At 71.2% G+C, this 57,671-nt stretch carries 47 protein-coding genes and 1 tRNA gene (1 of these 48 running past the window's edge); 22 read left to right on the forward strand and 26 right to left on the reverse strand.

Features of this window, described 5'->3' with window-relative positions; all coding sequences use genetic code 11:
• Nucleotides 1-601 precede the first annotated feature (601 nt).
• The 3 genes from EDF55_RS06255 to EDF55_RS06265 all read right to left on the reverse strand — a co-directional run bounded on the left by EDF55_RS06255 (nt 602) and on the right by EDF55_RS06265 (nt 5,094).
• Nucleotides 602-678: transfer RNA gene (locus EDF55_RS06255), tRNA-Met, on the reverse strand.
• Between the two features lie 61 nt (nt 679-739).
• Complete coding sequence (locus tag EDF55_RS06260; RefSeq protein WP_395869951.1) at nt 740-3,805, reverse strand: UPF0182 family protein; 3,066 nt, start codon at nt 3,803-3,805, stop codon at nt 740-742.
• A gap of 179 nt (nt 3,806-3,984) precedes the next feature.
• Nucleotides 3,985-5,094, reverse strand: coding sequence for a PDZ domain-containing protein (locus tag EDF55_RS06265; RefSeq protein WP_243698298.1), 1,110 nt, complete (start codon nt 5,092-5,094; stop codon nt 3,985-3,987).
• A 151-nt stretch (nt 5,095-5,245) separates the two neighbouring features.
• On the opposite strand from EDF55_RS06265, the gene EDF55_RS06270 reads away from it, so the two are divergent.
• Both EDF55_RS06270 and EDF55_RS06280 read left to right on the forward strand, forming a co-directional pair.
• Nucleotides 5,246-6,652: a zinc-dependent metalloprotease gene (locus EDF55_RS06270; protein WP_123654087.1), complete on the forward strand. Its 1,407-nt coding sequence runs from the start codon at nt 5,246-5,248 to the stop codon at nt 6,650-6,652.
• Between the two features lie 291 nt (nt 6,653-6,943).
• Nucleotides 6,944-7,801, forward strand: coding sequence for a TOMM precursor leader peptide-binding protein (locus tag EDF55_RS06280; protein ID WP_123654088.1), 858 nt, complete (start codon nt 6,944-6,946; stop codon nt 7,799-7,801).
• Here EDF55_RS06280 and EDF55_RS06285 read toward each other — a convergent pair.
• Together EDF55_RS06285 and nudC are read right to left on the reverse strand one after the other, a co-directional pair.
• Nucleotides 7,686-9,431 carry an ATP-dependent helicase gene (locus tag EDF55_RS06285; protein WP_123654089.1) on the reverse strand — a complete coding sequence of 582 codons (1,746 nt, stop codon included), beginning with the start codon at nt 9,429-9,431 and terminating at the stop codon, nt 7,686-7,688. The two genes, EDF55_RS06280 and EDF55_RS06285, sit on opposite strands and share 116 nt — an antisense overlap.
• Nucleotides 9,428-10,363: an NAD(+) diphosphatase gene (gene nudC / locus EDF55_RS06290; protein WP_123654090.1), complete on the reverse strand. Its 936-nt coding sequence runs from the start codon at nt 10,361-10,363 to the stop codon at nt 9,428-9,430. The genes EDF55_RS06285 and nudC overlap by 4 nt, the downstream gene beginning before the upstream one ends.
• A gap of 87 nt (nt 10,364-10,450) precedes the next feature.
• Between nudC and EDF55_RS06295 the strand changes: the two genes are divergently transcribed.
• Nucleotides 10,451-11,449 (forward strand): phosphotransferase, encoded by a 999-nt coding sequence (locus tag EDF55_RS06295; RefSeq protein WP_123654091.1) that lies wholly within the window; start codon nt 10,451-10,453, stop codon nt 11,447-11,449.
• 97 nt (nt 11,450-11,546) lie between these two features.
• On the opposite strand, the gene EDF55_RS06300 is transcribed toward EDF55_RS06295, so the two are convergent.
• On the reverse strand, nt 11,547-14,798 hold the full coding sequence (locus tag EDF55_RS06300; protein ID WP_260235847.1) for an ATP-dependent DNA helicase: 3,252 nt from the start codon (nt 14,796-14,798) through the stop codon (nt 11,547-11,549).
• Nucleotides 14,795-17,950 (reverse strand): UrvD/REP family ATP-dependent DNA helicase, encoded by a 3,156-nt coding sequence (locus EDF55_RS06305; protein WP_185017183.1) that lies wholly within the window; start codon nt 17,948-17,950, stop codon nt 14,795-14,797. The genes EDF55_RS06300 and EDF55_RS06305 overlap by 4 nt, the downstream gene beginning before the upstream one ends.
• A 181-nt stretch (nt 17,951-18,131) precedes the next feature.
• Here EDF55_RS06305 and EDF55_RS06310 point away from each other — a divergent pair, with 181 nt between their 5' ends.
• Complete coding sequence (locus tag EDF55_RS06310) at nt 18,132-18,353, forward strand: DUF3107 domain-containing protein (RefSeq protein ID WP_123654093.1); 222 nt, start codon at nt 18,132-18,134, stop codon at nt 18,351-18,353.
• Nucleotides 18,354-18,360: 7 nt separating this feature from the next.
• Complete coding sequence (locus EDF55_RS06315) at nt 18,361-18,678, forward strand: hypothetical protein (RefSeq protein ID WP_123654094.1); 318 nt, start codon at nt 18,361-18,363, stop codon at nt 18,676-18,678.
• Between the two features lie 36 nt (nt 18,679-18,714).
• On the opposite strand, the gene EDF55_RS06320 is transcribed toward EDF55_RS06315, so the two are convergent.
• Nucleotides 18,715-19,431 carry a ferritin-like domain-containing protein gene (locus EDF55_RS06320; RefSeq protein ID WP_260233430.1) on the reverse strand — a complete coding sequence of 239 codons (717 nt, stop codon included), beginning with the start codon at nt 19,429-19,431 and terminating at the stop codon, nt 18,715-18,717.
• 83 nt (nt 19,432-19,514) lie between these two features.
• On the opposite strand from EDF55_RS06320, the gene EDF55_RS06325 reads away from it, so the two are divergent.
• Nucleotides 19,515-21,008 carry a DEAD/DEAH box helicase gene (locus EDF55_RS06325; RefSeq protein WP_123654095.1) on the forward strand — a complete coding sequence of 498 codons (1,494 nt, stop codon included), beginning with the start codon at nt 19,515-19,517 and terminating at the stop codon, nt 21,006-21,008.
• A gap of 93 nt (nt 21,009-21,101) precedes the next feature.
• Here the strand turns inward: EDF55_RS06325 and EDF55_RS06330 are convergent, their stop codons facing one another.
• Nucleotides 21,102-21,974, reverse strand: a complete 873-nt coding sequence (locus tag EDF55_RS06330) for a PHP domain-containing protein (RefSeq protein ID WP_123654096.1) — start codon at nt 21,972-21,974, stop codon at nt 21,102-21,104.
• 68 nt (nt 21,975-22,042) lie between these two features.
• Here EDF55_RS06330 and EDF55_RS06335 point away from each other — a divergent pair, with 68 nt between their 5' ends.
• Entirely contained in the window at nt 22,043-23,527 is a 1,485-nt protein-coding gene (locus EDF55_RS06335; protein WP_123654097.1) for an aminopeptidase P family protein, read from the forward strand.
• A gap of 9 nt (nt 23,528-23,536) precedes the next feature.
• The gene (locus tag EDF55_RS06340; RefSeq protein ID WP_311316800.1) at nt 23,537-24,028 is read left to right on the forward strand and encodes a GNAT family N-acetyltransferase; all 492 of its coding nucleotides are present in this window, start codon (nt 23,537-23,539) and stop codon (nt 24,026-24,028) included.
• Between the two features lie 578 nt (nt 24,029-24,606).
• Here the strand turns inward: EDF55_RS06340 and EDF55_RS06345 are convergent.
• Nucleotides 24,607-25,548 (reverse strand): general stress protein, encoded by a 942-nt coding sequence (locus EDF55_RS06345; protein WP_123654098.1) that lies wholly within the window; start codon nt 25,546-25,548, stop codon nt 24,607-24,609.
• A 172-nt stretch (nt 25,549-25,720) separates the two neighbouring features.
• Between EDF55_RS06345 and EDF55_RS06350 the strand changes: the two genes are divergently transcribed.
• The 4 genes from EDF55_RS06350 (at nt 25,721) to EDF55_RS19160 (ending at nt 30,198) form a co-directional block, all read left to right on the forward strand.
• Nucleotides 25,721-27,037, forward strand: a complete 1,317-nt coding sequence (locus tag EDF55_RS06350; protein ID WP_123654099.1) for a magnesium transporter MgtE N-terminal domain-containing protein — start codon at nt 25,721-25,723, stop codon at nt 27,035-27,037.
• Nucleotides 27,021-27,563, forward strand: coding sequence for a DUF1003 domain-containing protein (locus EDF55_RS06355; RefSeq protein ID WP_123654100.1), 543 nt, complete (start codon nt 27,021-27,023; stop codon nt 27,561-27,563). The genes EDF55_RS06350 and EDF55_RS06355 overlap by 17 nt, the downstream gene beginning before the upstream one ends.
• Before the next feature lie 13 nt (nt 27,564-27,576).
• Entirely contained in the window at nt 27,577-28,722 is a 1,146-nt protein-coding gene (locus EDF55_RS06360; RefSeq protein WP_123654697.1) for an Mrp/NBP35 family ATP-binding protein, read from the forward strand.
• A 171-nt stretch (nt 28,723-28,893) separates the two neighbouring features.
• Nucleotides 28,894-30,198, forward strand: a complete 1,305-nt coding sequence (locus tag EDF55_RS19160; protein ID WP_221180729.1) for a carbohydrate-binding protein — start codon at nt 28,894-28,896, stop codon at nt 30,196-30,198.
• Between the two features lie 95 nt (nt 30,199-30,293).
• Here EDF55_RS19160 and EDF55_RS06370 read toward each other — a convergent pair whose 3' ends face one another.
• Nucleotides 30,294-30,662 carry a twin-arginine translocase TatA/TatE family subunit gene (locus tag EDF55_RS06370; RefSeq protein ID WP_123654102.1) on the reverse strand — a complete coding sequence of 123 codons (369 nt, stop codon included), beginning with the start codon at nt 30,660-30,662 and terminating at the stop codon, nt 30,294-30,296.
• Nucleotides 30,663-30,723: 61 nt separating this feature from the next.
• Between EDF55_RS06370 and EDF55_RS06375 the strand changes: the two genes are divergently transcribed.
• On the forward strand, nt 30,724-31,356 hold the full coding sequence (locus EDF55_RS06375; protein WP_123654103.1) for an O-methyltransferase: 633 nt from the start codon (nt 30,724-30,726) through the stop codon (nt 31,354-31,356).
• On the opposite strand, the gene EDF55_RS06380 is transcribed toward EDF55_RS06375, so the two are convergent.
• Nucleotides 31,353-32,081 carry an AAA family ATPase gene (locus EDF55_RS06380; RefSeq protein WP_260235849.1) on the reverse strand — a complete coding sequence of 243 codons (729 nt, stop codon included), beginning with the start codon at nt 32,079-32,081 and terminating at the stop codon, nt 31,353-31,355. The two genes, EDF55_RS06375 and EDF55_RS06380, sit on opposite strands and share 4 nt — an antisense overlap.
• A gap of 104 nt (nt 32,082-32,185) precedes the next feature.
• A complete protein-coding gene (locus tag EDF55_RS06385) occupies nt 32,186-32,356 on the reverse strand; it encodes a DUF3117 domain-containing protein (protein WP_017887054.1) in 171 nt (56 codons plus the stop codon).
• A 127-nt stretch (nt 32,357-32,483) separates the two neighbouring features.
• Between EDF55_RS06385 and EDF55_RS06390 the strand changes: the two genes are divergently transcribed.
• Nucleotides 32,484-33,677 carry an AI-2E family transporter gene (locus EDF55_RS06390; protein ID WP_185017185.1) on the forward strand — a complete coding sequence of 398 codons (1,194 nt, stop codon included), beginning with the start codon at nt 32,484-32,486 and terminating at the stop codon, nt 33,675-33,677.
• On the opposite strand, the gene EDF55_RS06395 is transcribed toward EDF55_RS06390, so the two are convergent.
• Both EDF55_RS06395 and dapE read right to left on the reverse strand, forming a co-directional pair.
• Nucleotides 33,656-34,924 (reverse strand): hypothetical protein, encoded by a 1,269-nt coding sequence (locus tag EDF55_RS06395; protein ID WP_123654105.1) that lies wholly within the window; start codon nt 34,922-34,924, stop codon nt 33,656-33,658. The two genes, EDF55_RS06390 and EDF55_RS06395, sit on opposite strands and share 22 nt — an antisense overlap.
• The gene (gene dapE, locus EDF55_RS06400) at nt 34,909-35,991 is read right to left on the reverse strand and encodes a succinyl-diaminopimelate desuccinylase (RefSeq protein ID WP_123654106.1); all 1,083 of its coding nucleotides are present in this window, start codon (nt 35,989-35,991) and stop codon (nt 34,909-34,911) included. Before dapE ends, EDF55_RS06395 begins: the two co-directional genes overlap by 16 nt.
• A 104-nt stretch (nt 35,992-36,095) precedes the next feature.
• Between dapE and dapD the strand changes: the two genes are divergently transcribed.
• Nucleotides 36,096-37,064 (forward strand): 2,3,4,5-tetrahydropyridine-2,6-dicarboxylate N-succinyltransferase, encoded by a 969-nt coding sequence (gene dapD / locus EDF55_RS06405; protein WP_123654107.1) that lies wholly within the window; start codon nt 36,096-36,098, stop codon nt 37,062-37,064.
• A 157-nt stretch (nt 37,065-37,221) separates the two neighbouring features.
• Here the strand turns inward: dapD and EDF55_RS06410 are convergent, their stop codons facing one another.
• From EDF55_RS06410 to EDF55_RS06435, 6 genes are all read right to left on the reverse strand, one after another.
• A complete protein-coding gene (locus EDF55_RS06410) occupies nt 37,222-38,520 on the reverse strand; it encodes a citrate synthase (RefSeq protein WP_123654108.1) in 1,299 nt (432 codons plus the stop codon).
• Nucleotides 38,521-38,689: 169 nt separating this feature from the next.
• Nucleotides 38,690-39,808 (reverse strand): succinyldiaminopimelate transaminase, encoded by a 1,119-nt coding sequence (gene dapC, locus EDF55_RS06415; RefSeq protein WP_123654109.1) that lies wholly within the window; start codon nt 39,806-39,808, stop codon nt 38,690-38,692.
• Between the two features lie 13 nt (nt 39,809-39,821).
• The gene (gene fdxA, locus EDF55_RS06420; RefSeq protein ID WP_123654110.1) at nt 39,822-40,139 is read right to left on the reverse strand and encodes a ferredoxin; all 318 of its coding nucleotides are present in this window, start codon (nt 40,137-40,139) and stop codon (nt 39,822-39,824) included.
• 37 nt (nt 40,140-40,176) lie between these two features.
• The gene (locus EDF55_RS06425; protein WP_123654111.1) at nt 40,177-41,409 is read right to left on the reverse strand and encodes a PIG-L deacetylase family protein; all 1,233 of its coding nucleotides are present in this window, start codon (nt 41,407-41,409) and stop codon (nt 40,177-40,179) included.
• 33 nt (nt 41,410-41,442) lie between these two features.
• Entirely contained in the window at nt 41,443-41,988 is a 546-nt protein-coding gene (locus tag EDF55_RS06430; protein ID WP_123654112.1) for a hypothetical protein, read from the reverse strand.
• Nucleotides 41,989-42,116: 128 nt separating this feature from the next.
• Nucleotides 42,117-43,310, reverse strand: coding sequence for an amidohydrolase (locus EDF55_RS06435; RefSeq protein WP_123654113.1), 1,194 nt, complete (start codon nt 43,308-43,310; stop codon nt 42,117-42,119).
• Nucleotides 43,311-43,419: 109 nt separating this feature from the next.
• Here EDF55_RS06435 and EDF55_RS06440 point away from each other — a divergent pair, with 109 nt between their 5' ends.
• Nucleotides 43,420-44,283: a hypothetical protein gene (locus EDF55_RS06440; RefSeq protein ID WP_123654114.1), complete on the forward strand. Its 864-nt coding sequence runs from the start codon at nt 43,420-43,422 to the stop codon at nt 44,281-44,283.
• Between the two features lie 79 nt (nt 44,284-44,362).
• Here the strand turns inward: EDF55_RS06440 and typA are convergent, their stop codons facing one another.
• Nucleotides 44,363-46,285 (reverse strand): translational GTPase TypA, encoded by a 1,923-nt coding sequence (gene typA / locus EDF55_RS06445; protein WP_123654115.1) that lies wholly within the window; start codon nt 46,283-46,285, stop codon nt 44,363-44,365.
• A 122-nt stretch (nt 46,286-46,407) separates the two neighbouring features.
• Here typA and EDF55_RS06450 point away from each other — a divergent pair, with 122 nt between their 5' ends.
• The 3 genes from EDF55_RS06450 to EDF55_RS06460 all read left to right on the forward strand — a co-directional run bounded on the left by EDF55_RS06450 (nt 46,408) and on the right by EDF55_RS06460 (nt 48,505).
• Nucleotides 46,408-47,157, forward strand: a complete 750-nt coding sequence (locus EDF55_RS06450) for a CPBP family intramembrane glutamic endopeptidase (RefSeq protein WP_123654116.1) — start codon at nt 46,408-46,410, stop codon at nt 47,155-47,157.
• 64 nt (nt 47,158-47,221) lie between these two features.
• Nucleotides 47,222-47,701: a peroxiredoxin gene (locus EDF55_RS06455; protein ID WP_123654117.1), complete on the forward strand. Its 480-nt coding sequence runs from the start codon at nt 47,222-47,224 to the stop codon at nt 47,699-47,701.
• A 234-nt stretch (nt 47,702-47,935) separates the two neighbouring features.
• Nucleotides 47,936-48,505 (forward strand): PH domain-containing protein, encoded by a 570-nt coding sequence (locus EDF55_RS06460; protein ID WP_123654118.1) that lies wholly within the window; start codon nt 47,936-47,938, stop codon nt 48,503-48,505.
• Between the two features lie 266 nt (nt 48,506-48,771).
• Here EDF55_RS06460 and EDF55_RS06465 read toward each other — a convergent pair whose 3' ends face one another.
• Complete coding sequence (locus EDF55_RS06465; RefSeq protein ID WP_185017187.1) at nt 48,772-50,484, reverse strand: ABC transporter family substrate-binding protein; 1,713 nt, start codon at nt 50,482-50,484, stop codon at nt 48,772-48,774.
• Between the two features lie 259 nt (nt 50,485-50,743).
• On the opposite strand from EDF55_RS06465, the gene EDF55_RS06470 reads away from it, so the two are divergent.
• From EDF55_RS06470 to EDF55_RS06480, 3 genes are read left to right on the forward strand one after another with little or no spacing between them, the layout of a single operon-like run.
• Entirely contained in the window at nt 50,744-51,727 is a 984-nt protein-coding gene (locus EDF55_RS06470) for an ABC transporter permease (RefSeq protein WP_123654120.1), read from the forward strand.
• Nucleotides 51,728-51,730: 3 nt separating this feature from the next.
• A complete protein-coding gene (locus EDF55_RS06475; RefSeq protein ID WP_123654121.1) occupies nt 51,731-52,669 on the forward strand; it encodes an ABC transporter permease in 939 nt (312 codons plus the stop codon).
• Complete coding sequence (locus EDF55_RS06480) at nt 52,662-54,833, forward strand: ABC transporter ATP-binding protein (protein WP_123654122.1); 2,172 nt, start codon at nt 52,662-52,664, stop codon at nt 54,831-54,833. Before EDF55_RS06475 ends, EDF55_RS06480 begins: the two co-directional genes overlap by 8 nt.
• A 93-nt stretch (nt 54,834-54,926) precedes the next feature.
• On the opposite strand, the gene EDF55_RS06485 is transcribed toward EDF55_RS06480, so the two are convergent.
• The 3 genes from EDF55_RS06485 to EDF55_RS06495 all read right to left on the reverse strand — a co-directional run.
• Nucleotides 54,927-55,421, reverse strand: coding sequence for a PH domain-containing protein (locus EDF55_RS06485; RefSeq protein WP_123654123.1), 495 nt, complete (start codon nt 55,419-55,421; stop codon nt 54,927-54,929).
• Nucleotides 55,422-55,483: 62 nt separating this feature from the next.
• The gene (locus EDF55_RS06490) at nt 55,484-57,226 is read right to left on the reverse strand and encodes an ABC transporter ATP-binding protein (protein WP_123654124.1); all 1,743 of its coding nucleotides are present in this window, start codon (nt 57,224-57,226) and stop codon (nt 55,484-55,486) included.
• On the reverse strand, nt 57,223-57,671 hold the end of the coding sequence (locus EDF55_RS06495; RefSeq protein ID WP_123654125.1) for an ABC transporter permease. 502 nt of this gene lie beyond the right edge of the window; 449 of the gene's 951 nt are visible here — the last part of the coding sequence; the start codon falls outside the window, past its right edge — the gene reads right to left on this strand; its stop codon occupies nt 57,223-57,225. The genes EDF55_RS06490 and EDF55_RS06495 overlap by 4 nt, the downstream gene beginning before the upstream one ends.

Below are 57,671 nucleotides of genomic sequence, written 5' to 3' on the forward strand. Positions count from 1 at the left end.
GGGGGCCGAGCGGGCGAAAGACCAGGCTCCCGCCAGGCGGACACCGCGGCATTCCGCCCGCTCAACCACCCGGGGGCCGAGCGGGCGAAAGACCAGGCTCCCGCCAGGCGGACACCGCGGCATTCCGCCCGCTCAACCACCCGGGGGCCGAGCGGGCGAAAGACCAGGGTCCCGGCGCATGGGCGATCTGGCACTTCGCCGGCTCGGCGCAGGCAGGGCCGAGCGGGCGAAATGCCCGGGCCCCCGCGGTGGGTACCGCGGCATTTCGCCCGCTCAACGCAGCCGGGCTCGAGCGGGGCTGGGACGGGCGCGGCACGGGCGGACGGAGCGGCGCGACGACTCCGGTACCGGCGGCGCGGCGGCGGCGTCTGCGGACTCGGCGACGGCGGGCGGCGGCGCCAGGCACCAGGCACCAGGCGACGGGCGACGGGCGACGGGCACTAGGCGACACCAGGCGCCAGGCGCCGGGCACCGGGCACCGGGCACCGGGCACCGGGCACCGGGCACCGGGCACCGGGCACCGGGCACCAGGCGTCGGGCACCAGGCGTCGGGCACACGAAGAAGCCCCGGTCCGTGAGGACCGGGGCTTCTGTGTCGCGTTGGTTGCGGGGGCAGGATTTGAACCTACGACCTCTGGGTTATGAGCCCAGCGAGCTACCGAACTGCTCCACCCCGCGGCACGTTGATAAGCCTACACGGGTACGGGCGGGGCGCCAAATCGAGCGCCCCGCCCGTGTGTCAGTTGCCCGAGCTGCTGTCGCCCTCGGCGTCGATCGCGGCCTGGATGGCCTCCTGCAGACGCTTGTCCGCCTCCGCCGCAGCGACGAGGTCGTTGTCCGCGTAGGCCTGCGTCCGGTCCTGCAGCGCAGCGTTCGCGTCCGACAGGGCCTGCTGCAGCGCCGGGCTCGGCGTGGTGCCCGTGCCCGTCGAACCGGAGGAACCGGAGGACCCGGTCGACCCGGAGTCGGTCGACCCGGAGTCGGAGCCACTGCCCGAGGACCCGGAGTCGGAACCGGAGCCCGAGGACCCGGACCCGTTCGCCGCGCCCTGGTCACCCGCGGCAGCGCCGGAGTCACCACCGAAGAGCTGGTTCAGCGCCTCGTCGAGGGTGTCCTCGAACGCGATCTTGTCGCCGAAGGCCACGAGCACCTTCTGCAGCAGCGGGTACGAGCCGCTCGACGTCGACTGGACGTAGACGGGCTGGACGTAGAGGAACCCGCCACCGACCGGCAGCGTGAGCAGGTTGCCCTGCTTCACGGTGCTGTTCCCGCGTTTCAGGATGTTCAGCTCCTGCGACACGGTGGTGTCGGAGTTGAACAGGTTCTGCACCTGGAGCGGGCCGGGGATGTTGTCCGTCTTCGGGATCGTCAGCAGTGTGAGCTTCCCGTAGCCGGACGAGCGTTTGCCCTTGCCGGCCCCTCCGGCGTCGGAGTCGACGGCGAGGTACCCGGTCAGCACGTTCCGCGCGTTCGACCCCGTCTGCTGGGGTATGTACGTCGTGTAGAGCGTGTAGGCGGTCCCCTGCCCCGGCACCTTCATCGTCAGGTAGTACGGGTCCTGTTGGTCGGCCTTGGCGGTCGTCGTCTGGGTCCCGAGCGCGTTGGTCGTCGTCGTGGAGTCGGTCGCGGTGGTGTCGCTGTCGTTCGACCCGCTGGTGGGGTCGGACGGTGTCGTCCACGCGTCGTCTCCGGAGTAGAACGAGTTCGCGTTGGTGACGTGGTACGTCCCGAGGATCGACCGCTGCACCTTGAAGAGGTCGGTCGGGTAGCGCACGTGGTCGAGGAGCTCGGCGCTCATCGAGGACACGGACTTCATCGACGTCGGGAAGATCTTCTGCCACGTCTTCAGCACCGGGTCCTTGGTGTCCCACGTGTAGAGCGTGACCTTGCCCGTGTAGGCGTCGACGGTGGCCTTGACCGAGTTCCGGATGTAGTTCACCTGGTCGGTGCGGTAGGTCGAGGACTCGGTGCCGTTGATGCTGTCCGACAGGCTCTGGCTCTGCGAGTACGGGTACGCGTCACTGGTCGTGTAGCCGTCCACGATCCACTGCAGCCGGTGGTCGACGATCGCCGGGTAGACGTCGCTGTCGAGCGTCAGGTACGGCGCGACCTTCTTCACACGGGTGATCGGGTCACGGTCGTAGAGGATCTGCGAGTCCTGGTTCACCGCGTTCGAGAGCAGGATCTGCTCCGACTGGAACTTCGCCGCGTAGACGAGCCGGTTGAAGAAGTTCCCGATGCTCGGGCCACCGTTGCCCTGGTAGGTGGTGGTCGCGTTGCCGCCGTTGGCGTCGTTCGAGTCGTCGGAGCCGGACGGGTAGTCGAGCTCGACGTTCTTGGAGCCCTTCGGCGCACCGACGATCGAGTACGGCGGCGAGGTCTCACCGAAGTACACGCGCTGCTGGTAGTCGCCGAGGGCACCGGTGGTCGGGATGCCGGACTCGAGGAACACCGGCTTGCCGTCGCTGGCGCGCTGGTTGCCGTAGGCCGCGGTGACGCCGAAGCCGTGGGTGTAGACGAACGTGCGGTTGTACTGCGTGTTCGCCGCGGCGCTGAGGCCGTCGAGGTCGATGTCGCGGACCGCGATGACGGTGTCCTCGGTCTGGCCCTTGATGTCGTAGCGGTCGACGTCGAGCTCGTCCGGGAACTGGTAGTACTGCCGCGACTGCTGCAGCTGGCTGAACGTGTCCGACACGATCTTCGGGTCGATCAGCCGGATGTTCGTCGTGGTCTGGGCGTCTTCCGCCAGGGCGCCGGTGGCCGTCTCGGTGGTGGCGTCGTAGTTCGACTCCTTGACGCCGGCGACCCCGTAGGCGTCACGGGTGGCGTCGATGTTCCGCTGGATGTACGCGGACTCGAACGAGCGCTCCGACGGTGCGACCTGCAGGCGCTGGACGATCCACGGGTAGATGCCGCCGATGACGATGGCGGAGACCAGGAGCAGCCCGGTGCCGACGATGGAGATCCGCCAGCGGCCGATGATCGCGGTGACGATGAACAGGATCGCGACGATCGCGGCGATCCCCGCCATGATCTCGCGGCCCGGGATGGTGGCGTTGACCTCGGTGTACTGCGCACCGGTGATCAGCGAGTTGCTCTTCGTGAGAGCCGCGTACTGGTCGAGCCAGAGACTGACGGCCTGCAGCGCGATGTAGACGGCGGCGGTGATCGCGAGCTGGACGCGGGCGGCGCGCGAGATGCGGACCTCTCGCCCACCGAAGCGCATGGCACCGTAGAGGTAGCACGCGGCGAGTGCGGCGAGGCCGGCGATCAGCACGACCGCGGACGAGTACGCCACGACCGAGCGCCAGAACGGCAGCTCGAAGACGTAGAACCCGATGTCGAGTCCGAACTGCGGGTCCTTCTGGCCGAACGGGGTCCGGTTGAAGTACTCGAGCACCATGCTCCAGCGCGGCGCCGTCGCGAGCCCGGCGAAGATGCCGAGGACGACCGGGATGCCGATCATCACGACGCGGCGGAGCGGCTCGATGACCTGCTGGTAGCGGTCCAGCTGCGAGCCGAGCTTCGCGTAGACCGGCCGGAACCGGAACGCCAGCAGGATGCTCAGGTACACCGGGACGGCCATGCCGAGGAACCCGGCGAAGAACATCGCCGTCCCTGCGATCCACCTGGTGGTCAGGACCTGCTGGAACCCGAGCTGCGCGAACCACGCGTAGTCGGTGTACAGGCTGGCGAAGATGAAGAAGGCGATCACCAGTGCAGCGAGCACGATGATCGTGACCACGATCGGGACACGCGGCGAACGCCGTCCCGCGGTGGACGAGGTGGACGAGGCAGTCGTCACGTGATGTGCTCCAGACGTGTCGGACCGGCGGCCCGGCGCACCGGGCCGTCAGTGCTCACGATCCTATTGGACCGGACCGACTGCGAACCTGTACCCGATCTCAGGATGACGGCCGGGGCCTCCCGTCCGTCGCGGTGACGACCACGCCGGGAACGCGAGCCGGGTCGACGCCGACCGTCTCAGGAGCCGCAGGTGGCGAGACCGGCCGTGCTCTTCCCGCTCGCGATCGTGTCGAGGTCGGTGACCGCCTGGTCCAGCGTCTTCACGGCGTAGACGTCGAGCCCGTCCGGGACGTGCCCGACGACCTCGTCACAGTTCGACGCCGGCGCGAGGAAGACGGTCGCTCCCGCGTCCTTCGCGCCGTACAGCTTCTGCCGGATCCCGCCGATGGCCCCGACCTCGCCGTCCGCGGTGATGGTGCCGGTGCCGGCCACGTGCTTGCCGCCGTTGAGCTTGCCCGGTGTGATCTCGTCGATGATCCCGAGCGCGAACATCATGCCCGCGGAGGGTCCGCCGACGTCCTGCAGCTTGATCGAGACGTCGAACGGGAAGTCGTAGTGCTCGACGACCCCGACGCCGAGGAGCGCGGTGCCGCTCTGCTCGCGCGGCGTGACCTGGACGTCCTCGGACTTCCCGTCACGGGTGATCGTCACGGTCGCCGGCGACGAGGTGCCGTGCTTGCCGACCAGGTCGCGGAGCGTCGTCGCGTCCGCGTTCGTCGTCAGCGAGGTGCCGTCGAACGCCGTGATGACGTCGCCCTTCTCGATCACGCCGTCGGCCGCGGTGTCCTTGCCGACCGTCCCCACCTCGAGCTCCGTGGGGATCTTCGTCCCCTGCTGGATCAGGGCAGCGGCCACGGCGGACTGCTGCGAGTTCGTCATGTCGGCGGCGTCCTGCTCGTTCACCTGCTCGGTCGTGGTGCCGGGTGGGTAGATCGCCGAGGCGGGGACGACGGCCTGCGACTTGGTGAACAGCGCGCGGATCACGCTCGTCCACGCCGGACGCTGTGTGGCCGTGCCCTCGACGCTCACGGTGAGCATGTCGAGCGCGCCGGACGTCGGGTACGTCGGGTGCCCGTCGACCTGGATCAGCTTGACGTCCTTCGCGTCCTTGCCGGTCCCCTGCTGCTGCGTGCCGATCGTGTTGAACACGGGGCCGGGCAGCTCGATGACGTACGGGCTCGGCAGGACGCTGGCGATGATCGCGAGCACGACGGCCCCGATCACGAAGGCCCAACCAACGGTCCGGGTGCGGGAGCGACGACGGGGCGCGGGCGCGAAGAGGGTCAACGGGGTCCTTCCGGAGGGACACATGCGGGCCGACCGCCCACCTGCTCGCCCTTCCTGCCGGAGGGGCTGTTCGCCCTCGGCGCAGCCGGATGGGCGTTCCCACGGGGCCGTCCCAGGTCCGGTCCCACGAGCGGGGATTAGCGTAGTCGGCATGCCTGATGAACCGCAGCCGGGGCCGGACGACGACTTCCAGGAGATGCTCCGCAAGCTCCTCGCCGGCGAGGGGCAGATCGACCCGTCACAGCTCGCCGGTGCCGCCGGCCTGCCCAACGACCCCGCCTTCGTCGCGAACCTGATGAGCCAGCTGCAGCAGGCCGCCCAGAACGGCGGCGACGGCATCGACTTCTCGGTGACCGCCGAGCGCGCGGTCGCGATCGCCAAGGACGGCGCGCACGGTGTCGACCCGGCGACGAGCCAGGCGAGCGACCAGGCGTTCCAGGTCGCGGCGCTCTGGCTGGACGAGGTCACGAGCGTCGCCGAGCTCACCGCGACGCCGAGCCTGTACACGCGGGAGCAGTGGGCGAAGGCGACCGCGCCGGTCTGGTCGCAGATCGCCGAGCCGGTCGCGGCGAGCATCGCCGACGCCCTCACCGAGGCGATCGACCAGCGTGCGCCGGAAGAACTGAAGGCCATGCTCGGCGACGTCTCGAAGGCGATGCGCGGCGTGGGCGGCGCACTCTTCGCGATCCAGCTCGGCCAGGTCGTCGGGCAGCTCTCGAAGGAGGTCGTGTCCGGCGGCGACGTCGGGATCCCGCTCCTCGACGAGCAGGTCGCGGCGCTCCTGCCGCAGAACGTCGCCGAGTTCGCCGAGGGCCTCGACGTGCCGGTGGACGAGGTCCGGATCTACCTCGCGGTGCGCGAGCTCGCGCATGCCCGGCTGTTCCGGTCGGCGCGCTGGCTGCGGCTGCACATCATCTCCTCGATCACCGAGTACGCCCGCGGCATCCACATCCCGTTCGACCGGGTCGAGGAACTCGCGGCCGACATCGACCCCACCGACCAGGAGCAGCTCCGCGACGCCCTGGCGTCCGGTGCGCTGATCCCGCCGCGCACCCCGGACCAGGACGCCGCGCTCGCCCGCCTCGAGACGATGCTCGCGCTCGTCGAGGGCTGGGTCGACACCGTCACCGCCGCCGCCACCGCGCGGCTCCCCCGGTCCGGTGCGATCGCCGAGACCGTCCGCCGCCGCCGTGCCGCCGGTGGCCCCGCCGAGTCCGCGTTCGCGACGCTCGTCGGGCTGGAGCTGCGCCCCCGCCGCCTCCGTGAGGCCGCGGCGATGTGGCAACGGGTCACCGACGAGCTCGGCGCCGAGCAGCGCGACGCGCTCTGGGAGCACTTCGACCTGGTGCCCGTCTCCGACGACATCGACGCACCGGACGCACTGGTGGCGCGGCTCCGGAACCCGGGGCAGACGCCGGAGGACGACGAGTTCGACCGTGCGCTCGAGGACCTGCTGAACGACTCGACGGGGTCGCGTCCGCGGGAGGACGAGTCGGGCGGGGTGTCCGACGAGGACGGTCCCGACGCCGGTCCGGCTCCCGAGGACGGCCCCCGCTAGTCCCGTCCGGCCGACGGGCCGCGGTGGTGGTCCCGTCCGGCCGACGGGCCGCGGTGGTGGTCCCGTCCGGCCGACAGGTCGCGGTGGTGGTCCCGTCCGGCCGACGGGCCGCGGTGGTGGTCCCGTCCGGCCGACGGGGCGCGGTGGCGGTCCCGACCGGCCGACGGGCCGCGGTGGTCCGGCCTGGAGGCTCGGATCGCCGCCGGCACCCGGCCGCCTGTGGGCAACGTGGTTGTCCACAGATCCGACGGTCGCGCCCCGACGCCCGGTCCCGTCCGCCACGGTGGACCCATGGGCATCCGCATCGATCCGACGCTCGAGTTCGTCTGGCGTGACCCGGTCACCGTGCAGCTCGGCGTCGACCCGCCGCGCGCCGTGGTCGGCGTCCCCACCACGGCCGAGGAACGCTTCCTCCTCGCACTCCGGCGCGAGACCGGCCGGGACGCCCTCGCCGGGGTCGCGGGCAGCGTCGGGTGCCGGCCAGAGGTCGCGGCACGGGTCCTCGGCGCGGCGAGCCCGGCGGTGCTCGACATGCTCCCGGAACCCCTGGTCCGCGTCGAGGTCCACGGGGTCGGCGCTCTGCCCGACACGCTCGACACGTTCCTGACCGGGGAAGGTGTGACCGTGGTCCGGACCACGGCCCCGCGCGGCGGTCCGGTCACGGTGCCGGACCCGGAACCGAAGACCGCGGTCGTGGTGGCCGACCACGTCGTCGACCCGGCGCTCCGTGCGGCGTGGACCCGTCGCGGCACCCCGCACCTGCCGGTGGTCGTGAGCGACGGGCGCATCCGGGTCGGCCCGTTCCTGGTCCCCGGCGCGGGGCCGTGCATGCAGTGTCTCGAGTACGCGCACGTCGACGACGACCCGACCTGGCCGGCGATCGCCGCGCAGGTGTGGGGGCGGCCGGCCGCGCCGCTCTCGCCGTACCGGGTCGGTGCGGTGGCCGCAGCGGTCACCCGTCTCGTCGTCGAGCGGTTGCCGCGGCGCGCCTCCGTCCCCGGCGACGACCAGCTCGTCTTCGACCGCGACGACCTCAGCGTGTCGCGTCGGCCGGCGCGGCCGCACCCCCGGTGTGCGTGTCGATCGCTGCCAGGAACCGGCTCGGAGCGCGCGCTCCGCCCCGAGTGGACCCCTGTCGTGACCACGTGATCGTGACCGTCCGGCGGGCTCGGGTGAGTCCGACGTAGAACAGCCGGCGCTCCTCGTCGACCTCGGCGTCGGTGGTGGCGTGCGAGATCGGGAGGAGGCCCTCGGCAGCGCCCGCGATGACGACGTTCGGCCACTCCAGGCCCTTGGACGAGTGCAGCGTCGCGAGTGTGACGGCGTCGAGTTCGGGCTCGTGGTGGGTCGCTGCCCGGTCGACCAGGTCCTGGGTGAACTGCTGCATCGTCGTGCCCGCGGGGGCGTCCTCGGCGAGGCCCATGATCGCCTGCAGCGCGTCCCACTGCTCGCGGACCGCGCCGGTGCCCTCCGGCGGGGTCGGGGTCCACCCACTGACCTGCAGCACCAGGCCCACACGCCGGGTCAGTTCGTCGTCGGTCTGCCGGATCGCCTCACCGCGCATGTGGTGCACGGCGAGCTTCACCTCGGGACGGTCGAAGAACCGGGTGCCGCCCTGCACCCGGTACGGGATCCCGGACCGGCCGAGGGCCGCCTCGAGCGCTGCGGACTGGGCGCCGACACGGAACAGGACGGCGCAGTCGCCGTAGGCACCGCCCTCGCTGACCAGGTCCGTGATCCGGCGTGCGATCGTCGCAGCCTCGTCGCCGTCGTGCACGCAGGGCACCACGACGGGCTCGGGGCCGGGCACCGGGTCCTGCGCCGCGAGGTCGAGTGCTCCGGGTCGGCCGCGCATCAACGCGTTGGCGGCGTTGACGACCTCTCGCGTGGACCGGTAGTTCCGCTCGAGCCGCAGCACGGACCCCCGCGGGAACTCCGACCCGAAGCCGAGCAGGTACTTGCTGGACGCGCCCGCGAAGGAGTAGATCGTCTGGCTGGCGTCGCCGACGACGCAGAGGTCCTGCCGATCGCCCAGCCACGCCCGGAGCAGGTCGTGCTGGACGGGCGAGACGTCCTGGTACTCGTCGACCACGAAGAACCGGTACTGCTGCCGGACGTAGCTGGCGACGCGCGGTTCGGTCTCGACCATGCCGAGGGTGGCGAGCAGGACGTCCTCGAAGTCCATCTGCCGGCGGTCGTCCTTGAGCCGCTCGTACGCGCGCATCAGGTCGATGACGCGCGCCGGACTGGTCTCGCGCGGCATCACCCGGTCGACGGCCGCCGCCTCGTACTCGTCGAGGGTGAGCCGCTGGACCTTCCGCCACTCCACCTCGGCCGCGAGGTCCCGGAGCACCGGCTTGTCGACGTGCATCCCGATCGTGTCCGCGGCGTGCGCGATCATCCGCGCCTTGGACTCGACGATCTTCGGCGCGTGGCCGCCGACGGTGTCCGGCCAGAAGTAGCTCAGCTGCGACATCGCGGCGGCGTGGAAGGTCCGCGCCTGCACGCTCCCGGCGCCGAGCGCGCGGAGGCGGGACCGGAGTTCACCGGCCGCCCGGGTGGTGAAGGTCAGTGCGAGGACGTGCGCCGGCGAGTAGGTGCCGGTGGCGACGCCGTAGGCGATCCGGTGCGTGATGGCCCGCGTCTTGCCGGTCCCGGCGCCGGCGAGGACGGCAACGGGGCCGAGGAGGGTCGTCGCGACGGTGCGCTGCTCCGCGTCGAGCGCTGCGAGCAGCGCCTCCGGGGAGGGTGGTGTCGGCCCGGCCGGGGTGGTGCTCACGGCAGGTCCAGCGGGCCGCCGTACCACTCCTCGATGATCGCCCGGGCGATCGACGTCCGTCCGGGCAGGAGCAGGGTGTCGCCGGCACGCTCGCGGATGTCCTCACGAGAGAACCAGCGGACGTCGAGGATCTCCACGCCGTCCGGGCGGGCGGTCGACGGGTCGCCGTCCGCCGCACGGGCACGGAACCCGACCATCAGCGACGCCGGGAACGGCCACGGCTGGGATCCGAGGTACTCCGGCTCCTCGACGTGCACGCCGGACTCCTCGAACACCTCGCGGCGGACGGCGTCCTCGAGCGACTCCCCGGGCTCGACGAACCCGGCGAGCAGCGAGTACCGGTCCTGGTCCCACGCGGCGTTCGACCCGAGCAGGATGCGGTCGTCGGCGTCGACGACACCCACGATGATCGCGGCGTCGGTGCGGGGGAAGAGCTCGTGGCCCTGGTCGTCGCGGCGGACCCAGCCGCCGGTGACCACCTCCGTGCTCGAGCCGGTGCGGGGCGAGAAGCCGTGCACCGCGTGCCAGTTCGCCATCGCCACGGCCTCGACCGCGAGGCCCTGGTCACGCGGGGACAGCTCGGTGCCGAACATCCGGAGGCTCTCCCAGGCGGCGTCCTCGGGCTCGATCCGCGCGGCGGTGTCGGCGTCGACGAGGACCGCGGCGAACCGGGTGCCGGCCGGAGCGTCGGCGGCGTCGGACACGGAACGGCCGAGGTAGACCAACGGTGCCCCCTCGGGCACGTCGGCCGCGGCGACGAACCGCAGCGTGCCGTCCGGGTTCCGGAGCATCGCGGCGCCGTGCACCGGCAGGAAGCGGGTCGCCTCGTCGTCGCGCAGCACCCGTCCGAGGCCGGGCGTGCTGCGGTACTCGGCATCACGGTCGAGCTCGTTGCGGGCGAGCGGCAGCCGGGCGGCGAACTCCACGGTCACGGATGACTCCTCGGGTCGGTGTCGTGTCGGGACCGGACCAGCGTGGCGCGCACCGATCCAGACGTCGGCGGACCTACCCTGTGGGGCATGGCGGGATCCCAGTTCACTCTAGCGGCGTTGGCGACGACGGCCGTGCCCGGACTCGTCGTCACGGGCACGCGCACCCTCGGCTCGGTCGCGGCCGGTGACTACGAGTCGGCGGTCCTCCGCGACTCGGACGGCATCGAGTCGGCGATCCGCCGTCCCCGGAACCAGCGGGCCGAAGCGCGGCAGTCGGCCGACCTCCTCGCGATCCGTGCGCTGAGCGCCGGGATCAGGTCGCGCCTCCCGTTCGCGGTCCCCGAGTACCGCGGTCAGGCGCCGATCGGCTCGACCCGCGCCATCGTGACCGGGTTCGTCCCCGGCAGCCACCCGTCGCTCGGCGCCCTCGGCGAGCGTCCGGAACTCGCCACCAGCGTCGGCCGTGCCGTCGCGGCGATCCACCTGCTGCCGACCAGCTTCGTGACCGACGCCGGCCTGCCCTCCCTCACCCCCTTCGAGGTCCTCCGTTCCGCCGTGTCCGTGATGGACCGTGCCGTCGCGACCAAGCTCGTGCCGGCCGCGCTGCAGGACCGCTGGGAAGGCGCCGCGCGCGACCAGCAGCTGTGGCAGTTCACGCCGACCGTCGTGCACGGCGCACTCGGCCCCGACGTCCTGCTCGTGCAGGGCGACGACGTCACCGGTGTCCTCGGCTGGGGCGAGCTCCGACTCGGCGACCCGGCGAAGGACCTGGCATGGGTGCTCGCCGGCCGTCGCGACGCCTTCGACACCGTGCTCAGCGCCTACGAGGCGAACGGTGGCGGCCGAGACCGCCAGCTCGCCCAGCGGGCCCGGGTCTACCACGAGCTCGAGACGGCGCAGTGGCTCCTGCACGGCGTGCAGGCGAAGAGCACCTCGGTCGTCGACGACGCCGTCGCGATGATGCACCGTCTCGTCGACGCGGTGCACGCACCGTCGGCCGCGCCGCTGCAGTCGGTGTCGCCGGAGACGATGGAGATCGGCGAGGTCGAGCAGCTGCTGTCGTCGACCGAACGTCGGCACGGCTGACGCGGCCGTTCCGGCATTCTCGGCTTCTCCGGCTTCTCCGGCTTTTCCGGCATTCGCGGCCTTGGAGGCACGGTGCGGGTCCGTCCCGCACGTCGCGTCAGCCGATCGCGGCGTCCCAGGCACGTTCGAGCCCCGCACGGTCGAGCAGCTCCGCCGGCCGGATCTCCAGGTCGTCCGCCACGAAGTAGAACACCGCGTCGACGTCCGCGATCGGGCGCCCGGTGAACTCGGCGTAGGCGACGCGGTACAGCGCGAGCTGCAGCTGCCGGCGTTCCAGGTCGGTCGCTCCGGACGGTGCCTTGCCGGTCTTCCAGTCGACGACCTCGATCCGCCCGTCGATCTCGTAGACCGCGTCGAGCTTGCAGACCACGCTGTGCCCGAGGAACGGGATGTGGATCTCCCGCTCGACCTCGACCGGGGTCAGGCCCGCCCAGCGTGAACGGGCGAAGGTCTCCTGGAACTCGCCGAGACGACGGGCGTCGTCGTCGCTGACCGCCGCGTCGGGAGCGGCCGACTCGTCCGGGTCGGCGTCGAGCTCGCCGTCCCACACGTCGAGCAGTTCCGGCGATCCGAGCGTCTCGAGCGCCCCGCCGGAGCGCGCACGGCGCTCGACCCACTGGTGGAACAGGGTGCCGAGCCGGGTGGCGCGGTAGGGGCGCTCGGGCATCGGCCGGCGCAGGCGCTCCGCGACGGCGTCGGGCTCGGTGAGGTAGTCCTTGAACCCGGACGCCGGCACCCGGTGCGGGACCACCACGCGGTGCTTCGCGGACCGGGCAGCGCGGCGCTCCGCGAGCAGCAGGTCGATGTCCGCGGCGAAGCGTCCGGCCGCGCCCGGGTTCGCGTTCCGGACCCGGTCGGCGGCAGCGGCGACGCGCGGCGCACGGTTCCCGAACGGGACGTGCGGCCACTCCTGGGTCGCGCCGGCGTCGCCGAGGGGGTTCTCCTCGTGCTCGGTGGTCTCCGGGATCCGGTCGGCTGCGACCACCCCGGCGTCGACGAGGTCCGCGAGGTACCGGCTCGGCTGCATCGGCTTCACCCCGCCGGCCCAGAACGAGCCGCTCACCAGCAGCTCGTGGCGCGACCGGGTCAGCGCGACGTACGTCAGCCGGCGCTCTTCTTCCTCGTTGCGGGCCTTCACCTCGTCCTTGAAGGCGTCGATCGCGAGCGTGACGTCCTTCTGGGCGTCGTGCCCCCGCCAGTCCAGGCGCGGGAGCTCGTCCGCGTCGCCGCGGAACTCGTACGGGAGGCGTCCGAATCCGATCCACCCCGATGACCCTTCCTGCGGGCGGGCGGGCAGCGCACCCTCGACCATCCGGGGGACCGCGACCGCGTCCCACTCGAGCCCCTTCGAGCCGTGGATCGTCAGGATCTGCACGGTCCCGGCCTCGGGCTCCTCGGATCGGGGACCCATGTCGTCCCGGCGCGCTGCCGCATCGATCCAGCCGAGGAAGGCGCCGAGGTCCGCGCGGTCGTCCGTCCCCACGAACCCGGCGAGTTCGTCGACGAAGGCGTCGAGGTACGCACCGCTCCCCTGCTCGTGCGCGGCGACCTCGATGTCGAGGTGCATCTCCTGGATCACCAGGGTGACGAAGTCGACCAGGTCCCCGGCGGCACGGGACCGGAGCGCGGCGAGCTGCTGCCCGAGCCGGCGCATCCGGTCGCGGCCGGCCGGGGTGATGCCCTGCAGGGCGCCGTGCTCGTCCGGTGCGACCGCGACGAAGTCCAGGGCGTCCACGACCGAGCCGTGCTCACCGACCGCGACCGACGCGCGGAAGGCGGCGGTCACCTCGTCGTCGAGGCGCTGCTGCGTGTGGTCCCGCTTGAACAGCCACTGCGCCAGGCCGTGCAGCGCGACGACGTCCGCCGCGCCCACCCGCCAGCGGGCCCCGGCGAGGAGCCGGATCAGGTCGTTGCCGGCGGCCGGGTCGTGGAGCACCCGGAGGCAGGCCACCAGGTCGACGATCTCCGGACGCTGGAGCAGTCCCCCGGTGCCGAGCACGTGGTACGGCACTCCCCGCTGCCCGAGTGCCCCGGTGAACGCCGCGAGGTCCTTCCGGGCACGGAGGAGCAGCGCCATCGAGCCGCCCGGGTTCCGGCGGCGGTGGTCCTCGAACCAGGCGGCCACGGCGGCCGCTTCTTCGGGCAGGGTCTCGGTGAAGACGGCGTGCACGACACCGGCGTCGGCGCCGGGCCGTGGTGACAGGCGCTCCACGTCGACCTCGGACGCCTCGGACAGGGGCGCGACGACGGCGTTGGCCCCGGCGAGGACGTCGACCGGGTTCCGCCAGCTCGTCGAGAGGGCGAACGTGCGCGGAGCGGCGGCGCCAGCGTCGCCAGCGTCGCCAGCGCGTCCGAAGTCCCGCGGGAACCGGGCCAGGTTCGCCGCGCTCGCGCCGCGGAACCCGTAGATCGATTGGTGCGGGTCCCCGACGGCCATCACCGGGTGGTCGTGGAACAGCCGTGCCAGGAACCGGGTCTGCACCACGGAGGTGTCCTGGTACTCGTCGAGGAGGACCACCCTGAACCGCCCCCGGAGGTCGTCGACCACGCGCGGTGCGGCCTCGGCGGCGGCGAGGGCCAGCGCGATCTGGTCGGAGAACTCCACGAAGCCGCGGTCGACCTTCTGGCGGCGGAACTCCTCGACCAGGTCGGTCAGCGGCTCCAGTGCCCCGATCGCCGCCACGGCCGCGGTGATCGCGGCGTACGGCTTCCCGCGGTTGCCGGGGAGCTCGAGCAGCTCGGAGAACTCGATCGCGAAGCGCCGCAGCCGCTCGGGCTCGACGAGGTGCTCCGACGCTGCTCCGGCGAGCGCGACGACGGCCGCGGTGATCGTGTCGACGTTGCGGTCGAGGCCGGCGAGCCGGTCGTCCCGGGCGGCGACCACGACCCGGCGTGCCAGCTGCCACGCGGACGGTTCGGTGAGCACCTGGGACTCGCCGTCGCGCCCGACCAGCAGCGCGTTCTCGCGGAAGACACTGTTCGCGAAGGCGTTGTAGGTGGACACGGTCGGGGCTTCGAAGGCGTCGCCGGCAGTGATCAGGCCGGCGTCCTCGAGCGCCCGGATCCGGTCGTTGATCCGGATCGAGAGCTCCCCCGCCGCCTTGCGGGTGAAGGTGAGTCCGAGGATCTCGTCCGGGCGCACGTGGCCGTTGGCGAGCAGCCAGACGACCCGCGACGCCATGGTCTCGGTCTTGCCGCTGCCGGCGCCGGCGACGACGAGGGCCGGTGCGAGGGGTGACTCGATGACGGCGCGCTGCTGCTCGGTCGGGCGCGGACGGCCGAGTGCGTCGGCGATCGCATCCGCGCCGTGCCGGACCAGGACGTCGTCCTCGAGCAGTTCGTCGGTCACCACGTCACCTCTCCCACCACGTGGATCCGGCACTCGACACCGGTGCGTGCCTTCTCGCAGTGGTCGTCGACGTTGGCGACGAACGTGCGGCCGGCCATGCCCCTGGCGACCTCGTGCAGCCGTTCCCGGTAGGACTCGCGCGCGTCGGGGTCGAACGCGTGCTGGGTCCGCTCCGAGTAGGCGTGCCCGCCCTTCGGGTTCTGCACGAAGACGAGCCGGGCATCGGTCATCGGCGACCCGGCCGGGACGCCCTCGACCGCGCCGTCCTCCACCGCGAGCTGGTAGGCACCGAGCTGCGGGTGCTCGGGCATGTCGTTCTTCTCGCTCGGCATGCTCCGGCCGGTCTTCAGGTCGACGACGCTGACGCGGCCGTCGGGGTCGATCTCGATGCGGTCGATGCTGCCGCGCACCCGTGCCGGGCCGGTGACGAGGGCGAACGAGGTCTCGGCGCCGAGCAGCTGCCGTCCGGCGCTGGCGAACGTGCGCAGGTAGTCGCTGAGCCCCTCGATCATCCGACGCGTCCTGGCGCGTTCACGGTCGCCGATCCACGGGGACTCGAACGTCAGCTCACCCCACCGGGACTCGACCCGTTCCCACAGCGACTCGACGTCGATCTCGGTCGCGTGCTCCATCGCCTCGTGCACGATCGTGCCGATGCCCATCGCCGGGCTCGGTGCGCCGCCACCGAACGTCTGCACGAACCAGTGCACGGGGCACTCCTCGAAGGTGCCGATCCGCGACGGGGAGACCCCGACGGTGGGCGGGACGAGCTCGCCGCTGACCGGGTCCTCGACGGCGGCTCCGTCCAGGTCGACGAGCGGGTCTTCCGTCGTCGGCTCGGCGGTGCCGTACCAGTCGTCGGGCGATGCGCCGGGGACCTCGGCCTCGGCCAGGCGCGCGAGTGCGGAGGCCGCCTCGTGGTCACCGGTCGCCACCACCCGACGGCGGAGCGAACCCGCGAGTCCCCGGAGTGAGAGCGGGTGCGCGGTGGGCTGGCGGTCCGGCGGCACGGGCACGAGCCGGACGAACGGGGACGGGGACTCGTCGTCGTTGGCGATCGTCCCGATGACCACCTGGGTCGTGGCGCGGGAGACCGCCCGGGCGAACAGCCGGAGCTCGTCGGCGATCACGGCGGCGCGGTCGTCCACGACGTCGTGGTCGGTCCCGGCAGCGGCGCGGACCAGTCCGTCCGGGTCGAGGAGGCTGCCCCGGACCCGGGTGTTCGGCCACACGCCGTCCTGCAGGCCGAGCACCACGACGACGTCGCACTCGAGCCCGATCGTCGCGGACGGGGTGAGCACGCGGACACGCCCGGCGGTCCGGTCCGGGCCGATGCTGTCCTCGGGCAGGTCGGCTCCGAGCAGGTCGTCGACGAAGACCCGCGCGGGGGCGTCCGGCGTGCGCTCGACGAAGCGCTTCGCCGCGGTGAACAGCCCGACCACGGCGTCGAGGTGCCGGTCGGCCTCGCCGGCACCGACACCACCCGCGAGCGACTGGCCGCCCCAGATGCCGGCGAGACCGCTGCGCTCCCAGAGGCCCCAGAGGATCTCCTCGATGCTGGCACCGGACTCGGCGTCGGCGCGGGCCTGGACGAGGCTCCGGGCGAGGCGGGTGGCACGGCGGGCGAAGGCGGCGTCGACGGTGACGAGCCGCTCCGGAGCCCCGAGCGCGTCGACGAGCAGTTCGTCCGCGGTGCGGGTGCCGCCGCCGGCCAGTTCTTCACGCCGGAGCGCGAGCCGGAGCCGCCGCATCGCGAGCGTGTCGAGCCCGCCGAGAGGACCGGTCGCGAAGGCGGTCGCGAGGTCGGCGTCGAGCGGCAGCACCCCCAGCGAGACCGCCGCGGCGTCGATCAACGAGCGGGCGGCGGAGTCGTCCCGGGGTCGGGTCGGCGCGGCACCCGCCGTGGCGGGGACCTCCGCGACGGAGAGGGCACGGACGAGTTCGGGGATGGCCGCACCGCTGCGCGTCACGACCACCATGCGGTGCCACGGGACGCCGTCCATCAGCTGGTGCTCGCGCAGCCGACGGGCGACGGCGACCACGAGCGCGGAACGGCTGCCGCCCTCGAGGTGCAGCACGGAGTCCGGCCGGCCGTCGGTGTCGCGGGCGAGCGCGGTCCGCTGCCGCCCCGCCGCGGCGGCCCCGACGCGTCCGGTGATCCCGCTGACGAGCGCCCGGATCGGCGCGGGGTGCCGGTGCACGGTCCCGAGCACGACGTCCTGCACGTGCGCGACACCGAGCCGGGACGCGAGCCGGCCGAGGACGTCGGGCTCTGCACCGCGGAAGGCCGACGCGGCGATGTCCGGATCGCCGAACGCGACGACCTGGACGCCGGAGCGGGCCAGCGCACCGAGGAGTGCGATCTCCCCCTCGACGAGTTCCTGCGTGTCGTCGGCGACCACGAGCCGCAGTGCGGCCACCGCGGGCGGGAGTTCCCCGCGGAGCACGGCGGCGGTGGCGAAGGCGACGAGCTCCGCGGCGTCGAGGCTCGTCGTCCGGAAGGCGGTCAACGCGGCCCGGTACTCGTCCACGAGGTCACCGACCGCCCGCCACTCCGGCCGGCCCTTCTCGTCCGCGAGCTCGCGCATGTCGTCCGGTTCGACGCCGGCGGCGACCGCGCGCATCATCACGTCGCGGAGTGCCGTCCGGAACCCGGCGCGTTCCCGGACGACGGCGGTGATCGGCTGCGGCCAGTCCGGGCCGGTGCCGTCGGTCTCGTGGCCGGCGAGCAGGTCGGCGAGGATCCGGTCCTGCTCGCCACCGGTGAGGAGGGTCGGCGCGGGCTGGCCCTGCGCGGCGGCGGCGAACGCGACGATCTGGAAGGCCAGGGAGTTCACGGTGCAGGCGAGCGCGCCGGGCGTGACCCGCTCGACCGTCACCGCGAGGTGGTCACGGAGCGCGGTCGCCGCGGTGCGCGAGGACGTCAGGGCGAGCACCGTCGCGTGGCCGTCCGGGGTGATCGCGTCGGGCCGCCGGAGCCGGGTGGCGACGAGGCGGGCGAGCGTCGAGGTCTTGCCGGTGCCGGGAGCGCCGATCACCGCTGCGTGCACGCCGTCGGGCAGCGCGAGCACCGCTGCCTGCCCGGGGTCCGCGACCAGCGCGCGGGACACCTGCGTCGGCGCGGGTGCTGGCGTCAGCGTGGTCGTGGGCACGTCCGTACCGTACCGAGGGCGACCGACAACTCCGGTGACCGACCGGCGGTGCGCCGGACGCCGGACTCCGCACGCCGTGCGCCGGACGCCGTGCGCCGGACGCCGTGCGCCGTGCGCCGTGCGCCGTGCGCCCAAGGCGAACGGAGGGTCCGCCCGAACACGGCTCGGATATGGTGAGCACGTGGACATCAAGATCGGCATCATCAACAGCCCGCGCGAGATCGCCTTCGAGACGAAGCAGACCGCGGAAGAGATCGAGAAGGCCGTCTCCGAGGCGCTCGCATCCCAGACGCACCTCGCGCTGCAGGACGAGAAGGGCCGCAAGTACGTGGTCGCCGCCGCAGCGCTGGCCTACGTCGAGTTCGGCTCCGAAGAAGCCCGCCGCATCGGCTTCGTCGCGTAGCACCGGCGTGGAACTCCTCTTCGCGATCCTAGGCGGCCTGATCTGCGGTGCCATCGCGCACGTGCTGCTGCCGTTGCGCTCGACGCGTGGTCAGCTGCTCGGCCCGACGGTCGGCGGGATCACCGCCGCCGTCCTCTGGGAAGTGCTGACCTGGGCCGGCTGGCAGTACGACGCCACCTGGATCTGGGTCGTCGCGCTCGTCGGCGCGGGGGTCGTCGCACTCGCCGCGGAGTGGCTGCTCGGCCGACGCCGCACCGCGAACGACGCCGCCTTCTACGAGGCCGTGAGGAACCGCGGCGGCGCCGGAGCGACACGCCGCGCCTGAGCACCCCTGCCGCTGCCAGCGGCACGGTCGAGCCCCTCAGGCCGTGAGCCCGAGCGCGTCCATCCGCCGGGTGTGCGTCGCGATCAGCTCGGTCCAGACCGGCTCCAGCCGCGACTGGTCCTCGCGCGCGTGCGACGCCAGCGCCGACCGTGCGACGAGCAACGTGTCACCCACGAGCCGTCGTCCCCACATCGCCAGCCGGGACGACACCTGCGGTTCTTCGTCGATGCGCGCGCTGAGCTCCTCGACGACGGCCGCTTCTTCGCGCGCGTCGAACACGCCCTGCAGCCGCTGCTGCACGTCGTTCGGCAGTGAGCGCAGCAGGTTCGCGAAGAGGTCGTTGAGGATGCCGGCGGTGACGTAGCCCGTCAGCATCGACTCGTACCAGTCCGCACCGCTCGTCCGGTCGAGGAACAGGTCGATGGCTTCCCGGTGCGGCGCCATCAGCTCGGCCGGGTCGGCTCCGGTCCGCTCGATCTCGGCGACGATCGACCGGTGCCGGTCGAGCGCGGTCGTGGCGAGCACGCCGGTGACCAGCCGTCCGGACAGGGTCGGCGCCGACGCTCCGGCGCGGCCCATCGTCTCGTACAGCGAGAGCTGGAGGTAGGCGGCCTGCCCGAGGTAGACGTCGAGCTCGGGGCTGACGTCGTCGAGCTGCAGGCGCTCCACCTGCGCGGGGTTCTTCGGGTTCCGCGACGCGAGCCATGCTGCTGCGAGCTGCGCCGCGCGCTTCCGGTTCCACCACGACACCACGCCTCCAGCATAGGGGGAAGGACCCGTCCGCTCCGCGCGCCGGTAGACTGGTTCGGACTCCCCGATAGGACAGGGTGACCTTTTTGACTTTCTCAGACCTCAACATCGAGCAGGACATCGTCGATGCGCTCGCCGGCAAGGGCATCATCGAGCCCTTCCCGATCCAGGAGCAGACGATCCCGCTCGCCCTCACCGGCCAGGACATCATCGGCCAGGCCAAGACCGGGACCGGCAAGACCTTCGGGTTCGGCCTCCCCCTCATCCAGCGTCTCGGCGCCGACCCCGCGCACGGCGTGAAGGCCCTCGTGGTCGTCCCGACCCGTGAACTCGCGGTCCAGGTGACCGAGGACCTCGAACTCGCGACCTCGAACCGCTCCACCACGATCGTCTCGATCTACGGCGGCAAGGCGTACGAAGGCCAGATCGAACAGCTCAAGGCTGGCGCGCAGATCGTCGTCGGCACCCCCGGGCGCCTGATCGACCTGCAGCGTCAGCGACTGCTCGACCTCTCCCACGTGCAGGAAGTCGTCCTCGACGAGGCCGACCGCATGCTCGACCTCGGGTTCCTCTCGGACATCGAGCGGATCTTCCAGGCCGTGCCCGACGTGCGCCACACGATGCTGTTCTCGGCGACCATGCCGGCGCCGATCGTCGCGCTCGCCCGTCGCTTCATGTCGCGTCCGGTGCACATCCGCGCCACGGACCCGGACGAGGGCCTCATGCAGGCCAACATCAAGCACCTCATCTACCGCGCGCACTCGCTCGACAAGGACGAGGTCATCGCCCGCATCCTGCAGGCGAACGGCCGCGGCAAGACCGTGATCTTCACCCGCACCAAGCGTGCGGCGGCGAAGCTGGTCGAGGAACTGAAGGACCGCGGGTTCAACGCCGCAGCGGTGCACGGCGACCTCAACCAGGAGCAGCGCGAGCGCGCGATGGCGGCGTTCAAGGCCGGCAAGCGCGACGTGCTCATCGCCACCGACGTCGCGGCCCGCGGCATCGACGTGGACGACGTCACGCACGTGATCAACCACACGATCCCGGACGACCCGGACACGTACCTGCACCGCGCCGGTCGTACCGGTCGCGCGGGCAAGACGGGCATCGCGGTCACGTTCGTGGACTGGGACGACCTGCACAAGTGGACGCTGATCGACAAGGCCCTCGAGTTCGGCATCCCCGAGCCCGTCGAGACCTACTCGTCGTCGCCGCACCTGTTCGAGGAACTCGACATCCCGCAGGGCACCAAGGGCCGTCTGCCCGGCTCGTCGTCGCACGCCGCCACGGCGGGTGCGCCGGAGCGCAGCAGCTCGCGGCCGCCGCGCCAGCCGCGCCAGTCGGACGGCTCCGGTGAATCCGGCGACTCGCGTCCGCGTCGTCGCACCCGGACCGGAGGCTCGGATCGCCCGGCAGCGCAGGCTGCGGACTCCGCGCCCAAGGTCGAGAGCACGGGTCCGGACAGCACCGACGGTGACGGTGCCGCGACCAAGCGTCGTCGTCGTCGCCGTCGTCGCGGGGCCGGCACGGGGGGCGAGGCGACCGCCTCGTCGCCGCAGCCGGCGTCGGACGGCGAGTAGCGCCTCCCGTCCGGTCATCCGGAAGGACTTCGTGAACGCGACAGTGCCCGTGGGTCTCACCCACGGGCACTGTCGCGTTCCGGCAGCAGTCGGTCAGGCCAGGCGCGAGCCGGGGCCGACGACCGGGGCGCTGCCGGTGGCCTGCGCGAGGATCTCGTCGAAGGCGCGGCGGGACGTCCGGTGCTCGCCGAGCCGGTTCGGCTTGCCGGTGCCGTGGTAGTCGCTGGAACCCGTGACGAACAGGTCGTAGCGGTCCGCCCACTCGAGCAGGGTGCGCTTGCCGTGGGCGAGGTTCTCGCGGTGGTCGACCTCGAGGCCACCGAGCCCGGCGTCGACGAGCTCCCGGAGGGCGGCTTCGTCGATGACGATGCCCCGTGAGGTCGCTGCCGGGTGCGCGATCACGGGCACGCCGCCGGCGCCGCGGATGAGTTCGACGCCCCGGAGCGGTGTCGGGGCCTCGTGCGGTTCGTAGTAGCCGGAGGCCGGGTGCAGGATGCCGCGGAACGCCGCACTGCGGTCGGACTCGAGGCCGCGTGCGACGAGCGCGTCGGCGATGTGCGGCCGGCCGATCGTCGCACCGGGGCTGGCCTGCGCGATGACGTCGTCCCAGGTGATCGGGTGGTCCTGGCCGATGCGCTCGACCATGCGACGCGCGCGGGCGAGCCGTCCGTCGCGGATGCGGGTGGTCTCCGCGACGAGCGCGGGGTCCTCCGGGTCGACGAGGTACCCGAGGACGTGCACGCTCCGGTACCCGACACGGGTGCTCAGCTCGAGGCCGGGGACGAGCGTCAGCGGGAGCTCGCGCGCGGCGGCCGTCGCCTCGGCCCAGCCCGACGTGGTGTCGTGGTCGGTCAGCGCGACGGCGTCGAGGCCGGCAGCGGCTGCGGCCCGGACGAGCGCGGCGGGCGGCTCGGTGCCGTCGGAGACACTCGAGTGCGCGTGCAGGTCGATGAACGGGTCGGGCACGGCACAATGCTATCCACAGGTGAGCGGGTGCACAGGCCGAGGGGCTGGTGCGGTGCGATGATGGGGGCATGGCCGACACGACTCCCCGCGCGACGAGCAACCGCTCCACCACCCCCGGCTCCTCGACCTTCAAGGACTTCATCGGGTCCCAGTGGGCCGAGCGGGACCGCCCCGTGCCCGCTGCACGCGAGCAGGCGACGTTCGCCGCCGCACGCCGGGCACGCATCTCCGAGCTGCACCCCGGACGCACCATCGTGGTGCCCGCCGGGCAGGCGAAGGTCCGCTCGAACGACTGCGACTACCCCTTCCGTCCGCACTCCGCGTTCGCGCACCTGACCGGGTGGGGAACCGACACGGTCGTCGGTTCCGTCCTCGTGATGACCCCGAACGACTCCGGGCACGACGCCACCCTGTACTTCCGCGCCACCGCCGGGCGCGACTCGGAAGAGTTCTACGCAAACCCCGAGATCGGCGAGTTCTGGGTCGGGCCGCGTCCGTCGCTGGCCGAAGTCGCTGCGGACCTCGGTCTCGCGACGGCCGACCTCGGTGACTTCGCGGGTGTCTCGGACGCCCTCGACGACTCCGTGCTGGTCGTCCGCGACGCCGACGCCGACCTCACCCGCGCGCTCGACGACCGGATCGGCTCCCCTGTCGGTGGCCTGGCCGAGTCCGACGACGCTCCCGCCTCCGACGACGTCCTGGCCCGCGACCTCTCCGAGCTCCGCCTCGTGAAGGACCCGTTCGAGGTCAACGAGCTCCGCAAGGCCGTCGACGCGACCAAGCACGGCTTCGACGACGTCATCGCCGACTTCGACGCGGTGCTCGCCCACCCCCGTGGGGAGCGCATCGTCGAGGGAACGTTCAACCGCCGAGCACGCGCCGACGGCAACACCGTGGGCTACGACACCATCGCCGCGTCCGGGCACCACGCCTGCATCCTGCACTGGACCCGGAACGACGGCGCCGTGCAGCCCGGGGACCTGATCCTCATCGACGCCGGCGTCGAGGTCGACTCGTTCTACACGGCCGACATCACCCGCACGCTCCCGGTCAGCGGGACGTTCACCGACGTGCAGCGCCTGGTCTACGACGCCGTGCTCGAAGCCGCGGACGCCGCGTTCGCGATCGTCAAGCCGGGCATCACCTTCCGGCAGGTGCACGCCACCGCGATGGACGTCATCGCGCGGAAGACCGCCGAGTGGGGCTTCCTGCCGGTCTCCGCGGAAGAGTCGCTGCAGCCGGACAACCAGTTCCACCGCCGTTACATGGTGCACGGCACGAGCCACCACCTCGGCCTCGACGTCCACGACTGTGCGAAGGCCCGTCGTGAGATGTACATCGACGGCGTCATCGAGCCCGGCATGGTGTTCACGATCGAGCCCGGTCTGTACTTCCAGCAGGACGACCTGACCGTCCCCGAGGAGTTCCGCGGCATCGGCATCCGCATCGAGGACGACATCCTCGTGACCGCCGACGGTGCTGAGAACCTGTCGATCGGCATCCCCAGGACCCCCTCGGAAGTGGAGGGGTGGATCGCCCGCACCGGGCGCTAGCCTGAGCGGGTGAGCACACCCGAGGCGACACCGCAGAGCACCTCCCCGCAGCAGATCGCGATCGACGTCGAGCACTTCGACTCGCCCGACGCCATGCGGCTGCGCGCTGCCCAGCGCATCGAGATCGACAGCACCTACGGAGGGGACACCGAGCCGGGTGCGAAGCCGACCGCGGAGTCCATCGCGGTGTTCTTCGTCGCGCGGGACGCCGACGGCACACCGCTCGGATGCGGGGGCCTGCGCGTCGTCGAGGACGGCGTGACCGAGATCAAGCGGATGTACGTGCGGCGGGAGTCCCGCGGTGCGGGTGTCGCGACGGGGATCCTCCGGCGCCTGGAAGAAGCGGCGCTCGACCTCGGGTCACCGGCGCTCGTGCTCGAGACCGGCACGGAGCAGAAGCGCGCGATCCGGTTCTACGAGCGCGAGGGGTTCACCCGCATCGCGAACTTCGGCCCCTACGTCGGCGCCCCGCTCTCCGCCTGCTACTCGAAGGTCCTCTAGCGCCGGCCGCTTCGCCGATCCCGTGCCCCTGCCGACCGGTCGCAACACCCCGCGCTCCCCTTGCCGACCGGTCGTGAACCATCGACCAGCACCCACGCGCAGGACGACTCGTGACCACTCGACGGTCGGCTCCGGGGTGTCGTGACCGCTCGAACTCGCGGGCCGTCCCGCACCCGCCGTCTCGTACGCGCCACAGCGCACGTGAGATCGCACTCCGTGTCGGGTCCCCGAAGGGGAAGCGACACGGAGTGCGATCTCGGCGGGAGCGCCAAGCGCGGGGCGCCGAACGCGAAGCGCGGAGCGCGGAGCGCGGGGCGGGAGCGCCAAGCGCGGGGCGCCGAACGCGAAGCGCGGAGCGCGGGGCGCGGGCGTCGCGGGGCGCCGAACGCGAAGCGCGGAGCGCGGAGCGCGGGGCGCGGGCGTCGCGGGGCGCCGTCAGCGCCACAGCGCACGTGAGATCGCACTCCGTGTCGGGTCCCCGAGGGGGAAGCGACACGGAGTGCGATCTCGGCGGGAGCGCGGGGCGCGGAGCGCGGAGCGCGGAGCGCGGCGGAGCGCGGAGCGCGGCGCGCGCCGCGTCAGCGCTTGTCGTCGGGGGACGGGGCCTCGGGCGCGGAAGCGCCGGGCGCCTGCGCGTCGGGGGACGACGCCGGCGCCGGAGGCGTCGCGCCCGGGATCCGCTCCCCGTAGCGCGGGGGCTCTTCGGCACGCGGTGCCGACGGCGCAGCCGGCTGCTGCTGCGCGACCGGCTGGGCGGCCTGGCCGGACTGACCCGGCTGACCGGACTGACCCGGCTGCGCGACCTCGCCGTAGCGCGGACCGTCGTTGGTGCCGTAGCGCGGCTGCGCACCCGTGGCGGGGGCGGCGGGGCCGGACTGCGCCGGGCCTCCAGGCTGGTTGTGGGGTGTGGAGTGCCCACCGTAGGGCGACCCCTGGGGCGGACCCGGACGCCACGACTGCTGCTGCGGCGGTCCCTGGAACTGCGACCCGGGAGCACCCGACTGCTGCCCCGGGTTCCACGCGGCGTGCGGCGTCGCACCGGACTGGCCGAGGATCCGCTGCGCCTGCCCGACGAGCTGCGGGTCGACGATGATCTGGTAGTTCGTGGCGAGCACCTGGTGCACGCTCGTGAAGTCCCGCTGCCGCTTCGTGATCGCGAAGGAGACGATGCCGTAGAGCATGCCGAACGCGGCGCCGATGATGGCCGCGGCGAGGATGAGGCCGCCGGCCGTCGGTGAGAACAGCGTCAGCACGATGCCGAAGAAGATGCCGAGCCAGAGCCCGGACAGTGCACCGGCCAGGGCGGCACGGCCGTAGGTCATCTTGCCGGTGACGCGCTCGACGGTCTTGAGGTCGTTGCCGACGATCGAGAGCTTGTTCACCGGGAAGTCGGACTCGGCGAGTTTCGCCACCACCGCCTGCGCTTCGGGGTAGCTGTCGAAGGTGCCGAGGACGTCTCCGCGGGGCAGCGTGGGGAAGACCTGCGCCGTGCGACCGCGGAAGGGGCTCTGAGTGCTCACACAGTCATCATCCACCGTCCCCCTTGCGATCGCACGAGAACCACCGGGGAACCGGCCGGGCCACCGCCGGGGAACCGGCCGGGCCACCGCCAGGGAACCGGCCGGGCCACCACCGGGGAACCGGCCGGGCCACCGCCAGGGAACGGACCGGGTGACCGACTACGCTGAGATCGTGAGCGCCACGAAGGTCTTCGTCGCCCGCCTGGCCGGGTGCTCCGTCTTCGACCCCGCGGGCGATCGCGTCGGCAGGGTCCGGGACGTCCTCGTCGTCTACCGGCGGGCCGATCCTCCGCACGTCGTGGGGTTGATCGTCGAGGTCCCCGGCAAGCGCCGCATCTTCGTCAGCGTCGGCCGGATCACCTCGATCGGTGCCGGGCAGGTGATCACGACCGGCCTGGTCAACATGCGTCGCTTCGAGCAGCGCGGCGGCGAGGTCCGGGTGATCGCGGAGATGCTCGGGCGCAAGGTGCTCATCACGAAGGACCGCATCCGCGCCACGATCGAGGACATCGCGATCGAGGACCGTGGCCAGGGCGACTGGGAGGTGTCGCAGCTCTTCCTCCGCAAGCCGAAGACGACGCCGTCGCCGTTCGGCAAGGGCCCGACGACGTTCGCCACCTGGAACGAGGTCACCGAGGACGAGCTCCCCGGTGAGTCCCAGTCCGCCGAGCACGTCATCGCCGCGTACTCGGACCTGGTGCCGGCCGACCTCGCGTCGACGCTGCTCGACCTGCCGGCGGAGCGCCGGTTCGAGGTGGCGGAGGAACTCCCCGACGACCGGCTCGCCGACGTGCTCGAGGAGATGCCGGACGCCGAGCGGGTGGCGATCCTGTCCTCGCTCGAGGACGCCCGCGCCGCCGACGTCCTCGACCAGATGCAGCCGGACGACGCCGCCGACCTGCTGGCCGAGCTCTCCGACGAGCGGAGCGAAGCGCTCCTGCAGCTCATGGAGCCGGAAGAGGCGCAGGACGTCCGGATGCTGCTCGAGTACGAGCCGGACACCGCCGGTGGCCTCATGACGACCGAGCCGGTGATCGTCTCCGCGGACGCCACCGTGGCCGAGGGCCTCGCGCTGATCCGCCGGCACGAGCTCGCACCGGCGCTCGGCGCGAGCGTCTGCGTCACGCTCCCGCCGTACGAACCGCCGACCGGCCGGTTCCTCGGGCTGGTGCACTTCCAGCGCATGCTCCGCTACCCGCCGAACGAACGCCTCGGCACGCTCATCGACCAGCAGACCGAACCGGTCCGTGTCGATGCCAGTGCGGCGGAGGTCACGCGTGTGATGGCGACCTACAACCTCGTGTCCGTCCCCGTGGTCGACGACGCCCACCGTCTGGTCGGGGTGGTGACGATCGACGACGTGCTCGACCACGTCCTGCCGGACGACTGGCGAAGTCAGGGCGACGGTGAACCCGCACGCCCCCGCACCAAGAGCCGTAGGACCCCCGTGAGCGCGGGGAGGAGGACCACACGTGGCACGAACGGATGAGAACACCCGTCTCGACTCCCCCAAGGGCATGCGCACGCGCGTCCTGCCGACCCGTCGGCGCTCGGGCCGCGGTGACGCGTTCGGTCGTGCGACCGAAGGCATCGCACGCGCAATGGGAACGCCCTGGTTCCTGGTCGGCCTGACCCTCTTCTGCGTCGTCTGGATGGCCTGGAACGTCTTCACGCCGAAGCAGCTGCAGTTCGACTCCGCGGCCATCGGCTTCACGGCGCTGACGCTGGTGCTGTCGCTGCAGGCCTCGTACGCGGCGCCGCTGATCCTCCTCGCGCAGAACCGGCAGGACGACCGCGACCGGGTGCAGTTCGAGCAGGACCGGCAGCGCGCCGAGCGGAACCTGGCGGACACCGAGTACCTCGCCCGAGAGGTCGTCGCGCTCCGCCTGGCGATGCGGGACATGGCCTCGAAGGACTTCATCCGCGCGGAGCTGCGCTCGCTGCTCGAGGAACTGGACCGTCGCGACGCGATCGACGACGGCGACCCGGAGCGCGCGGTGGACGTCCGTGGCTGACGCCACGCACCCGGTGGACGACGAGGCGCTCGGCGCTCGGGTCCTCACCGCGCTCGGCCGCGTCATCGACCCGGAGATCCGCCGGCCCGTCACGGAGCTCGACATGATCCGTGGTGTCGACGTCCAGCCGGGAGGCACGGTGCGCGTCGACCTGCAGCTCACGATCGTCGGGTGCCCGGCCGCCGACACGATCGAGCGCGACGTCCGCATCGCCGCCGGTTCGGTGGACGGGGTGTCGTCGGTGTCCGTGGACGTGTCGGTGATGGACCCGGCGGTCCGCGCGGCCCTGACGGCGCGGCTCCGCGAGGGCCGGCCGAAGGGCGTGCAGTTCACCCCGGACTCACTCACCCGCGTGATCGCGGTGACGAGCGGCAAGGGCGGCGTCGGCAAGTCCACCGTCACGGTGAACCTGGCCGTCGCGCTCGCCCGTCGCGGGCTCCGGGTCGGCATCGTCGACGTCGACGTGCACGGGTTCAGCGTCCCCGGGTTGATGGGCCTCACGGACGAGCACGGCGTCGCACCGCGCCCGACCCGGGTGGACAGCATGATCCTGCCGCCGGTCGCCCACGACGTGAAGGTCGTGTCGATCGGGATGTTCGTCGACGACGCCTCCACCGCGGTGTCCTGGCGCGGGCCGATGCTGCACCGCACCGTGAACCAGTTCCTCACCGACGTGTGGTTCGGCGACCTCGACGTGCTGCTCCTCGACATGCCGCCCGGCACCGGGGACGTGGCGATCTCCGTCGGGCAGCTCCTGCCGCACGCCGAGGTGCTCGTCGTGACGACCCCACAGGCCGCGGCGGCGGACGTCGCCGAGCGGAGCGGCATCGTGGCGCGACAGACCGGGCAGCGGGTCATCGGCGTCGTGGAGAACATGGCTGGGCTCGTGCGGCCCGACGGCTCCGTGCTGCACCTGTTCGGTGAGGGCGGCGGTGCGGAGACCGCGGCCCGGCTCTCGCGCGGGCAGGACTCCCCCGTGCCGGTGCTCGGCAGCGTGCCGCTCTCGGTGCCGCTCCGGCAGGGCGGCGACGCCGGCGAACCCGTGGTGCTCGGTGCCCCGGACGACCCGGCCGCCGTGGCGTTGACCGGGATCGCCGACCGGGTCGTGGCACTCGGACGCGGGCTGTCCGGCCGGAAGCTGGGACTCTCCCTGTCCTGAGCCGAGTGCTCCGGCCCCGCTCCGCTTCCCGCTCCCTGTACGTCTCTTCATGGACGCCGACTGTTGTCGAGAGCAATATGCAGGGACATTCCACAATGCTCCTGCGGAATCAGGGCGCAGGGGCATCCACCGTGCCGACATCGACGTCGGCCGAAGAACTGGAGCACTCAGGTGAACAGGAACACCAGGATCCGGATCGGCGTGATCGGCGCCGTGGCAGCAGCGGTCGTCGGGGGAACACTCGCGGCCGTCCCCGCCACCGCCGCGACCACCACCACCTGCGCGACCGCGTGGGCATCGGGGACCGCCTACAACGGCGGCGCCACCGTCAGCGAGAACGGCACGAACTACACCGCGAACTGGTGGACGCAGGGGGACGACCCCGCGACCCACTCGGGCGCGACCGGCAGCGGGCAGCCGTGGACCTCGACGGGCGCCTGCACGGGCGGCAGCACCGGGGGCGGCGGCACGGGCGGTGGGACCGGCGGCGGGACCACGACGCCCGGCAACGGCAGCACGGGCACGGCGAGCGGGCTGGTCTTCAGCCCGTACAAGGACGTCACGGTGAACCTCGACTGGAACACGAACGTGATGAACACCGCCGTCACCGGCACCCGCATCCCCGTCGTCGGCTCAGCGAACAGCCTCGTGTCGACGAAGGAGCCCGGACTGAAGGCCATCACGCTCGCCTTCGCGACCGGCACCTGCGGCAGCGAGAACTGGGGCGGGGTCGCCGCGGACGCGTTCGCGAGCGCCAACATCCCGAAGCTCGACGCCGCCGGCGTGAACTACATCGTCAGCACCGGCGGGGCGGCCGGGTCGTTCAAGTGCTCCGGCACCGCACTGCAGAGCTTCATCGCGCGGTACGCCAGCCCCCACATGATCGGCGTCGACTTCGACATCGAGAGCGGGCAGTCCGCGGCCGACGTGCAGAACCTCGTGAGCGCGGCGGCACTGGCCCAGGCGAAGTACCCGGGCCTGCGCTTCTCCTTCACGCTGGCGACCCTCGCCGCGTCGGACGGCAGCTTCGGCGGGCTCAACAGCACCGGGGACGCCACGGTGAAGGCGATCACGGCCTCGACGCTGACGAACTACACCGTCAACCTCATGACGATGGACTTCGGACGCGCCACCACCGCGAACTGCGTGGTCGTCGGCTCCACCTGCGAGATGGGACAGTCCACGATCCAGGCGGTGACGAACCTGCAGCACACCTACGGGATCGCGGCGTCGAAGATCGAGGTCACCCCGATGCTCGGCGTGAACGACGCCTCCGACGAGGTCTTCACACTGGCCGACGCCGACACGGTGTCCGCGTACGCGAAGGCACACGGACTCGCCGGGGTGCACACCTGGTCGCTCGACCGCGACACCCCCTGCGCCACCCCGACGAGCACCGCGTCCGCCACGTGCAGCTCGGTGACGGGGACGGCCGCCCTGGCCTGGACCGACCGCTTCCTGGCCGACCTGCGGTAGTCGGGACCCGCTGCACGACGGGAGGCCCGGTGCCAGCTGGCACCGGGCCTCCCGTCCGTCGTCCTGGCCGCGTGTCGGGCCGCAACGGATCGTTCCTAGGTGGACTCGGCGTCGTACGGCGCCTGCTCGCCTGCAGCGAGCGGGACCACCGGCGCCGGCGCCCGCACCTTCGATGCGGTGACCTGGACCGTCTCTGCCGCTCCCGCACCGGTGGCGGAGTCGAGCAGCGCGTCACGGATGATCCGGCGCGGGTCGTACTGGCGCGGATCGAGCTTCTGCCAGTCGACGTCGTCGAAGTCCGGCCCCATCTCCTCGCGCATCCGGTCCTTCGCGGTGTCCGCGAACCGTCGGACGGCCTTCACGAACTCGGCGAGCTTCTGCGCGTACATCGGCAGGCGCTGCGGGCCGAGCAGGAGCACGGCAATGATCCCGATGATCAGGATCTTGTCGAGCGGGATGTTCACGGAGCGAGCCTAACCCGAACCGACCGTGCTGCGGCCTAGAGTTGTCGTCCGAGGAGTGTGCGTGTCAGAGAAAGAGTCGAACTGGAAGTTCGCGGAGGACATCGTCTCCGAGTCCGGGGTGATCGCTCGCGCGCGTGAGCACTCCCTGGAACTCGGCGTCGAGGCGATCTCGCCGGCGATCGGTGCCCAGATCGGTGTCGTCGCCGCAGCGTCCCGAGCCACCGCGATCATCGAGATCGGGACGGGGCTCGGCGTGTCCGGGCTGTACCTGCTCGGCGGCGCGCCGAAGGCCACCCTCACCACGATCGACATCGAAGTGGACCACCAGCAGTACGCCCGCGACGCCTACATCGCCGCCGGCACCGCACCGTCCCGGGTGCGGCTCATCCCCGGACGCGCGAACCAGGTGCTCCCGCGGATGAACGAGGCGTCCTACGACGTCGTGCTCGTCGACGCGGACCCCGAGCACGTGATCGAGTACGTCGAACACGGGCTGCGCCTGGCACGGCTCGGTGGGACCGTCCTCGTCCCGCACGCGCTCTGGCGCGGACGCGTCGCGGACCCGGTGAAGCGGGACCGTGCCACCACCGACTTCCGGCTGCTCCTGACCGAGGTCTCGACGTCCGGTGCGGTCATCAGCGCGCTGTCCCCGGCCGGCGACGGGCTGCTGCAGATGACCAAGGTCACGAACTAGTCCGCTCCGAGGTGGCGCAGGTAGCGCTCCGGGGACGCCAGGAACGACCGCTGGTTCCGCACCAGGTCGAGGTCTTCCCAAGAGCTGCGACGGAGGCCCCACTCCCCCACCTCGTGGATCGTGGCGCCGGGGAACGCCGCGAGCACGGGTGAGTGCGTCGACAGCACCACCTGCCCGAGGCCGTCGTCGATGATCGCCTGCAGCAGCCCGATCAGCGTCAGGCACCCCTGGAACGACAGCGCCGACTCCGGTTCGTCGAGGATCCAGAGGCCTGGCCACTGCGACCGGTCGATCACGAAGTCGAGGAACGACTCGCCGTGGCTGCGCTCGTGGAACACGGGCTCCGGGCGGGCACCCGGGTGCTCCTCGAGGTACGTGAAGAACCCGTGCATCGTCTCCGCACGGAGGAAGAACCCGCCCTTCGGCGCACCAGGCTCACGGTGCAGGGCGATGTGCTCCCAGAGCTGCGACTCACTCGGTCGGGTGCTGTGCCCCGAGTTCGTCGACCCGCCCTCTGGGCTCATGCCGTAGGCGAGCGCGATGGCCTCGACCAGGGTCGACTTGCCGGCACCGTTCTCCCCGACGACGACCGTGACGGTGTCCAGGTCGATCCCCTCGTCGAGGAGCTGCCGGACCGGGGCGAGCGTCGACGGCCAGACGTCGCGGGGCATCGGGTCGGCCGGGTACTCCTCGACGCGACGGACGGGGCGGCGGGATCGTGGCACGGGGCCATCATGCCGACGACCCCCGACAGCACCCGGGACGACAGCAGGCCCGGGACGAGTATCCCGGGCCTGCTGGCTGGTGCCTGTTGTGGTGCGTCGACGAACTAGGCCGAGACGACCTCGGCGAGAGCGTCGTGGAGTTCCTTCGCCTCGGCATCGTTGACCGAGACGACAAGGCGGCCTCCACCTTCGAGCGGAACCCGCACGATGATGAGTCGACCCTCCTTAACAGCCTCCATCGGCCCGTCACCGGTCCTCGGCTTCATGGCTGCCATCAGATGTCCCCTTTCGTGCAGTATGTGCACCCCCATTATCCCGTACCAGGGGGCGAACTGCGAAACCGCCCAGGTTGGGGGGTGCGGATCCCGTCGTCTTCGCGGCTCGGATTCCTAGTCTGTGGACGTGCCGACCGTTCCCTCCACGCGCCGTCCGAGCCCGCCGGACCCCTCAGCCGACCCCGTCGCCGACGCCGTCCCCGTTGGTCTCCGCATCGCCGGTGCGTTCTCCTGGCGGCTGCTCATCGTCGCCGCAGCACTCGCCGTCGTGATCGCGCTCGTGGTGGTGCTGCAGGACATCATCGTGCCGTTCCTCATCGCGCTGCTGCTCTGCGCGCTGCTCGCCCCGATGTCCTCGTTCCTGCAGCGGCACCGGTGGCCGAAGTGGACGGCGGTGCTCTCGAGCCTGGTCTCCGTCGCGCTGGCGATCGGCGCGCTCGCGCTCGTGGTGACGGCGCAGATCCGGTACGACCTGCCGTCGCTCGAACGGCGCCTGCACCACAGCGTCCGGTCGCTGCAGACCCTGCTCGACAGCGAGCCGTTCGGGATCACGGCCAAGGACGTCAACGGGTGGATCTCGGACGGCTTCGACTACCTGCAGGCGCACGTCGCATCGATCCTGTCCGGGTTCCAGGCAGCGGGGACCGGTGCGGTGCACGTCCTCGAGGGCCTGTTCATCGTCGTCTTCACGACCCTCTTCGTGCTCATCGACGGCCGCCGGATCTGGACCTGGGTCCTCCGGCTCTTCCCCCGGCGTGCCCGGCCGCGGATCGGCGTCGCGGGCGAGGCGGGCTGGCACACCCTGACCAGCTTCATCCGGGTGCAGCTCGTCGTCGCGATCACGGACGCGCTCGGCGTGGTGGTCGGTGCGCTGATCCTGCAGGTGCCGCTGGCGATCCCGATCGGCGTGGTCGTGTTCCTCGGCGCGTTCGTCCCCGTGGTCGGCGCGATCGTCGCGGGGAGCGTCGCGGTGCTCATCGCGCTGGTGTTCAACGGATGGGTGCCGGCGCTGTTCATGCTCGGCATCGTGGTGCTCGTGCAGCAGCTCGAGAGCCACGTCCTGCACCCGTTCCTCACCGGCAGCGCCGTGAAGGTGCACCCGCTCGGCGTCGCACTCGGCGTCGTCGCGGGCACCACGATCGCCGGGGTCGTCGGGGCGTTCTTCGCGGTGCCGTTCATCGCGACGGTGAACGCGATGGTGCTCGCAGCGGCGAACTGGCGGCCCGACGTGCCACCGCCGGCGTTGTCAGCGGACGCGGAGGCGGTTGCGACGGCAGGCGCGTCCGCCGCGGACGCCGATCACGGTGGGGTCCAGTCGTAGCCGTCGACCCACCAGCAGTAGTACATCCACACCCACTGCAGCACCACGCAGAGCACCACCACGAGCACGCGGTAGGCGCGGGACCTGGGCAGCGCCACGATCCCGAGCAACGGCGCGATCGGCAGCAGGATGCGCCACGTGCTCGACTGCGGGAAGAAGACCGCGAGCAGGTAGACGAGGTACGCGACGGCCCACAGCCGGAGCTCGAGGCCGATCCGGCGTGCGGGCGGCATGAACACGAACGCCGCGAAGCCGATCAGCACGACCACGAGCAGCACCGACCCCGCGGGCTGCCGGAACCACCACCCGAACCCCTGGATCCACGGGGCGAAGGGCACGAGGTCCTTCCATCCGATGTACGACGAGCGCCATGCGAGCTCGGTGTCCGTGTACGCCCGCGGCACTCCGGTGACCGCCCACGCGACGGCGGGCCACGCGAGCCCCACCAGGCCGGACACCACCGCGACGACAGCCGGTGCGACGAGCTGTCGGATGCTGCCCAGCGGCGCGAGCCGGATCCATGCGGGGCGGACGACCCACACCGCGATGACCATCACCATCAGGAGCGCGAACGCCAGCCCGGTCGGCCGCGTCATGCCGAGCAGCAGCACGACGGGGAGCATCGTCCAGAACCGACGCTCGACGAGGAGCAGCAGCGCGACGAGGAGCAGGCACAGCCCCATCGACTCCGCGTAGGCGACCTGGAACATCACCGAGAGGGGGGCGACACAGAGCAGCACCGTGGCGAACGTCGCCCGGGCCGGGTCGAGGAAGCGCCCCATCAGCCGCCGGAACACCAGCGCCGACCCCCAGCCGAAGAGCAGTGACACCGAGATCGCCACGAGCTCGAACGACGCCCCGGTCAGGGTCATCAGCGCCCGGACGAGGAACGGGTACGCCGGCATGAACGCCCACGCGTTCTCCGTCACGTGCCCGGCGGCGTCGACCGGCAGCGTCGACGGGTACCCGTTCGCAGCGATCACCCGGTACCAGGCGCCGTCCCAGATGGACGCGAACGACAGGTAGTGCGGGTGCTGCAGGGTGAACGAGTTCGCCGACTGGATGCGCGCGAACGACATGAGCAGCGCGCCCGTGACGATCCGGGCGAGCACGTACACGACCGTGATCCGCAGCCACCACGGGACCACCCGGTAGCGCGCACGCCACCGAGCCGCACCCGGGCGGGGCCGGCGCACCGGCACGGCGCCGGTGTCCCGGGACGAGCCGGTCGTCAGGCCGTCAGCCACCGACGCAGACCGTCCTCCACCGCGGTGATCTGCGCCACGGGGACCTGCTCGTCGTCGTGGTGCGCGAAGACCGGCTCGCCGGGGCCGTAGTTGACCGCGGGCACGCCGAGCGCGGAGAACCGTGCGACGTCGGTCCAGCCGTACTTCGGGCGAGGGGCCGGGCCGCCGACGGCCTCGACGAAGTGCTGCGCGAGCGGGGCGTCGAGCCCGGGGCGGGCGCCGGCGGCGAGGTCGACGATGTCCACCTGGTAGCCGTCGAAGAGCTCGCGGATGTGGGCGACCGCTTCCTCGGCGGAGCGGGACGGTGCGAACCGGTAGTTCACGTGCACCATCACCTCGTCGGGGATGATGTTCCCCGCGATCCCGCCCGTGATGCCGACCGCGTTGAGGCCCTCGCGGTACTCGAGCCCGTCGACCTCGACGGTGCGCGGCTCGTACGCCGCCAGGGCGGCCAGGATCGGGGCTGCCTTGTGGATCGCGTTGTCGCCGATCCAGCTGCGAGCGCTGTGGGAGCGCTTGCCGAACGCCCGGATCTCGGCGCGGAGGTTGCCGTTGCAGCCGCCCTCGATCTGGGCGCCGGACGGCTCGCCGAGGATCGCGAAGTCCCCGGTCAGGAGCTCGGGACGGGTGCGGGCGAGGCGGCCGAGGCCGTTCAGCGCGTCGGACACCTCCTCGTGGTCGTACCAGACCCACGTGACGTCGACCGACGGGTCGGTGAGGTCGTACGCGAGCTTCAGCTGGACGGCGCACCCGGCCTTCATGTCGACGGTCCCACGACCCCAGAGGATCTCGGTGCCGTCCTCGGCCGTCCGGAACTCCGTCGGCAGGTTGTCGTTGAGCGGCACGGTGTCGATGTGCCCGGCGATGACGACGCGGCGGTCACGGCCGAGATGCGTCCGCGCGACGATCGCGTCGCCGTCGCGGATCACCTCGAGGTGCGGCAGCGGCGCGAGCACCGCCTCGATCGCGTCGGCGAGGGCCTTCTCGTTGCCCGACACCGACTCGATGTCGCAGATGGCACGGGTGATGTCGATGGACGAGGCGGTGAGGTCGAGCTGCTCCGGCATGCCGAAAGCCTACCGGCCGCCGCACGCCGGGACCCGGGCGCCGCACGCCGGGACCCGGCCGCCGTACGCCGAAACCCGGGCGCACCCCTCGCTACCCTGGAACCGTGACCGAGACGACCGACACCACCGACCGCCCCACCTCCGCCTGGGGCCACGGCCTCGCGACCGTCGCCGCCGACGGCACCGAGCTCGACACCTGGTTCCCGGAGACCCATCTCGGCGCACTGCCCGCCGACGCGGTCTTCCCGCTCGAACTCCAGGAGCACATCGGCGAGGACCCCCGCCGCGGGGTCCGGATCGAGGCCGTCACGGTCGAGATCGACATCGATGCGGCACCCGCGAGCACCCCGGACGCCTACCTCCGCCTGCACCTGCTCAGCCACCTGCACGTGCGCCCGAACACGATCAACCTCGACGGCGTGTTCGGGCACCTGCCCATCGTCGCGTGGACGAACGCCGGCCCCGTGCTCCCCGCCGACCTGACGCGCCTGCGCCCGTCCCTGCAGCGCGCGGGCATCGCGGTCCACGCGATCGACAAGTTCCCCCGCCTGCTCGACTACGTGACGCCCGAGCGGGTCCGCATCGCGGACGCGAACCGGGTCCGGCTCGGCGCGCACCTCGCGCCGGGCACCACGGTCATGCACGAGGGCTTCGTCAACTTCAACGCGGGCACCCTCGGCGACGCGATGATCGAGGGCCGCGTCTCCCAGGGCGTCGTCGTCGGCAACGGCACCGACATCGGTGGCGGCGCGTCGATCATGGGCACGCTCTCCGGCGGCGGCACGCACCGGGTGTCCCTCGGGGAGCGCGCGCTCCTCGGGGCGAACGCCGGCCTCGGCATCTCGCTCGGCGACGACTCCGTCATCGAGGCGGGGCTCTACGTCACCGCCGGCACGAAGGTCGTGCTCGTCGGGGCCGCGCCGAGCCCGGACGGCACCCCGAGGACGGTGAAGGCCGCCGAGCTCTCCGGGGCCCCGAACGTCCTGTTCCGCCGCAACAGCCTGACGGGTGCCGTCGAGGCGCTGCAGCGCAAGGGCGAGGGCATCCAGCTCAACACCGCGCTGCACGCGTAGCGCCCCCGCGGCCCGCCGCCGGCCCTCGGTCCGCCCGCCGGTTGCGCCTCCGCCCGCCTGGACCCCGCACAACCGAAAGCACCCCGAACCACGTGATCGCGTGGTGCGGGGTGCTTTCGGTTGTGCGAAGGACGCCAGGGCCCGCCGCCGCCGCGCGTCAGCGCTCGGGCAGGTCCCGCTTCGGCGAGCCGACGTAGAGCTGCTGCGGGCGTCCGATCTTGTTGAGCGGGTCGTTGTTGAGCTCGCGCCACTGGGCGATCCAGCCCGGCAGCCGCCCGATCGCGAACAGCACGGTGAACATCCGCGGCGGGAAGCCCATCGCCTTGTAGATGATCCCCGTGTAGAAGTCGACGTTCGGGTAGAGCTTGCGCTCGATGAAGTACTCGTCGGAGAGTGCGATCTGCTCGAGCTCCTTGGCGATGTCGAGCAGGTCGTCCTGCACGCCCAGGGACTCGAGGACCTCGTCCGCCGACTCCTTCACGAGCTTGGCGCGGGGGTCGTAGTTCTTGTAGACGCGGTGCCCGAAGCCCATCAGCTTCACCCCGCGCTCCTTGTTCTTCACCCGCTCGACGAAGCGCTGCACGGGCTCGCCGGAGTCCTTGATCTGCTGCAGCATCTCGAGCACGGCTTCGTTCGCACCGCCGTGCAGCGGGCCGTACAGGGCGTTGATGCCCGCCGAGATCGACGCGAACATGTTCGCCTTCGTCGAACCGACCAGCCGGACGGTGGCGGTGGACGCGTTCTGCTCGTGGTCCTCGTGCAGGATCAGCAGGCGGTCCAGCGCCTTCGAGAGCACCGGGTTCGGCTCGTAGGTCTCGGCCATGGTGCCGAAGTTCAGCCGCAGGAAGTTGTCGACGAACGACAGCGAGTTGTCCGGGTAGAGGAAGGCCTGACCGATGGACTTCTTGTGCGCGTACGCGGCGATGACCGGGAGCTTCGCGAGGAGCCGCACGGTCTGCAGCTCGACCTTCTCCGGGTCGTCGACGTCCATGTCGTCCTCGTAGTACGTCGACAGGGCGCTGACGGCGCTGGAGAGGACGGACATCGGGTGCGCCGAGTGCGGGAGGGCGTCGAACAGGCGACGGAGGTCCTCGTGCAGCAGCGTGTGGCGGCGGATGCGCGCGTCGAAGTCGGCGAGCTCGGCGTCGTTCGGGAGCTCGCCGTAGATCAGGAGCCAGGCGACTTCGAGGAAGGTGCAGTTCGAGGCCACCTGGTCGATCGGGTACCCGCGGTAGCGCAGGATGCCCTGGTCGCCGTCGATGTAGGTGATCGCGCTCTTGGTGGACCCGGTGTTCACGAACCCGTAGTCGAGCGTGTTCATCCCGGTCTGCTTCTTGAACGTCGAGATGTCGACCGTGGACGCACCGTCGACGCTCGGCAGGATCGGGAACTCCGCCTGGCCGCCCGGGTACGTCAGCGTCGCGGTCTCCGTCGCCTGCTCGGCTTCGGGACTCACGGGGACGGGCGTCGTTGGCGGTGTGGCCGTCGTCTGAGCGTCATTGGCAGTGTCAGTCACACCAACAGCCTAATCGCGCCGTCTGTCGCTCGTGCACACCCAGGTCCCTCGAACTTGGTGGGAGTCACGACTAGCGGTCGACCGGTTCGGTGGTCGGCGCTCCGGTGGTTCAGGACGAAGCGAGCCGGTGACCGCTGGTCAGACGCTGCGCCGCCGCCGCGATCCGCTCGTCGGTCGCGGTGAGCGCGATCCGCACGTGCTGCCCGCCGGCCGCGCCGTAGAAGGTCCCAGGGGCGACGAGGATGCCCCGGTCCGCGAGCCACGCGACGGTGTCGAGTGCCGGTTCGCCGCGCGTTGCCCAGAGGTACAGGCCCGCTTCGCTGTGGTCGACCCGGAAGCCGGCGCCCTCGAGCGCACGGCGGAGCATGCCGCGACGGGCACGGTACAGCGCCTTCTGCTGCTGCACGTGCGCGGTGTCCTCGAGCGCCACGATCATCGCCTGCTGCACCGGCAGCGGCGGCATCATGCCGGTGTGCTTGCGGACGGCGAGCACCCCGGCGAGGACCGCGGCGTCACCGGCGACGAAGGCGGCCCGGTAGCCGGCGAGGTTCGACTGCTTCGAGAGCGAGTACACGCTGAGCACACCGTCCACCGAGTCCCCCACCACGCGGGAGTCGAGGATGGTCGGCGTCGGCGTGACGTCGTAGGGCGGCTCCCAGCCGAGCTCGGCGTAGCACTCGTCCCCGACGATGACCGCGCCGAGTTCGCGAGCGCGGGCGACGGCGACGCGGAGTTCCTCGACGGAGAGGACGCGGCCGTCGGGGTTGCCCGGCGAGTTCAGCCAGATGAGCTTCGTGCCGACGGGCCACGCGGCGGGGTCGTCCGAGGCCAGCGCGGTGGCACCGACGAGCGCGGCGCCGAGTTCGTACGTCGGGTACGCGGCGGCCGGGAACACGACGGTGTCGCCGCGGCCGATGCCGAGCCAGAGCGCGAGCCCGGCGATGAACTCCTTCGAGCCGATCGTCGGCAGGGTCTGGTCCTCCCGCAGCGCGACCCCGTGCCGGCGGCCGTACCAGTCGGCGATCGCCTGACGGAGCGCGGGGGTCCCGGCGACCTGCGGGTAGGCGTGCGCGTCGGTGGCCTCGGCGAGGGCAGAGCGGACGAGCGCGGGCGTCGGGTCCACCGGCGAGCCGACGCTCAGGTCGACGATGCCGCCCTCGTGCTCCGCTGCGCGCTGCTTGAACGGGACGAGCTGGTCCCAGGGGAAGTCGGGGAGGTCGAGGGCCACGTGCGTGTCCGGCTCAGCCGCGCGGCGGTTCGGCCGCGACGACGGGGTGGTCCTTGTGGATCACGCCGACCTTCGCCGCGCCGCCGGGGGAACCAACCTCGTCGAAGAACTCGACGTTGGCCTTGTAGTAGTCGGCCCACTGGTCCGGGAGGTCGTCCTCGTAGTAGATCGCCTCGACCGGGCAGACCGGTTCGCACGCACCGCAGTCCACGCATTCATCCGGGTGGATGTAGAGCGAGCGGTCACCCTCGTAGATGCAGTCCACGGGGCATTCGTCGATGCACGCGCGGTCCTTGACGTCGACACAGGGCTGGGCGATCACGTAGGTCACGGTCGGGGTGCTCCCTTCGGAAACGAGCGCTTCGAGTCTACTCGCGGGGTGCGGCCGACCCTGACCGTCCGGCGACACCCGTCGCCGCGTCGCCCGCGGCTGGGCGCGCCGCCCGCAGCCCGGACAGGTCCGGCCAGGCGAGCGCGAGCATCGCGACGATCGCCGGCCCGAACGTCCACACGTACCCGGCGGCGTTCGCGAGCACCAGCGGGGAGCTCTGCCCACCGACGGACACCAGGACCTGCGTGGCGACGATCACCCCGATGCCGACCGCCGCGACCATCGCGCGGGACCGGTAGAGCAGCCGCACGCCGACGACCAGACCGACCACGATGAGCGTGGTGAGGACGATGCCGATCGGGAACGCCCCGAGCGTCTGCTGGTGGGTGATCGTCCCGAGGCCACCGGCGAGCAGCCCGACGACGAGGGCGACCACGACCGCGGTGACCTTGCCCGCCGGGGACATGTCCGCGTACGTCTCGGGAGCGGCCGCTGCGGGCGGCTCGTCGTGCCGGAAGCCCTCGGTCGCCGCCGCGTGCTGCCGGACACCGTGCGGCATCACCCAGGACAGCGCGGTCGGGTCGGCGGGGTCCACCGGGTCCACGGCGACCTGCGAGCGGTACTGCTCGATCGCCGCGCGGACCTTCGCCCGCACGGGCAGGACGTCGACGGTGACGTCCGCCTCACCGGAGTCCGGGTCGACGATCATCGAGAACGGCACGTCCTCGGCCTTCGCCGCGTACCGGGCGGCGTTGTGCACCCGCACGTGGTCCGGGTGGCCGTAACCGCCGTCGTCCGCGTAGCTGATCACCGCATCGGCCCGGGTCGACCGGATCGCGGCGCGGACGTCGTCGACGACCTCGCCGAGGTCGGCCATGGTCAGCGAGTCGGCCGGGGCGTCGTCCGCCGCGACCGCGCGGCCGTCCGGGCCCCACTGCATGCCGGAGTCGGAGTAGCGCCGCTCGGGCAGGTCGGTCGGACGGGCTCCCGGCCCGCCGAGCCACAGGTGGGCCGGACGCCCGAGCGCTGCCAGCGCGCCGGCGATCTCGGTCTCCCGGTGCGCGGCGACGCGGGGACCGTCACCGAACAGCGGCGCGAGTTCCGGCGTGAGCATCTCGCCGCGCTCGCCCCGGGTCGCCGTGAGGACGGTGACCTCGGCGCCGAGCTCGAGGAGCGTGGCGATGGTCCCACCGGACGACAGGGTCTCGTCGTCCGGGTGGGCGTGCACGAAGAGGACGCGCTCGGGGCGGGTCGCGGGGGCCTTGGACATCGTCTCCCAGGGTACGGGACGCGCCTCGGTCGGCTACCGCGGGGTGACGATGTAGGTCGCGGTCGCGCCGGCGTCGGACTTCGAGAACGTGAGCACCACGCGGTGGTCCTCGCTCCGGAAGATCCCGAACGCGCTCGAGGAGTCCGCACGCTTCGCCGACTCGGTGAACCCGGCGTCCGTGAGCTGCTGTGCCGCGGTCGCGAAGTCGTCCACCGATGACGCCTGCACCTGCACGACCCAGCCGGAGCCGTTCGGGCCGGAGCCGCCACCCAGGACCGTGCCGTCCACGAGCGGGACGGCCGACGTCGGGAAGCCGTCGGGCACCTTGCCGTCGGAGGTCACGTTCGTGCCCTTGAGGGCGGTGTCCAGCGCACCGTCGATGCCACCGGCGATGCTCGACATGCCCTCGCTGATCGCCGATCCGTCGATGCCCTTGACGCTCTCGCTGACGTCCGAGGCCACCGAGGACCCGAGGTCCGTGGCCTGCTTGACGGCGTCCGAGGAGCAGCCGGTGAGACCGGCCAGGGCGATGCCCGCTGCCACGGCGGCGATGAGCGGGGAACGGAGGGCGTTGCGCATGCGGGCACCGTAACGGACCAGCCGGGAGGCTCGGCGCGAGTTCCCTGGGAGTCTCACCTGCCCGCCGGGCCCGGCCAGGGCCTCCAGGCCGTCATGCGCGTCAGCGCACGTCCGTCAGCGCACGCCGGTCAGCGCAGGTACGCGCGCACCGCCGCGACGAGCGCGTCGACGCCGACCGGGATCGACGTCTCCGCCTGCGGCGCGTAGAAGGGCGAGTGGTTGCTCGGGATCTCCTCGCCCCGGCGGAACAGCTCCGGGTCGGTGATGCCGGTGAACCAGTAGACGATCGGCACACCGGCGGCGGTGGCGAGCTGCCCGACGTCCTCGGACGCCATCGCGAGCCCCGACTCGAGGTCGACGGCCTTCGGCACCGCGGCGGCGATCGCCTCGAGGACGCGCGCGGCGTGCTCGGGGTCGTTCACCAGGACGTCGGCACCGGGCCAGCGCTCGATCGTGGGTTCCGGGAGTCCGCCCGCGTCGCTCTCAGCACGGACGATGCGCTCGATGGAGGCGATGATCCGGTTCCGGGTCTCCTCGTTGCGGGCCCGGGTGGAGATCTCGATGACGGCCTTGTCCGGGATGATGTTCGCCCGGGTGCCCGCGTGGAAGCTGCCGATGGTGACGACGCCCGCGTCGCTCGGGGACACCTCTCTCGAGACGATCGTCTGCAGCCGGACGACCGCGGACGCCGCGGTGACGACCGGGTCGAGCGAGGCCTGCGGCGCCGAACCGTGCGCGCCCCGGCCGTTGAACGTGATCGTGAACCGGTCGCTCGACGCCATCACGGGGCCGGAGCCGACCGCGACCATGCCGACCGGGGCCGGGGCGGAGTGCTGTCCGAGGACGATCTCGGGCTTCGGGAACCGGTCGACCAGGCCGTCCTCGACCATCGCGCGTGCGCCGGAGATCACCTCTTCCGCGGGCTGGAAGACGGCGACGACGGTGCCGGACCACGCGTCGCGGGTGGCGAGGAGGCGCTCGAGGGTGCCGAGCAACCACGTGACGTGGATGTCGTGTCCGCACGCGTGCATCGTCGGGACGTCCGTGCCGGTCTCGTCGGTGCCGCGGTGCTCGCTGGCGTAGGGCAGGCCGGTCCGTTCCTCCACCGGGAGGCCGTCCATGTCCGCGCGGAGCCAGATCACCGGGCCGTCGCCGTTCGTCAGCACCCCGACGACACCGGTGCCGCCGACGCCTTCGGTCACGTCGATGCCGCCCAGTTCGTGCAGCTTCGCGGTGATGACACCAGCGGTGCGGTGCTCCTGGAACCCGAGTTCCGGGTGGGCGTGGAGGTCCTGGTACAGCGAGAGGAGGTCGAGGGTCACACACACCACGGTAGCGCCGCCTGTTCACATGTGCGCCATGCGCGTGCAGCACACGGCGACTAGAACTGGATGCATGACATTTCACACAACGGTTTCCAGAGTCCTCCTCGTGCTCGGTTCGACCGCCCTCATCGCGGTCCCCGCGGAGCAGGCGGCCGCCGCACCTCCCGCACACTCGTCGCCGACACGCTCGGCGCAGGACATGCCGTCGGTCACCAGGACCGTTTCCTGCTCGGCGGGCGGGATGACGGGCGAAGCAGTCCTCAGCCTGGCGAGCGACGGGACGCGATGGCGCACGACGGTCGAGCGGTACAAGATCTCCGCGAACGGGCGGAGCAAGGGCAACGTCAACCCCTACGTCTGGGGTCAGAACTTCGTCGGCCAGGTGACCCTCGACGAGCGCGTCTCGTCCAGGGACGCCATGGTCCAGGACGGGCAGTGGCACGATCTCGGCCTGCAGCTGAACCGATCGAGCCTGCCCTGGGCGGCGATGTCCCAGGCGTCGAGCACCGGGGTCGAGTTCGTGTTCGACAAGTCCGGCTCGGATCCTCGCTGCTCGGCGGGGATCTCGTCGAGCAACCCACGACGGACCGTCCAGCACCTCGCAACCACCCCTGGCCGGATCGACAAGCTCCACCCGCTGGCTTCGTGCTACGTCCTCAGCGACGGGGTCACGTGCAGCATCGCGGAGTCCAGGACAGCGACGAGCTCGGTCAACCTGACCGGCGCGGTCACGCCGACGGGAGAGTCGCTCAAGTGGATCACGGGCAACATCAACGCTTCGTGGACGGCCTCGCGGACCGTCGACGTCCGGTGCACGTCACCGGTCATGCGCAAGGGCGAACTCTTCGTCGCGTACCCGACGGGTGTCGACACACAGTTCCGGGTTCAGGTCGACGCGTTCGGCGTGCACATCGACGGGCCCGGCACGGCGTTCGAGGTCGCGAACGGCATCGCCTGCGAGGTCTCCTGAACGCGAAGGACGAACCGCGAACGGCCCGGCCACCTCGACGAGGTGACCGGGCCGTTCGACGAACGCGGGAACTGACCCGTTACGCGTCCTGGCGCTTCAGGCGAGCGTAGGAGCGCTGGCGGGCCTGCGCGTCGAGCTCGACCTTGCGGATGCGGACGGCGGCGGGGGTGACCTCGACGCACTCGTCCTCACGCGCGAACTCCAGGCACTCCTCGAGGGAGAGCTGGCGCGACGGCGTCATCGACTCGAAGGAGTCGGCGTTCGCCGAACGCATGTTCGTGAGCTTCTTCTCCTTGGTGATGTTCACGTCCATGTCGTCGGCGCGCGAGTTCTCGCCGATGACCATGCCCTCGTAGACCTCTTCGGTGGGGTTGACGAAGAACGTCATCCGCTCCTGGAGGTTCGTGATGGCGAACGGCGTGACCACACCGGAACGGTCGGAGACGATCGAGCCGTTGATGCGGGTCTGGATCGGGCCGGCCCACTCGTCGTAGCCGTGCGAGATCGCGTTGGCGATGCCGGTGCCGCGGGTCTCGGTGAGGAACGACGTGCGGAAGCCGATCAGGCCGCGCGACGGGACGATGAACTCCATGCGCACCCAGCCGGTGCCGTGGTTCGTCATGTTCTCCATGCGGCCCTTGCGGGCGGCCATGAGCTGCGTGATCGCGCCGAGGTACTCCTCCGGCGTGTCGATCGTCATGTGCTCGTAGGGCTCCTGGAGCTTGCCGTTCTCGTCACGCTTGGTGACGACCTGCGGCTTGCCCACGGTGAGCTCGAAGCCCTCGCGACGCATCTGCTCGACCAGGATGGCGAGCGCGAGCTCACCACGGCCCTGGACTTCCCACGCGTCGGGGCGCCCGATGTCGAGGACCTTGAGCGAGACGTTGCCGACGAGCTCGCGGTCGAGGCGCTCCTTGACCATGCGCGCGGTCAGCTTGTGGCCCTTAACCTTGCCGACGAGCGGCGACGTGTTCGTTCCGATCGTCATCGAGATCGCCGGGTCGTCGACCGTGATGGTCGGCAGCGGACGGACGTCCTCCGGGTCGGTGAGGGTCTCACCGATGGTGATCGTGTCGAAGCCGGCGACGGCGACGATGTCACCGGGGCCCGCGGACTCGGCCGGGTAGCGGTCGAGCGCCTTGGTGATGAGGAGCTCGGTGATGCGGGCGTTGACGACGGTGCCGTCGTGCTTGACCCACGCGACCGTCTGGCCCTTCTTCATGGTGCCGTGGAAGATGCGCAGGAGCGCGAGGCGACCGAGGAACGGCGAGGCGTCGAGGTTCGTGACGTGCGCCTGCAGCGGGTGCTCGTCGTCGTACTTCGGGGCCGGGACGTGCTGGAGGATCGCTTCGAAGAGCGGCTCGAGGTCGTCGTTGTCGGGCAGCTCGCCGTCGTTCGGCTTGTTGCGCGACGCGGCGCCGTTGCGGCCGGAGGCGTAGACCACCGGGACGTCGAGGATCGCGTCGAGGTCGAGGTCGTCGACCTCGTCGGAGAGGTCGGACGCGAGGCCGAGGAGGAGGTCCTGCGACTCGGAGACGACCTCGTCGATGCGGGAGTCCGGGCGGTCCGTCTTGTTGACGAGCAGGATCACCGGGAGCTTGGCGGCGAGCGCCTTGCGGAGCACGAAGCGGGTCTGGGGCAGCGGGCCTTCCGACGCGTCGACGAGCAGCACGACACCGTCGACCATGGAGAGGCCGCGCTCGACCTCACCGCCGAAGTCGGCGTGGCCGGGGGTGTCGATCACGTTGATGGTGATGGGGCCGTCCGAGCCGAACTCGGTCGCGTGCTTGCCGTTGTAGAGCACCGACGTGTTCTTCGCGAGGATGGTGATGCCCTTCTCGCGCTCGAGGTCGTTCGAGTCCATCATGCGGTCTTCGCCCTCGAAGTGGGCGTCGAACGAGTTGGTCTGCGTGAGCATCGCGTCGACGAGCGTGGTCTTGCCGTGGTCGACGTGTGCCACGATGGCGACGTTGCGCAGGTCGGACCGGGTGGCGAGCGCCATACAGGACATCCTTCAAATTCTGGGAGAGTGTCGGGCCAGTGTTTTTGACGGCACCGCACCCGTGGGCAGAACGCCCGACACACCAGTCTACCGGTAGTTCGCAACCGACAGGAGTACAGCGCATGAGCCGACGGCGAACGTGGGTCGAGATCACGATCGTGCTCATGCTCTCGCTCGGCGGCAGCGCGCTCTACTCGGTGCTGCAGATCATCGACGACCTGTCGCAGACCACCCCGCTCGGCCAGCAGTCCACCGCGCTCAACTCCTCGACCACGACCGTGCAGTACGTGGACCTCGCCCGGCAGCTCGTCGGCATCGCGGTGGACCTGGCCCCGGTCGCACTGGTCTGCTACCTCCTCTGGTCGACCACCCGCCCGCACCTGGCCCGGCTCGGCATCGACCGGTTCCGCGTGAAGCCGGACCTCGGCGGTCCGGTGCTCATCGCGCTGTGCATCGGGATCCCCGGGCTCGCGCTCTACTTCACGGGCCGCGCACTCGGGTTCACCGTGAACGTGAACCCGGCGGCGCTCGACTCCTACTGGTGGACGATCCCGGTGCTGCTGCTCTCGGCGATCCGGTCCGGGCTGCAGGAGGAGGTGATCGTCGTCGGCTACCTGTACGCCCGCCTCGGCGAGATCGGGTGGGGCCGGTGGCAGATCATCCTCTCCACCGCGGTGCTCCGCGGCAGCTACCACCTCTACCAGGGCTTCGGCGCGTTCGTCGGCAACGCCGTGATGGGCATCGCGTTCGGCTGGATCTACACGAAGTGGGGACGGCTGATGCCCCTGATCGTCACGCACTGCCTGCTCGACGCCGCGGTGTTCGTGGGCTACCCGTGGCTCGCCCACGCGTTCCCGCAGCTGTTCTCCTGATTCCCACAGCCACCACACAGCGCGGCGAGGGTCGGCTCCCCTCCCCCGGCCCTACCGTGAGCACATGAGCATCCCCGCGGTCGGCGATCCGGCACCGAGGTTCACCCTGCCGGGCATGATCGTCCGCGACGGGGTGCGGACCGACGGCGAGTACGCGATCGACTCCGAGATCGGCCGGACGGTCGTGCTCGCCTTCTACCCGGGGGACGCCACCCCCGTCTGCACCGCCCAGCTCTGCAGCTACCAGGAGGAGCTCGACGAGTTCGGGGACCTCGGCGCCGTGGTGTGGGGCATCAGCCCGCAGGCGCTCGACTCGCACGAGGCCTTCGCCCGCGGTTCTTCACTCACCTTCCCGCTGCTCAGCGACACCGCCGGCTCCGTCATCCGCGACTACGGCGTGAACGCCCCGGGCATCGGCCTCCGCCGGTCCGTGTTCGTGATCGGTCCCGACGGGATCGTCCGCTGGCGGCACGTCGGACTGGTCGGATTGCGCTTCCCCAAGGCCGAGGTCATCCGCGAACAGATCGAACTGCTCGTCGGATAGGTACATACGCATATTTCTTGTTCGTCCACGGCGTGTCGATTCTCGTTTTTTCTTCCCGTGGGGTATTGACTCTCGAAGCGGAGTCCTGGACGCTTTGTGTACGAGAGATCCTGATGGATCGGCCTCCCCGGGAAATCGGGTCGTCAGCTGGTACGCGCAAGGCGTTTCACGTCCGCTCAGCCGACGTTCCCGGGGAGGCACTCTCGCATCTCTCGCTCTCCTACGATTGAGCGCATGAGCGACTCCCCCACGCCCGAGCCCGCACGGATCGTCGCTCCCGGCATGCGGACGCTCGCGGTCGTGCTCTGGGTCGTCGCGGTCGTGCTGGTCGTGCTCGGGTTCGTGGGCCGCGGGGACACGTCCGCGTGGCTCGTCCCGGTCCCGAGCGTCTTCGTCGCGTTCGTCGCGTGGGCCGTGCTCTGGCGTCCGCGGCTCGAGCTCACCGCGGATGCGCTCGTGGTCGTCGACGTCCGCCGCACCTCCACCTACGCCTGGCCGCGGGTCACCGGGGTGCGGACGAAGTACGGCCTGGAGATCCAGTCGAACGAGCCCGACCGGCGCACGTGGATCGCGCCGCGTCCCACGGCACGCCTGCGCGTCGACCGGCCGGGAGGCTCGGTGCCGGTCAGCGTCGACGCCGCGGCCGCCGAGGTGCTCGCGTTCGTCCCCGAGGCCGCCCCGCAGGACGGCCCACCCCCGGCGTCCGTGGCCCGGCAGCCGATCACGCACCGGCTGCACGGGTGGTCCGTCCTCGCGATGATCGTCCTCGGCATCGCCGCGTCGCTCTCCGCCGCCCGTCTCTGACCCGCCCGAGGCGACCCCGCACCGGTCCGGAGGCTCGTGGCGGCGCCGCCACGAGCCTCCCGTCCGCTGCTCACGCACGTTCCCACCCATCTCGCGCGCGTTGGAAAGGCGAATCGCGCGTACCGGGTCGAAAGAACCGACCCCCTACGCGCGATTCGACTCCCTACGCGCGATTCGACCCGCTGCACGGGACGGGGGCGGAGCAGGGAACACGGACGACGAGGGGCGCGTCACCGTGGTGACGCGCCCCTCGCTGGTGGTGCTGGTTACTTCTTGTAGCCCACGTCCTGCCACTTGACCGAGTACTGCTGGAACTGTGCCGGACCGTAGTTCACGAGGTCCTTCCGCACACCCCAGGCGTAGGGCTCGGCGAACAGCGGGATGGTGCCGGCGACCTTGACGATCTTCTTGTCGATCGCGTTCGCGTCGGCGATGCGCTTCGTGGCGTCGAGCTCGGCGTTCGCCTTGTCCCACGCGGCACCGAGCGACGAGTCCGTCACGCCGGAGTAGTTCTGACCGGCGTCGGCCGGGTAGTAGATCGACTTCAGCGAGGACACCGGGAACGGCGTGCCCTGCCAGGCGAAGTACGTGGCGTCGAAGTCGCGGCCGTCCGTGGTGATGTACTTCGTGAAGAAGTCATCGGTCGGGACGGTGTCGATCGTCACCTTGAAGCCGGCGGCCTTCGTCTGCTGCTGCACGAGCTGCGCGATGTTGGCCGAGTTCGGGTTGTCCGAGGGGATCACGAACCGGACCTCGAGCGTCTTGCCGCCCTTGGTCGCGTAGCCGTCGGAGCCGATCTTGTACCCGGCGTCCTCGAGCTTCGACTTCGCCTTGGCGGTGCTGTAGCCGTACACGCTGGTCGCGTGGTCGGTGTAGCCCTTCTGGCCGGGCAGGTAGGTGAGGCTGTTCAGCACGCCACCCGGGCTCTTCACCGGCGAGAGGATCGCCTGCGAGAGGACCTTGCGGTTGATCGCCTGCGCGAACGCCTGACGGACGTCCTGGTCCTTGAACACGTCGGCGGTGCCGTTCAGCGTGATCTGGCGCTGCGTGGTGCCGAGCGAGCGCTCGATCTTCGAGTCCGAGCGGGAGTTCGCGGTCTTGTAGTTGTCCGCGCTGCCGTTCAGGTTGAAGGCGTCGAGCTCCTTGTTGGCGTACGCCTGGGCGACGCCGTCACGGGAGACCGTCTTGAAGATGATCGTGTCGAGCTTCGGCGCGTCACCCCACCACTTCGGGTTCTTCGCGAAGGTCACGACGCCGCCGTTGGCGTCGAAGGACTTGACGATGTACGGACCACCGGAGACGTAGGTCTTGCCGTCGGCCGCGTACGGGCCCTTGGCCCACGCCTTGTTGAAGTGGTCGGGGGTGTCGACCGCCCAGGAGGGGTAGATCGAGGAGAACACCGACGGCCAGTCCGCGTTCACCTTCGAGAAGGTGATGAGGACGTCCTGCGCGCTGGAGCCCTGCTTCACCGAGTCGACGTCTTCCCAGACGTTGGTGGCGAGCGGCGCGAAGGCCGGGTCGGTGCCGTTGAGCGCCTTCCAGTTCGCCGCGACGTCCTTCTCGGTGATCGGGGTGCCGTCGGACCAGACCGCCTTGGGGTTGATCTTGATCTCGACCGTCTGGGGCGAGTCCTTCGTCAGCTTGATCGAGTCGACGTAGTCCTTGTTCGCCTCCCACTCACCGTTCTCCTTGAACTGGATGAAGCTCGGGAGGTAGGTGCCGGCGATCGTCTGGTCGTCGACGGTGCCGGAGTCCAGGTTGCTGATCTGCCAGTTGGCGGGCGCCGAGTCGATCGGCAGCGTGAGCGAGCCGCCGTCCTTGACCGAGGCGCGATCGGCGGTGCTCCACCCGGTCGACTTCAGTGACGACGACGCGACCGCCGAGCTGTCGTCACCAGCCGTCCCGCCGCCGGAGCAGCCCGCGAGCACGATGGCCGAAGCCGCCGCGACGGCGAACACGGCTGTTGCTTTGATCCTCATTCGCATGGCGAGGATTCCCTTTCGTTGTTTCGCGCGGATCGCGCTGAACACGGCGACCCCCGTCGCCGTGGCTGTTGGGAGTTGACCCTAGCCACACCTTGGCCGTTGCCGTGAATGGTCGTACGGAATCGAAACAAGTCCGTAACAGTCGTTGTCTAGCGTTGCGGCCGTCGTCCTGAGCATGACTCCGGGGCGGCTACGCTGTCCCCACCGACAGCGCCGTCCGGCCGGACGGTCAATCGACCCCTGGGAACCGCCAATGCTCGCATTCATCGCGAAACGGATCGTCAACTACGTGATCCTGACGATCGTCGCGACGACGCTGGGATACATCCTGGCCAGCACGACGCTCAATCCGGCAGCTCGCTTCTACGGACGGAACCCCCCGGTCCCGCAGAACACGATCGACGCGTCGCTCGCGAAGATCGGCGCCGACCCCGGGGTGCCCGTCCTGGTGCGGACCTGGAACTGGTGGGTGGACCTCGTCACCCACGGGTCGCTCGGGATCAGCACGCGGAACACCGAGGTGACGGCGGACATCATCGCCCGCTCCGGCACGAGCCTCCGGCTGCTCATCATCGGCGCGCTGCTCGGCGCGATCCTCGGTGTCCTGCTCGGCGTGTGGAACGCGGTGCGGCAGTACAAGACCTCCGACCAGGTGTCCACGTACCTCTCGTTCGCGGTCCTCGCGACGCCGGTGTTCGTCATCGCGGTCGTGCTGATGATCCTCGCGACCGGGCTGAACAGCGCCGTCGGGTCGCAGGTGATCCGCTTCACGGGCGAGTACACGCCCGGCTACGGAGGCGGCTTCTTCGCCAACCTCGGCGACCGGCTCGTCCACCTGCTGCTCCCGACGATCTCGCTCACCATCGGTGCGATCGCCAGCTACTCGCGGTACCAGCGGTCCGCGATGCTCGACGTCCTGTCGAACGACTTCATCCGCACCGCCCGCTCGAAGGGCCGCACCCGCGGCTCCGCGATCATGCGGCACGGTGTCCGGGTCGCGCTCATCCCGATGTCCACGTTCTTCGCGTACTCGTTCGGTCTGATCCTGACCGGCGCGAGCGTCACCGAGCTCGTGTTCAGCTGGCACGGGATGGGCGAGTACTTCGTCACCAGCATCACCAACAACGACATCAACGCAGCGGCCGGGACGATCCTGTTCACGGCGATCCTGGTGCTCATCGCCGGGACGCTCGCCGATCTCCTGTACGCGGCGCTCGACCCGCGAGTGAGGGTGTGACCCGTGTCGCTTCTCGACCCCACCACCACGACCACCGCCGGTGACCCGGGCGACGGCAACGCCGGGGTGCCCGCGCACGTCGTCGACGCCACCAGCCGACGGACGCCGTTCTGGCGGAAGGTGCTCAGCACCTGGCGCGCCCGGATCGGTGCGACGGCGCTGCTGCTCATCATCCTGTGGGCCTTCGTCGGCCCGCTGCTCTACCACTGGAACTCGGTGGACTCCGACGGGCTCGCGTTCGGCATGGGCCCGAGCGCGTCGCACTGGTTCGGCACGAACGACATCGGCCAGGACATCTACGCGCAGACCCTCGTCGGCCTGCAGAAGTCGCTGCTGATCGGCCTCATCGCCGGCCCCGGTTCGACGCTGATCGCCGGCATCGTCGGTGCGATCGCGGGGTACTTCGGCGGGTTCGCCGACCGGGCGATCGTCTGGGCGATCGACCTGCTGCTCGTGATCCCGTCGTTCTACGCGCTCGTGCTCCTCAGCCCGGTGTTCAAGAACCTCACCTGGGTGGCGCTCATCGTCGGCCTGGCGATCTTCAACTGGATGATCATGGCCCGCGTGATCCGCGGGCAGACGATGTCGCTGCGGGAGCGCGACTACGTCAAGGCAGCTCGGTTCATGGGCGTCCCGTCGTCCACGATCATCCGCCGGCACATCCTGCCGAACGTCGCCTCGCTGCTGATCATCGACGCCACGCTCGGCGTCGGCGCGATGATCCTGGCGGAGAGCACGCTGAGCTTCTTCGGCTTCGGCATCCAGGTGCCGGACGTCTCGCTCGGCACGCTGCTCGCCGCCGGCAGCCAGTCGGCGGTGACCCGGCCGTGGCTGTTCGTCCTCCCCGCCGCGACCCTCGTCGCCACCGTCCTGTCCACGAGCCTGCTCGGCGACGCCCTGCGCGACGCCATCGACCCCACCTCCGGAGCCAACCGTGACTGACCCCCTGCTCTCCGTCTCGGACCTCTCCGTCACGTTCAACGCGAACTCGCGCCCCGTGTACGCCGTCCGCGGCGTCGACTACGAGGTCCGTCAGGGCGAGTTCCTCGGCATCGTCGGCGAGTCGGGCTCCGGCAAGTCGGTGTCCTCGATGGCCGTGATGGGTCTGCTGCCCTCCTCGGCGCAGGTCGGGGGCAGCATCAAGTACGACGGGCAGGAGCTCGTCGGCCTGAACGACCGCGAGATGTCGAAGCTCCGCGGCCGGGACATCGCGATGGTGTTCCAGGACCCGCTGTCCGCGCTCACGCCGGTGTACACGATCGGGCAGCAGATCGTCGAGGGGCTCCGCCTGCACGACCGGTCGCTCACCGCGCACGCCGCCCGGACCCGCGCCGAGGAGCTCCTCCGCGTCGTCGGCATCCCGAACCCCGCCCGGCGGCTCGACGCGTTCCCGCACGAGTTCTCCGGCGGCATGCGGCAGCGCGCGATGATCGCCATCGCGATCGCGAACGACCCGAAGCTCATCATCGCGGACGAGCCGACCACCGCGCTCGACGTGACGATCCAGGCGCAGATCCTCGACGTGCTGCAGACCGCGAAGGACATGACCGGCGCCGCCGTGGTGCTGATCACCCACGACCTCGGGGTCGTCGCGGGCAACGCCGACCGGGTCGCCGTGATGTACGCCGGCCGGATCGTCGAGACGGCGCCCGTGCAGACCCTGTTCCGCGAACCGGTGATGCCGTACACGATCGGCCTGCTCCGGTCGATGCCGAACATGTCGGCGCCCCGCACGGAGCGGCTCGTGCCGCTCGAGGGCCGCCCGCCGCTCCTCACGCAGCAGCCGACGGGGTGTCCGTTCGCCGACCGCTGCCCGGCCGCGATCGACGCCTGCCGTGACGGCGAACCGGCACTCCTGGCGCCGAGCATCACGAACGCCGGCGCCGGTACCGTCGGGGAGACCGTCCCCGGCTCCGTCGCCGACCTGGCCACCGGCGCGACGGTCGCCGCCCCCGCCGTACTGCCCGACCACACCGCCGCGTGCATCCGCCGCGACGAGATCGCCGCGGGCACCCTCGAGCGCTCCGAGATCTTCCCCCGCCCGGACGACATCGAAGAGGCCGCGACGGACCACGGCGACGACGTGGTCCTGCGACTCGACGACGTCGTGAAGACCTTCCCGCTCACCAAGGGCGCGGTCTTCCGTCGGCGGATCGGCGAGGTCCACGCGGTGGACGGCATCTCGCTCGAGCTCAAGCGCGGCAAGGTCCTCGGCCTGGTCGGCGAGTCCGGCTGCGGCAAGACGACGACGATCATGGAGATCCTCGAGCTCGCGGGCGCCCAGCAGGGCTCCATCACCGTGAACGGCGTCGACACCGCCACGCTGAGCAAGCGCGACCGTCTCGCGCTGCGGAGCGACATCCAGGTCGTCTTCCAGGACCCGATGGCGTCGCTCGACCCCCGGCTCGACATCGGCTCGGTGATCGGGGAACCGCTCACCGTGCAGGGTGTCCCGAAGGCCGAGATCCGCCAGCGTGTGCAGGACTCCCTGGCGCTGGTGGGCCTCGAGCCCAGCTACATCGACCGGTTCCCGCACGAGTTCTCCGGCGGCCAGCGGCAGCGCATCGGCATCGCCCGGGCGCTCATCGTCGAGCCGAAGATCCTGGTGCTCGACGAACCCGTCTCCGCGCTCGACGTCTCGGTGCAGGCCGGTGTCATCAACCTCCTCGAGGACCTGAAGCACCGCCTGGGCCTGTCGTACCTGTTCGTGGCGCACGACCTGTCGGTCGTCCGGCACATCGCCGACGACGTCGCGGTGATGTACCTCGGTCGCATCGTCGAGTACGGCGAGGGCGACCTGGTCTTCGACGACCCGCAGCACCCCTACACGCGGGCGCTGCTGTCCGCGGTGCCCGTCCCGGACCCCGACGCCGAGGCCGCACGCGGCCGGATCCTGCTCGAGGGCGACCTGCCGTCGCCGACCGAGCGGGTCGACGGGTGCCGGTTCCGCACCCGGTGCCCGCTCTACCAGCTCCTCGACGAGACCCGGCAGGAGCAGTGCCGCAGCATCGACCCGGCCCTGCAGGCCGTGCACGGCCGTGGCGTGGCGTGCATCCAGACCGACCAGAACGACCTGCTCACGCAGCGCGCGGTGGCGGCCGTGTAGCGGCGGTCACGTCTCCACCTGACAGACGGGAGGCTCCGCACCGGACCGGTACGGAGCCTCCCGTCCGTCAGCTGCTGACGTGACGTGCCCCGGTCAGGCGACCAGGGCGAGGACCAGCAGGAGCACCGCGACCACGCCGGAGACGACGGCCGTACGGTCCCAGGCCCGGACCACTTCGCCGTCGGCCGCGCCACGGTCGCGTGCGAGCGCCCAGGCGTCGAGGACGACCGAGAGCTCGGCGGAGGTCGGCATCACGGGCCGCTCGCCGCGCCGGGCGGGCTTCGGCCGGGGCAGGGTCGGACCGCCCCAGCAGGTCAGCTTCCGCGGCTCGGTGGTCTCGACGACGATCTGGTACCGCAGCCGGACGTCCGCGACCGCGCCCCACGGCACCACCGTCACCCGGAGCGGGTTGACCACCGTCAGGCGGTCGGCGGTGACCCGGACGGACGGCTGGACCATGAGCACCCAGACGCCCCAGACGATGACAGCGATCGGTCCGACGGCGTGCAGGACCACGTCCCAGCTGCCCCGGACCGCCGCGTCGACGAGCAGGGCGAGCCCCAGGAACGCGACGAGGCCGGACGACACCAGTCCCCCGCGGCCACCGCGGAGGACGATCGGTCGTCCGGCCTCGTCGTTCGTCAGGTCGATCAGCGCCCGAACTCGAAGGACGCACCCGGGATCGCCGCGAGGAGGTCCCTGGTGTACTGCTCGCGCGGGTTGGCGAAGACCTCGTCGGTCGTCGCCTTCTCCACGATCTGGCCCTTGCGCATCACGCACACGTTGTCCGCGACGAGGCGGACGACCGCGAGGTCGTGCGTGATGAACAGGTAGGTCAGGCCGAGCTCCGACTGCAGCTCCGTGAGCAGGTCGAGGATCTGGCCCTGGACGAGCACGTCGAGGGCGGAGACCGCCTCGTCGAGCACGATGACCTCGGGCTTGAGCGCCAGCGCACGGGCGACGGCGATGCGCTGTCGCTGACCGCCGGAGAGCTCGTTCGGGTAGCGGTTCACCATCGATGCCGGCAGGGCCACCTGGTCGAGGAGCTCACGCACCCGGGCACGGCGCGAGGCCTTGTCCCCGATGCGGTGCGTGACGAGCGGCTCGGCGATGGTGTTCCCGACGTTGTACATCGGGTCCAGCGACCCGTACGGGTCCTGGAACACCGGCTGCACGCGACGGCGGAAGTCGAAGAGCTCCTTGCCCTTCAGCGCCCCGATGTCGATGCCGTCGAACTGCACGCTGCCGCTCGTGATGTCCTCGAGCTGGAGCACGAGCTTGGCGACCGTGGACTTGCCCGAGCCGGACTCGCCGACGAGCGCCATGGTGGTGCCCTTCGGGATCGAGAACGACACGTCGTCGACGGCCTTCAGCTCACGGCTCGCGAGGTTCTTGCCGCGCAGCTTGTAGACCTTCTCGAGGTTCTTCACCACGATGAGGTCCTTCGCCGGCTGGTGCTCGCGCTCCTGGGCGCGGGCGATCAGCTCGGCGTCGTCGCTGCCGGCGTCGGCGATGTCGACGTGCGCGTGCTGCACCTTGGACTGGATGCGACGGCTCGCCAGCGACGGCGCCGCAGCGACCAGGCGCTGCGTGTACGGGTGCTGCGGGTTGCCGAGGATCTCCTTCGATGGACCCGCCTCGACGACCTGGCCCTTGTACATCACGACGAGCTTCTCGGCGCGCTCGGCGGCGAGGCCGAGGTCGTGCGTGATGAAGAGCACGCTCGTGCCGAAGTCACGAGTCAGCGTCTCGAGGTGGTCGAGGATGACGCGCTGCACGGTGACGTCCAGGGCGCTGGTCGGCTCGTCCGCGATGAGCAGCTGCGGGCGGCTCGACAGGCCGATGCCGATGAGCACGCGCTGGCGCATGCCGCCGGAGAACTCGTGCGGGTACTGCTTGAGGCGGTTCGCGGCGTCGCCGAGGCCCGCTTCCTTCAGGACCTCGATCGCACGCTCGCGGACGGCCTTCTTGCCGACGGCCATGCCGTTCGCACGGATCGCCTCCTCGACCTGGAACCCGATGGTCCACAGCGGGTTGAGGTTCGACATCGGGTCCTGCGGGACGTAGCCGATCTCCTTGCCGCGGATCTCGGACATCTCCTTGTCGGAGAGACCGACGAGCTCGCGACCGTTGAACTTGATCGACCCGCCGGTCACCTGGCCGGCGCCGGGCAGGAGCTTGATGATCGCCTGGGCGCTCGTCGACTTGCCGGAGCCGGACTCGCCCACGATCGCGAGGCGTTCGCCCTGCTCGAGGGTGAAGTCGACGCCACGGACGGCCTGCACGAAGCCGCTCTGGGTCTTGAAGCCGATCTGGAGCCCGGAGATCTCGAGGAGCGGGGCACCGCTGTTGCCGGCGCGACGGGCCGTCGTCTCGGTCAGAGTCTCGCTCATCGGCGGGCCCTCGCCTTCGGGTCGAGTGCGTCGCGGACCACGTCACCGAGGAGGAGGAACGCGAGCACGGTGATGGACAGGGCGGCGGACGGCCAGAAGATCGTCGCCGGGTTGGTCCGGATGGAGGACTGCGCGGCGCCGATGTCGAGGCCCCAGCTCAGTGCCGACGGTGGCAGACCGATGCCGAGGAAGGACAGCGTGGCCTCCGCGACGATGAACGTGCCGAGGGACACCGTCGCGACGACGATGACCGGTGCGAGCGAGTTCGGGATGACGTGGCGCACGAGCGTCTTGACCCGGCTGACCCCGAGCGCCGCCGAGGCGGTGACGTAGTCGGCCTGCTTCGCACTGAGCACCGCACCGCGCATGATGCGGGCGATCTGCGGCCAGGCGAAGGCCGCGAGCACCAGCGACACCGTGAGGGCGTTGCGGGCCGGGATCACGG

Origin of the sequence: Curtobacterium sp. ZW137 (assembly GCF_003762905.1) — a bacterium.
GTDB lineage: Bacteria > Actinomycetota > Actinomycetes > Actinomycetales > Microbacteriaceae > Curtobacterium.

What these genes read in the sequence shown, in the direction of transcription:
- EDF55_RS06270 (WP_123654087.1), top strand. Translation starts at nt 5,246, where the DNA reads ATGCCTGATGAACCGCAGCCGGGGCCGGACGACGACTTCCAGGAGATG.
- EDF55_RS06280 (WP_123654088.1), top strand. Translation starts at nt 6,944, where the DNA reads ATGGGCATCCGCATCGATCCGACGCTCGAGTTCGTCTGGCGTGACCCG.
- EDF55_RS06295 (WP_123654091.1), top strand. Translation starts at nt 10,451, where the DNA reads ATGGCGGGATCCCAGTTCACTCTAGCGGCGTTGGCGACGACGGCCGTG.
- EDF55_RS06335 (WP_123654097.1), top strand. Translation starts at nt 22,043, where the DNA reads ATGGCCGACACGACTCCCCGCGCGACGAGCAACCGCTCCACCACCCCC.
- EDF55_RS06385 (WP_017887054.1), bottom strand. Translation starts at nt 32,356, where the DNA reads ATGGCAGCCATGAAGCCGAGGACCGGTGACGGGCCGATGGAGGCTGTT.
- dapE (WP_123654106.1), bottom strand. Translation starts at nt 35,991, where the DNA reads ATGCCGGAGCAGCTCGACCTCACCGCCTCGTCCATCGACATCACCCGT.
- EDF55_RS06425 (WP_123654111.1), bottom strand. Translation starts at nt 41,409, where the DNA reads ATGTCCAAGGCCCCCGCGACCCGCCCCGAGCGCGTCCTCTTCGTGCAC.
- EDF55_RS06430 (WP_123654112.1), bottom strand. Translation starts at nt 41,988, where the DNA reads ATGCGCAACGCCCTCCGTTCCCCGCTCATCGCCGCCGTGGCAGCGGGC.
- typA (WP_123654115.1), bottom strand. Translation starts at nt 46,285, where the DNA reads ATGGCGCTCGCCACCCGGTCCGACCTGCGCAACGTCGCCATCGTGGCA.
- EDF55_RS06450 (WP_123654116.1), top strand. Translation starts at nt 46,408, where the DNA reads ATGAGCCGACGGCGAACGTGGGTCGAGATCACGATCGTGCTCATGCTC.
- EDF55_RS06455 (WP_123654117.1), top strand. Translation starts at nt 47,222, where the DNA reads ATGAGCATCCCCGCGGTCGGCGATCCGGCACCGAGGTTCACCCTGCCG.
- EDF55_RS06460 (WP_123654118.1), top strand. Translation starts at nt 47,936, where the DNA reads ATGAGCGACTCCCCCACGCCCGAGCCCGCACGGATCGTCGCTCCCGGC.
- EDF55_RS06465 (WP_185017187.1), bottom strand. Translation starts at nt 50,484, where the DNA reads ATGAGGATCAAAGCAACAGCCGTGTTCGCCGTCGCGGCGGCTTCGGCC.
- EDF55_RS06470 (WP_123654120.1), top strand. Translation starts at nt 50,744, where the DNA reads ATGCTCGCATTCATCGCGAAACGGATCGTCAACTACGTGATCCTGACG.
- EDF55_RS06490 (WP_123654124.1), bottom strand. Translation starts at nt 57,226, where the DNA reads ATGAGCGAGACTCTGACCGAGACGACGGCCCGTCGCGCCGGCAACAGC.